Origin of the sequence: Dethiosulfatarculus sandiegensis (genome assembly GCF_000931935.2) — a bacterium.
Taxonomy (GTDB): domain Bacteria; phylum Desulfobacterota; class Desulfarculia; order Desulfarculales; family Desulfarculaceae; genus Dethiosulfatarculus; species Dethiosulfatarculus sandiegensis.
The window spans coordinates 57,672-115,342 of the sequence record NZ_AZAC01000023.1; the positions used below are offsets into that span (position 1 = coordinate 57,672).

Genomic DNA, 57,671 nt, shown 5'->3' on the forward strand with positions numbered 1-57,671 from the left:
CCCCTAAAAGCGGCATCAGACCCAAAAGCCGGGAAATCGTCTGCCATTGAAAACCCAGGTCCAGCAACAGGGGCTTGCACATGGCCATGGCGCTGAATATGCCCGCAAAAACCGGAAGCATCACCGGAATCCACCTTACTGCGCCGGGCATTTTAAAAAAAGAAAGCAAATCCCCCCACCCGGCCTTGTGGGGCGAGGTCTTGGCCGGTTCGGCGGCCGGGATAACCGGCAAGCCCAATAAAAGGATCACAATCCCCATAACAACTAAAGTGCTTTGCCAGGAAGTAAGATAGTAAAGGGCAAGGGCCCCGCTTGAACCTAAAACAATTCCCGCCAGGTTGCCCGCAGTCTGAACCCCATTGCCCATCGCCCTTTCGTGGGGGGACAAAACCCGTACGGCAAATGCATCCACCGCCACATCCTGAGTCGCGGCCAGGGCGTAGGATATGGTCATCAAGGCCAGAAGCGTCTGGAGATCAGAGCCGAGGCTAAAATATGAGGCTGCCAAACTAAGAAGAGCAAATAAAACCTGGCAGGTGATTATCCATTTGCCGTAATGACGGGTTTTGCCTCCAAAACGGTCCACCAAAGGGGCCCAAAGGAACTTCAAGGCCCAGGGCAAAGAGACCAGACCGGTCAACCCGATAGCCTCAAGGGAAAACCCTGCACTACGCATTATCACCGGCATGGCGTTGGTGGCAAAATGCCCCGGTATGGTCTGGGCGGTGTACAGACAGGCCAGGACCAAAAATTTATTCGCCTCTTTCACCAGACAAAATCCTTGCTTTTCCCCAAACAAACACCGGCGAGAGGCATCATCCTTTTACCCCCTTTACAACCATCAGCCTCGGACACATAAAGGCCCTGGCGTAATGGACCATGACCTGGTCAAAGCCCGCCACCTTGAAAAGGGTTTTCATTTCTTTCTCCGAATAAATGCGAATTCCGTGCTTTGCCACCCGGTCGCTGTGGTTTTGACCGTCTTCCGCGTTCCAGCCCAGGCTTATAACCAACCTACCCTGGTTTTCGAGAACCCTGTTGATTTCGGCCAAGGACTTTTCCGGTTCAGGCCAGAACATGAAGGTGCCTGTACCCGAGGCCGCGCTGAAAGACCCCTCCGGCCAGGGCAGGCTTGCGGAATCCGCTTCTTTTATCACGGTGAGGCCCTGCTCCACCCTTTTTCGGTTCCGCTTAACAGCCATATGCACCATCTCGGGAGAATGGTCCACACCAGCTGATTTATGCACCTGTTTTGAACAGAGGGCCAAAAACTCCCCGGAGCCGCACCCCACATCCAACAGATTGTCCTTTCCTGAGAGTTCAAGGGCGTCGGCCACCGCCTGGTATTCCTTTTTATGGGCAAAACGCATCAACTGGGCAAAAAACCGTCCCTTGACGCCCATGGGCCTGCCTGCAAGTGAATAGTCTTTTTGGGCTTGCATGAATTATCCTTATCAAAGTTCGCCGGCAAGGCCTTTTCAGCCTTGCCGGTTCTGGTTGTAACTGTTTAAAAATTAAAAACGGATGCTTAAGCCTGCGCCGATGGTTAAAGGCGCACCCGCACGGCCATACCAGGCACCGCCGCTGCCAAAGGCGCGGGTGAAATAATCCGTATCAAACAGGTTGCGCGAAAAGAGATAAAGGTCAAAGGTATCTGACTCATAACCCAGTTTCAGCCGGGCCAGGCCATAATTATCCTGGGCCGTGGTGTTGGCCGGATCAAAATAGATCTTGCCGAAATGCCGATACCCCGCGTTTACAGAAAAGCCCCCGCCAAAACGATATGTGGCGGCCAGATTCAGGGTGTATTCCGGAGAATCAATCACCTTATTACCGCCAAAGGATTCCGTGCCTGTTTGGTAATCATCATAAGCGGCATCTGTATAAGATGCCCCGGCCACAAGCTCCAGCCCCTGGGCCAGGATGGCGGTGATCTCCAGCTCCGCCCCCTGGCTGGAGGCCTTGGCCGCATTGTCAATGTAAACCGACGCTCCGTCCAAAGTGGAGACTTCCACCTGCATATCCGACCAGTCTATGTAAAACAGGGCTGTGTTCACCTTGAGGCGCCCGCCCAGCCAAGAGCTCTTAAGGCCAAGTTCATAGTTCCAGGTGAACTCGGGCTTATATGAAGTCCCCAAGTCCTCCTTGTCATTAAATCCACCGCTTCTGAACCCCCGCGAAACGCTGGCATAGGGCGTCAGGTTCTCAAACAAATGCAAACTTACAGAGGCCTTGGGCAACCAGGCGTCAAAAGTGTCTGAGTTATCCCCTTGTTCGGGGCCATAACCCATAAAGCCCAGCGTCGGCCCGCCGGGAGACTGGTTATAGTCAAAATCCTTGTCTTCCCTGTCATAGCGCAGGCCCAAGGTGGCGGTCAGCAGATTATCAAAGGTATAGGAAACCTGGCCGAACCCGGCCAGGGCAGTAGTTTGTGTCTCGCTATCCTGGCGCAGATACTCGCCGGGCATTCCCATGCCCATATTCATAAAATTCATCCAGGTTTTGTAATTCCTTTTGTCTTTCTCGGAAAGGGCGAAAAGGCCGAGCAGCCACTGCCAAGGGGAGCCTGCGTCATCAGACAAAAGACGTAATTCCTGGGAAACGTTTTCCAGATCCCGATCAATATTCAGTCTCATAAGGTCAAAGGCGGTAAAATCAACGTCATTGTTGGCGCTGAGTTCATCTTTCCTGGCGGAAGTTATGGAAACCAGTCTCATTTTGTTAAAGCGATAATCAGCCCGCAAAGCCAGCGAATCTGTATCGTTTTTTGCGTCCCCCTCGTAATCAACGGTAATGCTTTTACGGGGGTCGTCCGAATCAAGCAGGGAGAACGGTGCGTATTTGGGCTGTTTATACCGCATTAAGGCATAGGTTAGATCCATCTCCAACCTGTCTGTGGGGGTGAACCTCAGGCAGATGCGGCCATCTAAATTTTCCTGACTGCCCAGGTCATCGGCATCGTCAATCTTGCTCTCAAGATAACCCCGGGTGTCCAGATAATGCAAAGCGGCGGAAAGGCCGAGCTTATTCTTAACCAGGGGGCCGCTTATCTTACCGGCAACATCATAGGTGTCAAAGGAGGAGACCTCTGCGCGTAGGCTGTTTCGCCATTCATCACCGGGTTTTCTGGTTATGATGTTAATGACTCCGGCCTCTGCCCCGCGGCCATACAATGTGCCCTGGGGCCCCCTGAGCACCTCGATCCTTTCAATATCAACCAGGTTGTATTTCAGGGTTGGATAATAAATGTCATCAACATAAAAACCGATCGCCGGCAACTGAATCATGCCCCCGGTTATGCCCCGCATGGAGGCGTAGGTCACCATGCCGCTGCCTGCGTCGGTGATATACAGATTCGGCACCAGGTCCATCAGGTCAACCGTATTTTTGAGGCCGTTGTCTACAATGGACGCATGGTTAACAACCGAAACGCTCACCGGAATATCCTGAGCCGAAGACTCCCTTTTCTCCGCGGTAACGGTCAGCCCCTCCAGATCGTAACCCGAGCTTTCAGCCTGTTTTTTTGATTGGCTGCTCCCTGGCTGTTCCGCCCGGGCATTAGCCAGGGGCAGAACGCAAAGAGCCCAGAGTAAGGCCACCCCCCAAACAGACCACTTTTTCCCCGACATTGACACCTCCCTATTGCATAAGCTTTGAGACTGCAGATAAGAATCCAGAATTATCCATTTCCAAGGGGCAGTATATTCTTTATGCAGGTAAGGCATAGAACATTAGGAATTCTTAATTGTATTTGAAGGCCAGAATATCAAAGAAAGGCTAGTAAGTTTGGAGTTTCCCCGCCACGGCAGGGCTCTTAAGGATTTGTTCGCGGTTTTTGGAGTACTTACCCGGTGTGGCGCCGTAATGAGCTGAAAAAGACTTGATAAAGTGAGAAGTGTCGCTATAGCCCAGGGCATGGGCTATTTCAGTAATGCTCATTTCGCCTTCAAGCAACAGGCGACTGGCCTCCTCCAGGCGGGCTTGCCTGAAGAGTTCAAAAGCGGTGGCCCCATAGGCTTGACGAAATCCCGTCTTGAGTTTGGTGGTGTTTATGCCGACCAGGCGGGCCAAGCCTTCCAGATTGGGCGGATTTCTGAAGTCTGAAAGCAAAATCCGCCTGGCTTCCTCTATGCGCCTTTTGTCTTGAAAAGACAATTTTACGGTTTTCGGCCTTTCTCTTTTTGGCAATGCCTCCTGCAACTGGCAGGCTATCAGCTCCATGGCCTTACCCTTAAGATAAAGACGCCTTAACCCGTCGGAAACCGGGTAATTGCATATCTCATCTATCACCGTGCGGGCTTTCAGACTCATTCGGTTGACCGTGAGATAAGCCCCCGGACTGGGGTGTTCCACCAATTTGCGCAGATCCCTGGGCAGCAGACTGAGATCCTGATCCAACATCTTCCCCAGTTGAGCGGGCGACAGGTAAATATTTAAAAAGCACATATTCTGGGGAGCGGGAGTCTCGGCCCGGCAGGTGGCCTCGGGAGTAAAGGAGGTGACCACCGTCCCGGGCCTGCATACAATCTTGCGGGAGCTGAGGCTGGAAAACTCAAAGCAGGCCTTTCCCACCCCGGCCAACTGAAAGGAAAAAATCAAAGGCGACTGGAAAAGCGGGAAAACACGTTTCAAGGGATTCTTTGCACTGCACCTGAAAAAGACCATTTCCAGGCTGGGGGCAAGCGTGACATGGCTGACCTGTTCAGGGGAGAGGTCGTTAAATTCCCTTAAAAAACCCCAGGATGAGTCATTTATGGAACGACTGACACCTTTTTGGGGAGTTAACATCATGATTTTTCATCCTAAATCAGGTCTGATCAACCGGTTGCGCCCCCGACTTTCAAGGCTTTCATACTTTTAATGTAAATTTAATTTATTAGTTATACCTAACATGAGCATATGTCAACCCCTGATTTCATACCCCTGACTTGCCTTCCGGCCTTTTTACACTGCACCACCGGCAACGAAACCATTCAGGAATTTTCCAGGCTTAGCCGGATTAAACCAAGTGCTGAAGACCGGTAATTCCATTATTGTGCTTTTACTTCAGTTGGTATAGGATAAGGCGCAATTCAACGAATAAGCCCTTGACTGCCCGCGCTTAATGGCAAGGGGAGGATATACGGCGACTATAAGGGCGATCGTTAAATAATGTGATTATCGGGATTTCCGGCAGTAAAGCCATATTCATCACAAACGGTTTCCGGAAAACCAAGACTGGTAAATTCACTTACCCCATTTGGATAAAAGCCTGAAACCAGGACCCTGGCCGTCGGGCTTGCCATGGTCCGCCTAAGGAGGAAAGGCTCATGCTGGAGTTGGCACTCACAGGGACCAGACGCTACTGGAACTGGGTTCTGTTTTTACTGGTGATTATAGCGGCCGGATTCGGAGCCTACATGGTGCAATACCATGAAGGCCTTGCCGTAACCGGTTTGAGCCGGGATGTCTCCTGGGGGCTTTATATTGCCCAGCTAACCTTTTTGGTGGGCGTAGCCGCATCTGCGGTGATGCTGGTTCTTCCCTATTACCTTCATCACTATAAGGATTTCGGGCGCATAACCATCCTGGGCGAATTCCTGGCCATCTCAGCCGTGATAATGTGCATCCTGTTTGTGTTGGTTGACCTAGGCCAACCGATCCGAGTATTAAACACCCTTTTGCACCCCTCGCCGAATTCAATCCTTTTCTGGGATATCGTGGTGTTGCAGGGGTATTTGTTTTTGAATCTTATCATCGGTTGGACCACCCTGGAGGCCGAACGCAAACAAGTTCCCCCGCCCTCCTGGGTTAAGCCCTTGATTTATCTTTCCATACCATGGGCGGTCTCGATCCATACGGTCACAGCCTTTTTGTATGCCGGACTTCCGGGCAGGGGCTACTGGCTCACCGCCATCATGGCCCCGCGTTTTCTGGCCTCGGCCTTTGCCGCAGGCCCCGCGGTCCTGATTCTTCTTGGCCTTTTCATCCGCCGCTTCACCAGCTTCGACCCGGGTAAAAAAGCCATACAGACCCTGGCCAAAATTGTGGCCTATGCCATCATCCTGCACCTGTTCTTCTTTTACCTTGAAGCCTTCACAGTGTTTTACAGCCAAATTCCCGGACACATGGATCACTTCATCTATCTTTACTTCGGGCTCCACGGCCACTACTCCATGGTGCCCTTTATGTGGGCGGCCATGCTCATGGGCCTTGCTTCGATAGTGCTTTTGGTGGTTCCGAAATTCAGGCAAAATGAAAAAATACTCGCCGTAGCCTGCGTAATGGTCTTTGGCTGCACCTGGATCGACAAAGGCCTGGGCATGATGGCAGGCGGCTACATACCAAACCCCATGCACGAGATAACCCCCTACACCCCCACCGGTCTTGAAATAGCAATAGCAGTGGGAGTCTACGCATTGGGAGCCCTGATACTCACCCTGCTTTACAAGACCGCCCTGGGAGTTAAAAGGGAAGTGGAAGAATAGAAAGACTTCTAATTGAAAATAAAGGCAGGGCATCTTACATGACGCCCTGCCTTTTCATTTGGCCAAATTAAATCTTAAAAATCCGCGAAATCTTCATCATCCAACGGCAGGGCCGACGCCTTCTTGGGAGGCGCTGGAGGCTTGTTTGCCTTGGGGCGGGCAGAATCGGCCATTTTTTGAGGTGTATGAGGTGTCTGTCCGGCTGAACTACGGGGCACCCTTGGGCTGGAAGAAGCCCTTCCTTTGCTGCCGTAAACCACACTCATCAGGCGACCGGCAATGCTTGCGATTTCCTCGGACTGGGCACTCAGCTCCTCGGCCGCGGCTGCGGATTCCTCAGCGCTGGCAGCCGTGTTTTGGGTTACCCGATCCATGGCTGTAACCGCCTTGTTGATCTGGTCAATACCCTGGGCCTGCTCACTGGAAGCGGCCGCGATTTCACTTACCAATCCCGCTGCCTTGGTGGCGTTTTCCGCCACTTCGGAAAAGGCTCCGTCCACTTCCTTGGCCAGGTTCACCCCATGATCGATGCGGGTGATGGTTCCGGCGATCAACTCGGCCGTGTTCTTGGCAGCCTCGGCAGCCCGCATGGCCAGGTTGCGCACCTCATCGGCCACCACAGCAAACCCGGCTCCCGCTTCACCGGCCCTGGCAGCCTCCACAGCGGCGTTAAGGGCCAAAAGATTAGTCTGGAAGGCAATTTCATCTATGCTCTTGATGATTTTGCTAATTTCCTCCCCTGCCTGGGCAATCTCATCCATGGACTGGCGCATCTGGCTCATACTCTGGCCAGCAGTTTTGGTATGGGTGCCCACCGCTCCCATCAGGCTGTCGGCCTCAGAGGCGTGTTCCGCGTTCTGCCGGGTCATGGAGGTGAGTTCCTCCAGGGAAGCGGAGGTCTCTTCAATGGAGGCCGCCTGTTCACTGGTGCCTTCGGCCAGGGACTGGCCGGACTGTGCCACCTCGGTGGAAGCGGATGCAACCTGGCTGGAACCGGCTTCAAGTTGCTCGGCGGCGTTGCTGATGGGTTTGGTTATGGAGCGGGTCAGTAAAAACACACCCACCACGGTTATCACAAGGGCAATCAAGCCGATGAGTAAAGAAATATTGCGAATATTATAGGCTGGGGCCATGAACTCATCTACATCCTGAGTAAAGGCCACAGTCCAGCCGGTTATGGGCACAGGAGCGAAACCACAGATCTTGGATATCCCGTTAAAAAGATATTCTTCAACTCCCTTTTCTCCGGCCAGCATGCGTTTGTTTATATCTTCCATACCGGCCAGGTTGGAGGCGTTCAGGGCCAAAATATGCTTGGAGACCGGATGGGCAACCACCACGCCTTTTCGATCCACCATCCAGGCATAACCGGTTTGGCCAACCTTGATTGCGGTAATTTTCTTTGAGAGTTCGGTTGTCTGCAAAATTGTAGCCAGCATTCCGCTGATACTGCCATCATCACTTTTCAAAGGAGTCGCGATTACCACAATCGCATTACCGGACAGCTTTGATTTTATAGGGGGGGAAATGGTGGTATCACCCTGCATGGCTGCCTTGAAATAAGCACGTTCTCCCACATTTATATTAGTAGTTTTACCGTTCTTACTATCAGCAATTACCTGACCTTTTTTGTCTGTTATAATGATACTCTCGTAACCGTCACCAAGGGTTTTTCCCAATTTTGCCAACCAGTTATTAGCCGAAACAATCTGCTCAGCAGCGGCCATCCGCCCTTCGGATCCGGCCTTGGCTGCCGCACTGGTCAGAAGGGCGTCTGTCGCCACCGCCTTTGTGAGTTTGACTTCCTGGGATAGAATACTTTGGGCCACCTCTGCCAGAGAAGCGGCTAAATTGGATACCTGGGAAGAACCCTGTTTTTGCAGAGCGTCGGTGGCATTGATAACCCCAGTGGCGGCAACTACAACCAGTGGTATTAAAACCGCCAAAATCCCACTCAGCATTAACCTGAAAGCCACGCTGCGTTTCTTCATGATCTATCTCCCTGAGGGCAAGGCTTCGCGCCTGGTTTTACCGACCCTTTGAGCTAAAGGTCGGCGAAAATCAAACGAATCTAGAACTGTAAAAGTTTTTTATTGTTATTGACTATCAAAAAACCAAAAGCACAGTTTAATTCAGAGCCGTAACTCCAAAGAAAAAACAGGAGATAGGAATAAGGAAGTAAAAGTGTGCCATTATAGAGCGTACGAATTCACTGAACAGCAATAAGTTAATGGAGCAGGCTGTTTGTTAATAGTATACTCCCAAAATTGTTACTGCCTATAGTTTTAAACTATTTTCGTTGTTTTTTATTATTAAAATTAAACGAGTGTAAAGGCAGCAAACCAAGGCCACAGTACAACTTTTTTATTATTCCAATCAGTAACGCTCCCACTTTAAACGCTCTTGAGCCGTAAAATCGGGAATCAGCTAACGACCCGCAAAAAAAGACTATTTAAATATGTTAATCCAGAGATGCCTCCGGTTTTACCCATTAACTAAACATTAGTATATTTTATTTTTAAAATCAAACTTTTTTTCAATTACCAAAAGTATTATTAACGAAAATTTGGTCTACCGCATTTTCACTTAACTAAACTTAAATCAATTTCTCCATCAACGGATCAAGTCAAGGCGACATTTTTCCCTGTCAATTTGTCTTTTAGTAAGGTGCAGCAGGTATGTATAAATAAAAAAGATGGCACCTGAGAAGAATGATTCTTAATAAAATATATTACAAAATATATAATTATGTCTTTTTGAGGCTTATTTTCAGAACAAAAACCAGTTTCTCCGCCGGACCTGTTTATTTCTCTTTACGGGGGGGCTTGCCAGCAACAAACACCGCAAACCGCTTACGCGGTTTGCGGTATCAATTGGAAAACCTTTGAAAGGAGATTAATTAAAAATCAGCAAAGTCTTCATCATCAAGGGGCAAGGCACCTTTCTTTGTCCTGGCCGCGGCAGGGTGGGGGTTTGCTGTTCTTTGAATTGCCGCAGCAGCCGTTTTCTTATGTTCAATCTTCGGCACTACTCGATCAGTAAGCTTACTCGCATCGCCGGAAGCTTTTTTACTGCCATAAACCACAAACATGAGGCGACTGGCGATGCTTGCGATCTCTTCGGACTGGGCGCTCAGTTCCTCGGCCGCTGCCGCAGACTCCTCCGCGCTGGCCGCTGTATTCTGGGTCACCTGGTCCATGGCGGTGACAGCCTTGCTGATCTGGTCAATACCCTGGGCCTGTTCATTGGAAGCAGCCGCGATTTCACTTACCAATCCGGCTGCCTTGGTGGCGTTTTCAGCCACCTCGGAAAAGGCTCCGTCCACTTCTTTGGCCAAATTCACCCCATGATCAATGCGGGTGATGGTTCCGGCGATCAGCTCCGCCGTATTCTTGGCAGCTTCGGCAGCCCGCATGGCCAGGCTGCGGACCTCATCGGCCACCACTGCGAACCCGGCTCCCGCCTCACCGGCCCGTGCCGCCTCCACAGCGGCGTTAAGGGCCAACAGGTTGGTCTGGAAGGCAATCTCATCGATACTCTTGATAATCTTGCTGATTTCTTCCCCTGCCTGGGCAATCTCGTCCATGGACTGGCGCATCTGGCTCATGCTCTGGCCAGCAGTTTTGGTCTGAGAGCCCACCGCGCCCATCAGGCTATCCGCCTCTGAGGCGTGTTCCGCATTCTGCCTGGTCATGGAGGTGATTTCCTCCAGGGAGGCGGAAGTTTCTTCAATAGATGCCGCCTGTTCACTGGTGCCTTCGGCCAGGGACTGGCCGGACTGGGCCACCTCGGTGGAGGCGGCTGCAACCTGGCTGGAACCGGCTTCAAGCTCCCTAGCCGCGCTGCTGATGGGCTTGGTAATGGAACGGGTGAGCCACAATACACCAACCACGGTCAACACAAGGGCAATAACCCCGATGATTAGTGAAATGTTGCGGATGTGATAGGCAGGGGCCATGAACTCATCTATGTTCTGGGTAAAGGCCACACTCCAACCGGTTATAGGCACCGGAGCGAAACCGCATATTTTGTGAAACCCTTTAAAATCATATTCCTCAATACCGCTCTCTCCCGCCAACATCCGCTTGATAACAGTTTCCATGCCGCCCAGGGTTGAAGCATTAAGGGTGAGGATATTTTTAGGATTGGGATGGGCGACAAAAACACCTTTTTGATCAACCATCCAGGGGTAGCCGGTTTCCCCTACCCTGATGGAGGTGATTTTCTTGGAAAATTCAGTGGTCTGGATAACCGTTGCCAGCATACCGTTGATTCTGCCGTCATCACCTCTTACAGGGCTGGCGACCGCCACCACCGGATGACCGGATATCTTGGATTTTATTGGCGCGGAAATGGTGCTTTTACCCTGCATGGCGGCCTTGAAATATTCACGGTCCGCCACATTTATGTTACTGCTTTTGCCGCTGTTGCTGTCTGCAATAGTCTGACCGTTCTTATCGGCAACGATAATCATCTCGTAGTCGTTTCCCAGGCTTTTACCAGCCTTGGTCAACCAGTTGCTGGCCAGGGTCTGCATCTCAGAGGCAGCCAAGCTACCTTCTGTTGCAACTTTGGCCGCCACCCCGGTCACAAGGGTGTCCAAGGCCATCTCTTTTACCAGTTTTACTTCCTGGGAAAGAATACTCTGGGCCGTCTCGGCCAGGGCGGCCGCAACTTTAGAGACCTGAGAAGCTCCTTGTTTTTCCAAGGCTTCTGTGGAATTGATCACCCCGGCCCCGGCCACCACAACCAGAGGTATCAAAACCGCCAATACACCGCTCAGCATCAATCTGAAGGCTAAGCTGCGTTTTTTCATAATCCACCTCCCTGAACCAAGGATTTTCCACCCTATCCACCCTGTGTTGCAAAACCGGTAAATAAGGTTTTTCAGACACACATATTAGGTCCTTTGCCGATACGCGAATTCACGCAACCAAGGACTTTTTTTTGAGCCAAAGCTCCTGGAACAAGACAAATATATGAGGGGGCGGGAAGCGGCGTAAACAGAGGGAGGGAGGCAATATGGTACTCTGGGCGCGGGTGCTTCTTGGGAGCAGGCTATTTCTAATAAATATACTACCAATTATAATTATGACTATAGGATTAAGCTATTTTTTTACCGTTCACTACCTCCTCTGGAAATTTTTGTGACATTAAAAAGTAGACAAAATCGGAAACAGATCGTTGAGCCAAGCTGCTCCTAACCTGGACGCCGGTACTATTTCACAAAGGTACCACTGCCGATGAATCTCATTCAAAAAATATAGTACCACCGAAAATTCTACTTTTAACTATATGATTTCACAATGTTTATTAAGTTAAATCCTGATTTTGTAACCTTATTTACAACTGGATTTTAAAAAAACCGTTCAGAGCCTTTCCACCAATTTTAGATATATTATCTAAATAGATAACCGATATTTTAAGTAGCCCAGCACCATCTACCCCTTCTGAGAAAAGAAGGTTACTTTCCTTTTGAAGAACCGAATTTAAAAGAAGTAAACCCATGCGGGTCGCTTTGCGATTAAAGTCCCACTTAGGATGACCGTACAAATTGCCTAAAAATGAACAACCAATCATTTAAAATTGTTAAAAACCTCACAAAACAGCAACAGGCAAACTTTAAAACAACCTGATCTATAATTTCAATTTATACAGCCCAAAAACAAGTTGCGGCCCGGTGGTTTGGTTCACCGGGCCGCATAGGCAGGAAGCCACTTCATTAATAAAAATCAATTCCAGGGCAGTGAGGCCAAATCCACATTACCGCCGGATATAATCACTCCCGCCCTTTTCCCCTTTAAATCGACCTTTTTGGTCAAAAGGCCCGCCACGGGAACAGCGGAAGAAGGCTCAATGATTATCTTCATACGCTCCCACACAATCCGCATGGCGCTTATGATCTCTTCATCGCTCACCGTGACAATATGGGATACATATTCCTGCAACACGGGAAAAGTAAGGTTGCCGGGTGCAGTCAAAAGACCGTCCGCCACTGTGTTTGGATTTTTCTGAGGCACGATCTCGCCTTTTTGCAGGGATTGCCAGGCAAAATTGGAGCCCAGGGGCTCAACCCCCACCACCTCGATCTTTTCCGAAATTCCCTTTACCGCCAGGGCGGTTCCTGCCATAAGCCCCCCGCCGCCCACCGGAGCCAGCACCAGATCCAGGTCTGCCACCTGGTCCAAAAGCTCCAGCGCGGCAGTGCCCTGGCCTGCCATAACCAAATGATCATTATAAGGATGAACCATTTTGGCTCCGGTTTTTTGGGCCACTTCCGCAGCCAGGGCTTCCCTGTGGGCCTGGGTGGGTTTACTGAGGTAAACATTGGCCCCATAGCCCTTAACCGCATTCAGTTTCACAGTGGGAGCATTCTCGGGCATGACAATCTCAGCCTTGATCCCTCTGGTCTTGGCTGCCCAGGCCAGGGCCCCGGCATGGTTGCCCGAAGAATGGGTCAAGACTCCTTTGGCTGCCTCTTCATCGGAAAGGGAAAACACCGCATTGGTTGCTCCCCTGGCCTTAAAGGCTCCCACCTTCTGAAAATTCTCGCATTTTAAAAAGACCTCGCCCCCGCAAAAGCCGTTTAAGGTTTCAGACGTGCAAACAGGAGTGCGGTGAATGTAAGGCCTTATGCGTTCCGCAGCTTTTTGGATAGCTGTGAGATCCGGACGAGGAATCATGAAAAGCAGATCCTTTCCCGGCCCTTACTATTCAAACCACAAGTAAGGGCCTTTATTTGGTTTCTCTTTGGTAATTGCCTTTAAAGGCCCTTACCAAGCAACTACTGGGGGTAAGCTAAAAAATAAACTATCACTCCATGAAACTGTCTTCATATACATGCAGAGCGGGCGAACCACCGGTATGTACAAACAAGACTTTTTCATCTTTTTTGAAAAAGCCCGTTCTGATCAGGTCAAGCATACCGGCCATGGCCTTGCCAGTGTAAACCGGGTCCAGAAGTATGGCCTCGGTCTTGGCCAGGGTGCGGACCGCATCCACCATGGAGTCTGTGGGAAGGGAGTAACCAGGCCCCACATAATCACCAAAGCAAAGAATTTCCTCCCTTGGCAGCTCCTCTCTCACACCCACATGCAGGGCCGTAGCCTTTGCCAGGTCATAGACCAGTTTTTCCTGATCTTCCTTGGTGCGGCTAACATTGACCCCCACCACCGGCACCTGACTGTTGTTGCCGAAAAAGCCCACCACCAGCCCGGCATGGGTCCCGGCGCTGCCGCTGGGGCAAACCACCCGGTCAAACTTGATCCCCATCTCAAAAGACTGGTTCAGTATCTCTTCGGCGCAGGCCACGTAGCCGGTGGCGCCGATAGTATTAGAGGCTCCGCCCGGAATCACGTAGGGTTTTCTGCTCTGGGCCTTTAGCCCGTCGGCCACTTTCTGCATTTCCTTAGCCATATCCGAACCGCCCGGAACCACGATTATTTCCTCAACCCCCATAAGTCGGTAAATCAGGTTGTTGCCCATGGCCCTGGGCCTGTAACTACCGGCCACCCTCTCCTCTAAAACCAGACGGCACTTGATGCCTTCCTTGGCTGCGGCGGCCAGGGTCAGGCGGCAGTGGTTTGACTGCACCGCGCCGCAAGTGATAAGGGTGTCCGCTCCCTGGGCCAAGGCATCGGCCACGACAAACTCAAGCTTGCGGGTCTTGTTGCCTCCTGCGGCCAGGCCGAGCATATCATCCCTTTTCATGTATATCTCAGGCCCCCCCATAAAGGTCGTCAAGTTATTCAGCTTTTCGATCGGAGTCTGTCCCACGGTGTAGCGGCGACGGGGAAAACGCGCCAAATTCATCTTGATTCTCCTTTAAATAGGCCCGTACACAACGGGCATTGGCTTAACTTGTCTCCCTTGGCATTGGGCAACTACCGGGAAACATCTATATTGACCCCTTTTGCCGGGCCGGAGTCAAGGACAATGGTGAGTCTTCGGGCAGCAGGGGCCGGGCTTTGGCAAAACCTGTCCAATTACAGCATGCAACCCATTTGTTTTTGGGAATTTCACCAACCGTATCATCAACCCAAATTCCTAATCTAAAATCTGGCTTAAGAATTCCTTGGCCCTGTCTGTTTTGGGATTATTAAAAAAGGTTTCAAAGGTGCCCCTTTCCACAATTTTCCCGTGATCCATGAATATAATTTCATCGGCCACTTCCCTGGCAAAACCCATCTCATGGGTCACACAGACCATGGTCATGCCTTCCCTGGCCAAATCCACCATGACATCCAGAACCTCTTTGATCATCTCCGGGTCCAGGGCGCTGGTGGGCTCATCAAAAAGCATATATTTAGGCTCCATGGCCAGCGAACGGGCTATGGCCACTCTTTGCTGTTGCCCGCCTGAAAGATTGGCCGGATAGGCATGGGCCTTGTCCGGCATTCCCACCCTTTCCAAAAGCAGCATGGCCTTTTCCTCGGCCTTTTTACGAGGCCAGCGCCGCACCTTCATGGGGGCCAGGGCTATATTCTTAAGTGCTGTCATGTGGGGATAAAGTTCAAAGCGCTGAAAAACCATGCCTATGCTTTCCCTTAACTTGTAAAGGTTGACCTTGGGGTCGCTCAGGCTTTTTCCATCCACAACAATCTCGCCTTTTTGAAAAGGCTCCAATCCGTTTATGCAGCGCAGAAGCGTGCTTTTCCCCGACCCGCTGGGGCCGCAGACCACCACGGTCTGGCCCTTTTCTATGGTTTCGGTGATATCTGTGAGCACATGAAAATCATCGAACCATTTGTTCAGCTTTTGTATCTCGATCATATGATATTGGCCTTTCTGCCCAGTTCCTCGTAGTAACGGGAGATGCGAGACCCCACAAAACAGACGATGAAATAAACCAAAGCCGCGAACCCGAAGAGCTCAATGGAGCGCACTTCCAGGTTGTCAACAATGGAAGCCCTTCTGACCAGTTCGGGCAGACCGATGACAAAGGCCAGGCTGGTGTCCTGAAACGTCACTATGGACTGGGTTATCAGGCTGGGCAACATGCGCCGCATGGCAATGGGGATGCTGATATGGCGGGCGGTCTGAAAATAGGTCATGCCGGTTGAATAGGAGGCGTTTATCAAATCCTTGCTTATAGTCTGGTAACCGGCCCTGAATATCTCCCCAAAATAGGTGGCCTCAAACATAATAAAAGAGACCACCGCCGCCCAAAAGGGGTCCATGGCCTCTCCCACCAAAAGGGGCATAATGAAATAAAACCAAAAAATGACCAGAATCAAGGGAATGTTGCGCAGAAAATTGACATAGGCTGTTACCGGATAATAAATCCAGGGATTTTTGGAAAGCCTGGCCAGACCGGCCAGCATGCCCAGAAATATGCCTCCGGCCAGGGCGAATACAGACAGCTTAACCGTCACCCACAACCCGCCCATCAGATAGGGGAAGTTCCTGGCGATCACATCAAACATGGGCTACCTCCCCACCAGGCCGGGAATTTTGAACCTTTTTTCAACTATTCCCATAAGCCGCACCACGGTCATGCCCAAAAACAGATAGATGATCATGGCGCCGGTGGTGGATTCCAGGCCGTGGAAGGTTTCCGCATCTATCTGATAGCTTTGAAAGGTAAGTTCGGCCACACCAATGGTCATACAGATTGATGTGTTTTTAAATATGGTCAGAAACTCGGTGGTCAATGGCGGTATGGTCAGGCGCAGGGCATAGGGAATGATTACATGCCAATACATCTGAAATCGGGTCATACCGGTTGAGAGCACGGCCTGATACTGGTCCCTTCCTATGGAGGCAAAACCAGCCCGCAAATGCTCCGCCACCCTGGAGGCGGTGTAGAGCCCCAGGCCAAATATCGAGACGTATATATTCAACCCGGATATGCGGTTGATCTCTCTGGAAAGGGTCTCGCCAAACAGCATGGGCCCAGCGTAGAACCAAAAAAACATCTGCACTAATAACGGTATGTTGCGCAACACCTCGGTGTAGGCGGTTCCTATGAACCTCAGGCTGCGATAGGGGGTGATCCGCAGACTGCCCACCAGTATCCCCAAAGCCATGGCCAGTATCCAGGCGGTAAGCCCGATAAAAATGGTGAGCCCCAACCCCTTGAGAAGCCAAAGGCCATAGGGCATGCGCCACAGCACGCCCCAATCAAACTCATAGCTCAGCCCCATGAATCACTCCCGGTTATAGAGCGGTTTGGTAGCGGGCTTCCGGACCGGGGTGATATTCACTCCCCGGCCCGGAAGGCAGGTTGGCTGATTACAGGCTTTTTTTGACAAAATCCGGAAAGCCCCTATCAGCAAATCGGCTTTACTTCTGTTTCTTCCACCAGTTTTCGCCCATGGGGTAGACGATCATCTGCAGGTAATCCTTGTACGCCGGAGACATCTTAATGGGGACCACACCCTTGGGGCCCATCCACTTTTCATAGATCTTGTAGAATTCTCCGGTTTTGATTGTCCACAAAATGGTGTTGTTTATGAAATCCCTGAAATCGGAGTTACCCTCGCGCACAATATAGGCATAGGGTTCATAGGCAATGGCAAAATCAGTGGTCATCCATTTATCCGGATTCTGATCTTTCATGCGAAGCCCTTCCAACAGGCTGCGGTCTGTGGAATAGGCGTCTATCTTGCCGCTTTTAAGCGCCAACATTCCCTGGGGGTGGGTCTCTGTAATAACAATCGCCTCGGGCTTGAATTTGCCTGCCTCGGCCAACTGCTGCACCGCCTTTAAGTTGGTGGTGGCCCTGGCCGCACCGACCCTCTTGCCGTTTAGGTCAGTGAGCTTTTTAATGCCGGAATCCTTGGCTACCAAAAAAGTTGTCTCGGAAAAGAAAAAGATCAGGCTGAAATCCGCCACAGCTTCCCTTTTGGCTGTGTAGGTGGTTGAGCCCATTTCGCAATCAACCGTGCCGTTGACCACCAAGGGGATGCGGGTCTTGGGGGTGATGGTGTAGGGAACGATCTCTATTTCCTTGCCAAAACGTTTAGAGAGATACTTGGCCACCATATGGGCCATATCCACGGAAAACCCCACATGCTTGCCTACTTTGGGGTCCATAAAGGCAAAGGGGATGGAGCCCTCCCTGAACCCCACTTTGAGTTTGCCCGATTTTTCAATGCGGTCCATGGTGGCGTCGGCCAGAGCCGGGCTGGAGAACAAACTCAAGCCCAAAATCAGGGCCAATAAAAGAGTCAGGCTCTTTTTCATCTGTATCCTCCCTTGTAGCTTTTAAAGAAACACTTTGAAATTAGAACAAAAAACTAAGCTATGATCTAAAACCTCCCATTTAAGAATTTGTATAAAAATCGCCAAGGCCTTTACAAAACAGGGCTTACCCCTTTAGAGGCCGCTCCGATTCAGGACTAACTCCTGATAAATTAAGCAAATTGTTCTGCAAGGCTGTTTGCGGGCAGTTGTTGCCACACCAGGTAAAAAAAGCTGATCCCAAAACCGGGTTAAGTGCCTGGGTGTCTTTTAAACAACAGGTTTGAAGATCTGTGACCGCAACAGTTGTGCCAAGACCCCTTTACACAAACCTCAGGCAGGACACAAAACTGTTAACCTTTAAATATCAGGAGATTATTAAAAGACAGTGAAAAGCTGCAACCCGGAAGAGCTTCTGTTTTACATGTGCGTAAACCGCACTTCTTGTGCGCTTGCCGCACTAACTGAACAGGTTTTACAAAGCCTTTTAAGTTCAGGAGCGATCATGGTTATCTGCAAACAGACGTTTCATTTTACGGGCCAGGGCAAACCGGCTGATTCCCAACAACCGGGCCGCTTCTGATTTGACTCCTCCCGACTTATTCAGGGCTTCCAAGATCAATTGCCTTTCCAGTTCAGAGAGTGTTTCATCAAGATCACCCCCCCGAGCCAGGGAATCGTTCAGATCCGGCGTCTGTCGCGGGGTGATCTTTTGTATGGAGGTGGGCAGATCGGCAAGGGTGATAGTTTCGGAACACAGGATCACCAGGCGTTCCACCAGATTTTTAAGCTCCCGGATATTTCCGGGCCACCTGTAATCCAAAAATGCCTGGCTCGCCTTTTTATCCAGCCTGGCCAGTGGCTTATGAAATTTTTTTGAAAAATGAGTTAAATAATGATCCGTAAGCAGCAGGATGTCTTTTCCCCTCTTTCTAAGGGGAGGAACGGTCAAAGGCACCACATTCAGGCGGTAATAAAGATCCGGGCGAAAACGATTATGCATCAAGGCCTGATCCAGATCCCGATTGGTGGCGCTTATTATCATCACATCCACCTTTATCTGAGATCCGCCTCCTATGCGACGGAAGCTTCTGGTCTCTAAAAAACGCAACAGCTTGGCCTGAAGGGTAAGGGGCATTTCAGCCACCTCATCCAAAAAAAGCGTGCCCTGGTCAGCCAGCTCGACCAGGCCTGTCTTACGCTGTCTGGCATCGGTAAAGGCGCCTTTTTCGTATCCAAAAAGCTCGCTCTCCAACAAATTGTCAGGCAGGGAGGCGCAGTTTATCTCTATAAACTGTTTGGAGGCCCGGGCGCTCATATTATGAATTGCCTTGGCCAAAAGGTCCTTTCCGGTGCCGCTTTCGCCTTTAAGCAAAATGGTTGTATTCTGCACCTGGGAAAGCTTTCCGACCGTGTTTAAGAGCTCTTTCACCAGGTTGCTTTGGCCGATAAAGTCCCTAAGGCTGGCAGACTGGTAATCCCGTTGCCGCCTGTGCTCCACTTCCCGCACCAACCTGCTCTGCTTAAGGGCCTTTTTCAGGACCAGCCCTATCTCCTCCAGATCAAAAGGCTTACTGATATAATCAAAAGCCCCGCCTTTTAAGGCGCTTATTGCCGATTCCATATTCCCGTGGGCGGTAATGATTATCACCTGGGTCTTGGGGGTGGACTCTTTTACTTTTTTCAAGAGTTCCAACCCATCGGCATCCGGCAGTCTCAAATCCAAAAGCACTGCGTCCGGTTCGTTTCTTTTGAAATAAGCTGAAAAATCATGGGCCGTGCCAAACAAATGCACAGCATAACCCTGGTCGGAAAGTTCCATTCCCAGAGAGTTAAGCAAGGTTGTTTCATCATCCAAAACAGCTATTTCAGGCATGGCGCCCTTCCCTTAAGACCTTTGGTTGCATTCAACCGGTTCTCAACGTCTCTGTTCGGAAAACACAAGCCTGAAGGTGGTTCCCCGATTTTTTTCACTGTTCACCTGCACTCTTACATGGTTTTGTTTAAGCAGGGAATAGACAATGGAAAGCCCCAGGCCGGTGCCTTGGGGGGAAAGGGTGAAAAACGGGTCAAAAATACGATCCAATTTTTCCTGGTCTATGCCGTAACCGTTATCTGATATCAAAAGAACCACTTGATCACGCGGATTGAGCCAGCTGACCAGCTTGATCTCTCCTTTGCGAGGCAAAACAGCGCTCAACGCGTTTAAAAGCAGGTTCACCATAACCTGGATCATTTGGTCCTTATCAACAAACACCAAATGGTTATCCACCTTTGAGTTACAGACAACCCCCTTTTCCAGCATTCGCACTCCCACCAGACTCACCGACCTGTCCACGATCTCTTTTAAGCTGAACATGGCTGCCTCTGAAGGCCGGGGACCGGCAAACTCCAAGAGACCACTCATGATCCTATCCAGGCGATCCACCTCCCGGTTGATGGCCAGAGCCAGTGCAGCCAGCCGCCGGTCCTGTATTTTTCTGGCCAACACCTGGGAACTTGTCTTTATCCCGGCCAGGGGATTTTTCACCTCATGGGCAAATCCGGCAGACAAGAGCCCTAAGGAAGCCAGTTTGGCCGCCTCGATCAGCTCGGTCTGGCGCTCCTGCAAGGTGGCGGCCATGCAGTTAAACTCCCTGGCCAGCCTTCTCATCTCCGGCCCGGAAGTAATTTCTATCCTGTGTTCAAAATCACCGGTGGCAAACTTTTGGGCCCCGTTTATCAGGGTCTTCACCGGCCTGGTGATCCTTCTGCTGAAAAACAGGGAAGCCGCAAAGGTAAGCAGGGCCACAAACAGGCAAAAGGCGAAGGTCAACCAAGCCAATCGATTTACATCGCTAAACAAATGCATTTCCGGTATGCGAATCATGATCCGCCAGTTTAGCAAGGGCAAAGTAGCCTCATACTCGCGAACCTTTTGTCCCGCTTCATCTTTCACTTCGATCCTGGGTTCTGCGAACACCCTGGTTCCGTTTTGGGTAATGATAAACTTTTGAATCCCGATTCCCAAATCCAATTCCTTGATAAAACGGGTGAAATCACTTAAAAGCACTGTGGCTGCCACCATGCCCACCTCACGGGAGGGATCCCGAAAGTCATAGACTTTGCGTAATAAAACCACTTGTTTATTTTTTTGATTAGCGTTTACCAGATGGTAGTAGTCATGCTGAAAAGCCTGTTCAAGCCGACTCCTGTCAAGACCCCATCCCTCCAATGAGCTATTGCCCGCAGGCGTCTCCGCTACTATTGAAAAATCCCGATTATAAAGGGCGATGTGGCTGAAATTGCCAGTATTTATTCGGAATATTTCCAATTTTTCCCGTATTCCGTCCTGGGTTCTTGCCCTGGGGAACTCTAAAAACCGGAGCTGTACATAGGGGAAATGGGTGAGGATATCAAGGTCTTTAAAGAGGTTGTAACAAAAGGAATCAGTCTGCCAGCCAATACGCTCAACCAGGGCGTTCACCTGCTTTTCATTTATACGGGAGACTGATGAGGAGTAGGAAGTAAAACTGAAAACGGCGACCATGGCCAAGGGTGCCAAACCAAAGACCAGGTAAAACCAAAAAATTCGCCATCTGAGGGACAAATTCAGCATTCAGCCTCTATTGCCAATGGTGGAAGACCGCTTACTTATGGTAATCTTGCCGCCCAAGCAAACTCCGGCCGGCAAACGCCCAGAACTGTCGCGCCCGCACCGGGGCTAGCTAAAATCCTCCCGCAAAAGACCTTGTCTGCGCTAAATTCAGCATTTTCCACCAAGATACCTTGATTCGGCCTCAAAAAGATAATTCAGGTAGAAAAAATAAGAATAACACTTTTTATTATTCCCAGACAAGTATATGAGTTAAATAATCCAGCACTTTCAGGTAATTAAGGCAGAAATTAAATCTAATTTCGCTGATTATGCAAAAGCGGTAAAACATCTTGGAACAGATGATTGCCCCCGCACCTGGTCCCAAAAAGCACACATGCAGGAAAAGATTTAATATCAGCAGGTTGGCAAACTTAAGTCTAAAGAACTTCAAGAGAAAAAATCCGGAGATGAATCTTCCGGCGCATAGCTTCACCGCCGGGCAGGTCACACTGAATTATTCATAACAACCAGCCGGACTCCGCAGGCACGCCTACAAAAAAACTAAAGACTGCTCAGGATATCAGGTCTTTTTCAGCCAGATATTGGGCAACCACCAGCGCCTGGCTCCAGGCCAATGTGCCGCCCATGCTCACCGCAACTGAACAAACTTCAAATATTTCCTCGACAGTCGCGCCCAGGCTGAGCGCCTTTTCAGTTTGTGAAATCATACAGTCCTTGCAACCGGACTGAACGGCAATGGCCAGAGATAAAAACCTTTTGGTCTTAAGGTTCAGAGCGCCGTCCTTATAGACCGCTTTTTTAACCTTTCCATAATAGGCATCTGTCAGCTCAGGCATCTGCTTTTTGGTCAGTTCAAAGAGCCGCCACATTTTTTCTTCGTATTGCAAGGCCGAATCACCCACTTTTAAAAACCCTTCTCCAAAGCCGCTTACAAACAAAAAGACTACGAACAAAGCAGCAAAACCTCTCCCCTACTTCCTGGTCTTGTATCTGGAAATCTTAAATTTTGGCAACCGAAGCCCCGTAAGCTCTTGACCCGGAAAAAACAGCACGGCGCACGGACTGCTTCCCGTGTTCCCCCTAAAATCTCATCTTATTAATGCATTTCAGATCAATACTTTTGTCTCAGTCAACTCCGGCGGCAAGTTAAAAACAACCATACTTTTGTCTGACGGCATTAAATTAATTTACAGAGCTGCTTTATAAATTAATCTTCATTCCAAGAAGTTAAGATAAAAGAGCTTTTCAACGCAGCGTAATATTAAAAGAACGCATCGTCAAACAAAAGGCGTGCCCTTTTATAAACTATTTTTCCATAACGACATAATATCAATAGAATAATAGTACAATATTCTTGCAGGGAATAATTGTTTCTGGCACAATGCTCGAAAAATACAAATAATTTGCTCAAGCATCGCGTTTATTAAGGTTGTGAGATGACAGGGTGACTTGCAAAACCACCTTGACCCAAAAGTTCGCTCCATGCCGCTTAAGCCTCGCCGGCCCCTGCATCTTGTGACCAACCCTAGAGGTTCGTGCATATCAAAACACCTGACATGGGGGCGTTTTTTTTGCGGAAGGACCTGACAAAACGCATCTATTCCATAAAAAGACTGGCGGCAATGCCCCATGTTCTGACCAGGCTTTTAAGCGCCCTGGCCACCCCTGACGTCTCCATCAATAAACTATCTGAAATAATTGAAAATGATCAGGCATTGACCGCAAAGGTGCTGAGCTTGGCCAATTCTGCGTTTTATGGTTTCAGCCAGGAAGTAACCACCATTAAAAGAGCCGCCACCTTGATAGGAATGCACGAGCTGGAGTTGCTGGCTTTAGGCGCAGGGTTTGGTGACTTTTTTAATATGAAAAAAACACCCGAGCGTTTTAATGGCCGGGCCCTTTGGCAACATTGCCTGGCTGTATCCTGGTTAAGCAAGGAACTGGCCACGGTCACCGGCAGTTTTTCACCTTCAGAAGTCATGGTGGCCGGCCTGCTTCACGATCTGGGCAAACTGGTTTTGATATGTCATCTCAAAGAAGAAATGGAAGAAGTGTTGGCCTTGACCGATCAAGGCGTCTCCCCCCATGAAGCGGAAAGAAGACTGGGCGTTGAACATACCAGGATCGGCGCTCTTTTGGCCAGGCGTTGGAATCTGCCGGCACTTTTACAGGAGGCCATTGCCAAACACCACAACCCCACTCCCAGCGATCCTTTTTACGCGAGCACCAGCTTGGTTTTTCTCGGCGACTATATGGCTCATAAATTGGGTTTCGGCCTCGCCGCACCGCCCAAAGGGGCGGAGCCGGATGGGCATTTTAAGGCGAATCAACTGAATCAGATAAACCTGAAGCCTTTGCTAAACAAGGCCAAGGAAAACGTGCCGGATCGCCTACAAATGGTGGGCATCATGGTAACTATCTAAATTTATTTTATTTATTATCTAGGCATTATATGGTCTCTCAGGCAAAAAAGCCCATAAATGCCAAAAACAAAAGGATACCTGGCCTGAAAACACCCGATTGTTGGCACCGGAAAAGTTAATAAAGTTCAGACTTCATCCAAGGGGTGTTATGACCGGCAAATCAACAATCAAAACAAATCCCGCTCTGAGCGCGAACCTGGCCCGGGAGAACCGAACCATACGAAACGCCCTGGCCCGCATGGGGGACAGGCTGGATTCGGCCATCACCCTTTTGTCCGCCATATCAAGCCTCACCCAGATCCCCGTACAAGCCAATGAAATGAACCAAGCTGCCGAGATGATAGTCACCGAGTTGGTCAGGAATCTGCCGGACGTAAACAACTGTTCCATTATGATTCATTGTTCTGCATCCAATCTGCTTGATGTAATGGCGGCCAAGGGCAGGGACGAAGTCTTTGGCCTGGAAAAAGGCTCCTATAACAAGGGTCTTTCCTTTACACCGGGTGAAGGGGTGGCGGGTAAAGTTTTCCTGGAAAACAAAGCGGTTTTTTGGGATCGTTCATCGCCCGAAAAAAGCCTTTTAAAACAAGATCCTAACAAAATGACCCCTGTATCATTGGCCTGTCTGCCGGTGACCACCCTGGGCCGCTGTATAGGTGTATTGAACATATCCTTTGCCGAGATGATTCCTTTTGACCTGCCGCGCAGAAGGGAACTTGAACTCTTAAGCCAGGTTGTGGGTAATCTTTTGGAAACCTGCACACTTAAGAAAGACCTGAATCTAAAGGCAAGCAACCTGTCCCAAAAAGTGGAAGAATGCGAAATTGAAATCAGGGAGCGTTTGCTGGCCGAGTCATCACTTCAGCAGACCGAGGCAATGTTGAGGCTGGTTTTGGATAACATACCTCAGCAAATCTCCTGGAAATCCCTTAAGCTAACCTACCTGGGGTGCAATAAAAGCTTTGCCGATGCGGCTGGCTTCGACTCTCCGGAAGAAGTAATCGGAAAAGCCGAAGACCGGATGGCCTGGGGCCTGGCCCAGGGCAGAGATAATCGGGCCAAGGATCTTGAGGTCCTTGACGGCACTTCAGCCAGGTCAGACACCCTGGAACCCCAACAGCAGGCAAATGGTAAAAACGCCTGGCTGAACAGCAGCCGAATACGCATTTTAAATGACCAGGAAGAACTCTTGGGCCTTCTGGTCAGTTCCGAAGATGTGACAGAGCAGCAAAAAGCCAAACTGAAAAACCGGCTGTGGAGCAAGATATCTGAAACGACCTTGGAAGGCATTGTCATTTTAGATGAAAAGGGTTGCATTCAAACAGTCAATCAGTCCTTTACCGAGCTTACCGGCTATAGCCAGCAAGAACTACTCACTGAACCTTTTGAATCTTTTGTAACCTTGGTCAACGGACCTCCGGATGTGGATAGCCTGGCCGGATTGGTCAAGCCCTGGATGGGGGAAATAAAGGGGCATAAAAAGGAGGGCGGATTTTTCCCGGCCCTGGCCGGACTAAACCCCATATCTAATGATGACGGTAAGATAATCCACTATGTAGCCATATTGCACGACCTGACCAAAATAAAACAAAGCGAAGAGCAAATAACCTATCAGGCTTTTCATGACCTGCTCACCGGCCTGCCCAATCGCCGCCTGTTCTCAGATCGCCTGCAGGTGGCCTTGAACCATGCCTCAAGGCATTCCTTAAGCTTGGCCATTTTGTCGGTGGATCTGGACAATTTTAAAGATATTAATGACGTTCTCGGACCGAACGGCGGAGACTATGTTCTTAGAACCACGGCAAATCGCCTACTCGGAACCATTCGCGAGGAAGACACCGCCGCCAGGTTGGGTAGCGATGAGTTTCTGGTTTTGTTGCATGGCCGCCATGGTTCTGATTACGCCATCCATACAGCAGAGAGAATCATCTCCAACCTGGGCTCTCCCCTTAAGTACAAAGACAAAAAAATTTACATAACCTGCTCCATCGGCGTAACCCTGCATCCCCATGACGGGACCCGGGCCGACACCCTGATAACCAACGCCCAACTTGCCATGCACAGGGCTAAAAAGCAGGGGCGCAGCAACTACCAGCTCTTTACCCAAAACATGAACTCAGAGGCAATGCGGCGAGTGCATCTGGACCACAGCCTGCGCCGCGCCCTGGAAAACCAGGAACTGGAGGTTTTTTATCAGCCCAAAGTAGACCTGCAAACAGGGCAGGTGTTTGCCCTGGAAGCCCTGATCCGTTGGCAGGAGCCCGGAGGAAAAATAATACCGCCGGATGAGTTCATTCCCCTGGCCGAAGAATCCGGGCTCATAATCCCACTGGGGGCCTGGATTTTGGAAGAGTCATGTAATCAAGCCAGACGGCTGAACCGGATATTCCAAACACCTTTGCGCATGTCTGTAAATCTTTCACCAAGGCAGTTCAAGCACCGCCAGCTCGCCCGACAGGTGGATGAAATCCTGGAAAGGACCAAACTCAGGCCGGATTTACTGGAACTGGAGATTACGGAAAGCGCCATGGCCAAAAATCCGGCCAAGGCTCTCAGAACTCTGCATGAACTAAGCGAACTGGATATTTATCTTTCCATGGATGATTTTGGCAAGGGCTACTCCTCGCTTTATAACCTCAAAACTTTTCCTATTAACTCGCTTAAGATAGACGGCTCATTTATAAGAGGCTTGCCAAATGACCTTCAGGATGCCGCCATTGTCAAAACCGTTATCACCTTAGGTGAAAGCATGGGTATTGAGGTTCTGGCGGAAGGGGTTGAGACCAGGGAGCAACACGATTTTTTAATCAAACAGGGCTGCCGCCAAGGTCAAGGATATCTCTACTCTCCCCCGGCTCCCGCCAAAAATCTGGACTATATCCTTTCCAGGCCCTTGATCAGCTAATCTCCCCTATTAAAAACCTCTCTTTTTTGGCTAACATCCTCTCTAGTAAAAAAACTACCCGGCGTGTGGCGGATCATCTTCAATTCATATTGAGATCGTTGATAAACACCCGGGAATTTAAAAACGCTTAATCTGTCAAACACAGGGAGATAAGGGAGGGGCTCTGGAAGTTTAACTTTTTGCTTGAAGTAAAAGCCAATTAGGGAAAAGCTGGCTTTTATCTTTAAAGCAAAAACTTGACACTAGTAATTATTTCTGGCATGACATCGTAAAGAATTTTGCTGTCACTAAAACAGTTTTTAATCAGGGTTTTTTAAATTCATTTTTATTTCCGGTTGCGGACATATTAAATCAGGACAAACACAGCACTTGTCCTTTTCTCCAGCTCATTGCGACCTAGACTGCCAGGATGCATGTCATACAGCCCGGAGACTGTAAATCCTCATCCCGAGAGGCTCTGGTTTTTTTTGGTGAAAAACCGGCAAAAAACCATTGTCTGGGTTCTTTTGTCCGGCTTTATCCTCTCAATTCTTCTTTTTCTGATTGGTCTTTATATTGACAACCAAAACATCCAAAAGGCCTTTGAGCACAGGTCTCGACAAGCCCTCCTGCGTATTGAAAAAAGGTTCGTAAGCAACCTTAACATTCTTACTATATTAGGGAATAGGCAAGACCGCACGAGACTGGACCGCTTTGCCTTTCAGGCAAACGCGGCTGTCTTGGCCCAACTTAGGCCCGAAATACTCTTGCAGGCCTGGATGCCGGGAGTTGAACCGGAGAACATCCAGGGCTTTTTGGAGACGGCCAGACTTATAACCCAACAAGACTACAAAATCAAAACCGGCTCCTCCACTTCCTCCTTCCCCAAATACTACCCCATATTGCATGGTTATCCCCAGGTCAAGGCCCAAGCCCTGTTAGGCGCCTGCCCGCTTACCTATGAAGATCCGTTGCCCCCTCCCGGCCCTGAATTTGAAAAAACTTTACAGATCCTACTTCCCTGCCGAACTGAATTGGGAACAGTGAGCAATCCCGATTCTCTTATTTTGGCATTCATGGATTTTGAAAAGCTTTTGCGGGCCGCTGTCAATCCAAACCTTGCCAGGGGGCTCAATTTCTCCATATCCCTGACAAATCGTCTTCCCGGAACTTCTCAGAACACCTTGGCAAGTTCTTCCCCTTCCAGCCGCCATAAAAGCGACTGGCTCTGCACCTTGGAAAAAAACGGCCCCGCAGGCCGAGTCACGTTCACTTGCCAATCCTCCCCAACCCTATATGCCTGGATGAATTCCTATATTCACTGGAACCTTTTTTTTGTCGGAATTATTTTAAGTTTGACCTTGGCCCTGGTGATTCACTTTCTACCTTTGCCTCCAGGGGTCAAGAGCCGTCAGACGCTTAACAAAGAAATAATCGCCAGAAAAAAAATCGAAGCCGCTCTGAAAAACTCAACAGAAAGGCTTAACCTGGCCCTACGCACTTTTGAAGAGGGAATCTGGGATCTTAACCTTGAAAAGGGACAGGCCTTTTTCAGTGATCATTTCTTCTCCATTCTGGGTTACACGGCCGAGGATTTCTTGAGCCAGCCGGAAAACCTGATCAATCTGGTTCATCCCATGGACCGGGATCTGGTGAAAAAGGCCTGGGACAGGCTCAGGAATCCTTTTGGTAAAGAAGAAGAAATTGAGATCAAGGTCAAGGAAAGAAAAGGCAATTGGACCTGGATTTGGCTAAAAGCCTCGGTGCAGGAAAGAAGTTCTACAGATAAAAGGCCGTTGCGCATAGTCGGCGCAGCAACCAAAATTGAAAAACGAAAATACGCCGAGCAGGCCCTTTTCGAAACAAACCTCATATTCAAACAGATGTACCAGTTCACGCCCATCGGCATGTTTTTTTTAGACCTTAAAAGCCAAATCATCTCCGCCAACCCTGCCGCCTGCTCCATGCTGAAGTATGAGGAAGAGGAGCTTATAAATACCTGTCTACCGGATTACCTGCACAGCCGGTCAGGCTTGGATATGGAATCGGATAAGGAAGATCTGCTTAAGGGTAAAGTAAGCAGTATAAAAAAGGAAGCTGTTTTCAGCACAAAATTGAAGACTAAGGTCTGGGTCGAAAGGACCGTCACCCTTATCCGGGATGAAGATAATAACCCGCATTATTTTGTGGTGGTTTTGACAGACATCACCCAGAAAAAGCAGGCAGAGGAAAAAAAGGTGCTTATGGACATCCATATGCGCCAAGTGCAGAAGATGGAGGCCATGGGCACTCTGGCCGGGGGGGTGGCTCATGACTTAAACAATATTCTCACCCCCATATTGATTCACACTGAAACCGCTTTAATTGAAGCGGGGGTTGAGCCTAAGTTAAAGTCCAGGCTGGAAGAGATCAGGGGCGCCTCCTTGCGGGCCAGGGACCTGGCAGCTCAGATACTCAACTTCAACCGGCCCAAGGACAAAAAGTTGGGGACCTTGCGCTTGAACATTCTGATAAAGGAGATCATGAAGCTCTTGCGTTCAGCCTTGCCTTCCAACATTGACATTGTACAGAACCTAACGGCCGCCAATTCCTCGGTCCAGGCCGACGCCACGGAAATGCATCAGATAGTAATGAACCTTTGCACCAATGCGGCCCATGCCATGTCACCCAAAGGCGGGGTGCTGAAAGTCACCCTTGAGGAGGCTCAAATACCCGCCAAAAGGTTCTCAGCGGATGATAAGAATCATCCCGGCCCCTATCTGCTCCTGAAGATAGCTGACACTGGAAAGGGGATTGACGAAGACATCAGGGAAAAAATATTTGAACCCTACTTCACCACCAAAAAGCCAGGCGAGGGCACCGGACTTGGCCTGGCAGTGGTAAAGGGAATTATTAAATCCTATAAAGGGATTATTGATCTTGAGTCGGAACCGGGCAAAGGCACCTGCTTCAACATCTACCTACCCATAGTAAAAGAAGAAGCCAAACAGACCTCAACCAAATGCCCGGTCCGGATAAACAGTCAAAAGGCGTTATTGAGTATTGTGGATGATGACCGCCCCTCCCTGATGGCCATGTCCAGCCTGCTCAGTGCAATGGGCTACCGAACAGAGATTTTCACCAATCCCGAGGAAGCTCTCTTCAGCCTGGCCAACAAACAAAAAAAACCGGATCTGATTCTCACCGACTATTCCATGCCCCACATGAATGGTGTAGAGTTAATCAGCAAAATTAGAAAGTTAAAGCCTGATCTGCCTGCCGTGATTATCACCGGTCAAAGAGACCAGGTCATAATCGATAAAGAACAAGGTAAAGATGTAAAAATCATGCAAAAGCCGGTGACTCGGCAGGAAATCACAAACATCCTGAACGAACTTCTAAGCTCAACTTCATAAGTTAAAAACACCCCACGCTTAAACCTGTTTTTTTGTCTCCCGACCCTTTTGTCCTCCCGGAATAACAACGGTCGACAATCCATGGGTAAGCCTCTGGAAAGCAGGCGTTTTTCCCCTTCCAGCCTCACCCGAAAAAAAACCTTATTTTGCATGACAAGAACAGGTCTGATGGTTGATTATTAGACTATATCGGTCAAGGAGGTCTTTTCATGAACATTTTATATTATGATCTTACTAATAAATCCGCCAAGTTGGAACAAGCTCCCTTGGCCATGCAATATTTGGGGGGCAGAGGCCTCACCTCTGCCCTGACCTGCGCCATGACTGACTCGGCTTGCCATGCCCTGGGCCCTCTCAACAACCTGATCTTTGCACCGGGCCTTTTAACCGGCACCAGCCTGGTTAATACGGGCAGGCTTTCAATTGGAGGCAAAAGCCCTCTTACAGGCGGCATAAAGGAAAGTAATGTGGGCGGAACCACGGCCCTGGCCCTGGCCAGGCTGGGGTTGGGGGCATTGGTCGTGCAGGGAAGCCTGGAGGGGCTTTGGGTGCTCCACCTGGACGAAGAAGCCAAGCCCACCCTGCATTCAGCCTCTGATCTGGCCGGGTTGATGACCTATGAGCTATGTGAAAAACTCTTTGAACGCTTTGGGCCGGATATCGGAATCTGCTGCATTGGCCCGGCCGGGGAACAGCAGATGGCCCTGGCCTCAGTCCAGTCCACGGACAAAGACGGACGCCCCTGCCGGGCTGCGGGGCGGGGGGGCCTCGGTGCGGTCATGGGATCCAAGGGCCTTAAAGCCATAGTCATATCCCGAGAAGGCAAACAAAAGCCCGTCTATCAAAACAAAGAGGCCTTTAACAGGGCTGCCAAGGAATTAGCCAAGGCGGTTAAGGAATCCCCTTTTTCCGGCAAGGTCTTGCCCGAGCTGGGCACCAGCGCCCTGATCGGCGCGGTGAACAGCCTGGGAGCTTTCCCCAGCTATAACGCCACCCAAGGTGTTTTCCCAGGCTGGGAAAAAATCAGCGGCGAGGCCCTTAAGGAGACCCTGGAGCAAAGAGGCGGCAACACCACTCACGCAGGCTGCACAGGCTGCATTATCCATTGCTCCAATGAATACCTGGATCAGGCGGGCAAATTTGTAACCTCTTCCCTTGAATATGAAACGATCTGGTCCACAGGCGGCATGTGCGGCATTGACGACTTAGACGCCATTGCGGCCATGGACCGGCTCTGCGATGAGATCGGTCTTGACACCATAGGCACAGGCGTGACCATGGCAATCGCCATGGATGCGGGCCAAGCCCAGTTTGGAGATGCAACAGCGGCAAGGGAAATGCTGATGCAGATCGCCAAAGGCGAAGGCCTGGGGCTTGTCCTGGGTCAGGGACCCACCGCAACCGGCCGCCACTTGGGGCATCACAGGATTCCGGCCTGTAAAAACCAGAGTATTGCAGCCTATGATCCCAGGGGAATTCAGGGTATGAGCGCGACCTATGGCTCCTGCCCCATGGGTGCGGATCACACGGCAGGCAACTTTATAGGCGACGCCCTGGCCGGTAAGGTTGACCCTCTTTCAACCAAGGGAGTTGCCGAGCTTTCCAGAGAAAAACAGACCCAGGTCATGGGCATTGACACCCTGGGCATCTGCCTGTTTGCCATGGGGGCCACCACCCCGGAACTTTTGGCCAGGCTTTACCAGGCCAAGGTGGGAGATGGTTCAGACTATGAGCGGTTGACCGGGCTTTGGCGGGAAATTATCAAACAGGAAATTATCTTTAACAGAAGGGCCGGATTGACCAGGCAAGATGACCGCCTGCCGGACTTCTTCTATAAAGAGCCGCTGCCTCCCCACAACAAGACCGTGGAATTGACAAACCAGGAGTTGGATTCCATCTGGGGTATTGATTGATTCCCTTTGGACAAACAACTTACCGGATGAATATGAACGCCCGGTAAGTTGTTATCTGCCTTTTTAAAAGGGCCTGCCCTCACGGCCCGTGGCAAGGGCAGGCAGACAAAGGGGAAGTCTGCGGCGTTATGGGTTGATTACCGCAGTCCGCATGAAGGTAAATTCCAAATGGGGTCTATGCCCTTACCTGCAGATGCCATAGGCCTGGCGGCGGGGATCGGCCCCTCCCATTTTCAGACCGTTTTCATTGATGCGGATAGCCTGGGAGCTTCCCATCACCTCATCCCAATCATCCAACACCTTCACCTTATGCCCTTTTTGCTCAAGGGCCTTGACGGTTTCAGCAGGGAAACGCCCTTCCATCAAAAGGGTGCCGTCAGGTTCGGCCCGCCAGCGGGGAGCCTCCATGGCCTGTTGAGGATCGGCCCCAAAATCAAGCATGGCTGTGGTCATTTGAATCACGGTCTGGGTCTGGCCGTCCGCACCAGGCGAACCAAGCACATAAGCAGGCTTGCCGTCTTTCAGTATCATGGCCGGATGCAGGGTGTGATAGGGGCGCTTACCCGGCGCGAGGCAGTTGGGATGATCCGGATCCAGGCTGAAGCCCCTACCCCGGTTATGCAGCACCATGGCTGAATCAGGCACCATAACGCAGGAACCGAACGCCTCGTAAATGCTTTGAATCAAGGAAACCGCGTTGCCGTCTTCATCGACCACCGCCAGGTAGACCGTATCATCGCCGCCGGTGGTGAAGCGCCTGAGCTCAGGCTGGGGCGCAGCCTGGTCGGGGTTTATCTTGCCGGCCTGGTCCCGGGCCAGTTCCTTGTCCAAAAGTTTATCCAGTGGGATTTCATTAAACTCGGGATCGCAGACATAGGCATTGCGGTCGGCAAAGGCCAATTTTTTGGCCTCCACCATAAGGTGTATAAGCTCTGCCGAATCAGGCTTAAGGCCGCTTATGTCAAAAGTATCCAGCATATTGGCCTGGAGTAAGAGGGCCAGGCCCTGGGAGTTGGGAGGCTGGGTGCAGATTTCGTATCCCCTGTATCCGGTCTTCAGGGGATCAACCCAATTCACCCGGTGGGCGGCCAGATCTTCTTCACTGAAAAGGCCGCCGAGCTGGTCTGAATATTCCACCAGGGCCCTGCCCAGGGGGCCGTTGTAAAATGCATCCGGTCCCATGTCAGCCAGCAGACGGTAAGACTTGGCCAAGGTCGGCTGATACAGAATACTCCCCACCTCGGGAACCTTGCCCTGGGGTATAAAGGTATCCATGGCGGCCTGGGATTCTTCCAGTTTGGAGCGGCGGTCAATCATGGCCTTTCGCAGGTCCGTATAAACCCCAAAGCCCTTTTCCGCGTAATCAATGGCTCTGGCCAGGAGCTTATCCAGCCCCATGGTGCCGTGTCTTTCCAAGGCAGAGTGCCAGCCCATGACGGCGCCGGGTACGGTGGAGGTGAGAATTCCGTACTCGGGCATCTTGTCATAGCCCTTTTCCTTGAAGAATTCCAAGGTGGCCCTGGCCGGAGCCCGGCCGCTGGCGTTAAGCGCCTCAAAAGCGCCGGTATCGGATTTATAGACCAGGGCAAAAAGGTCTCCACCCATGCCGGACATGTGGGGGCGCACCACAGTCAAAACCAGGTTGGCGCAAATGGCCGCGTCCATTGCATTGCCCCCGGCCTCCAGAACAGAGGCTGCGGCCTGCACGGCCAAGGGGTGGTCAGCGGTTATCATAAAGCGGTCACCCATCAAAAGAGGACGATGGGTCTCGAAATGTTTACTCATTTTTGACTCCGTCATGTGGTGTTCTTAATTAAGCAGCGGCACTGACTTTTGCCTTTTTCTTAGCCCTATAACTTTTATAGAGAGGCATTAAAAGAGACAATACAGACAATACCAGGAAAAAGGCGGAAATGGGCCTGGTTATAAAGAGGGTCAAATCATTTTCGCTCATAAGGGCCCGGCAGAAATTAGATTCAGCCATGGGGCCCAGGATCACTCCCAGAATCATGGGAGCCAAGGGCAGTTTAATCTTGGCCATGGCATAGCCCATAAGGCCGAAAATAACTAACACCCAAATATCAAAGAACCTATTATGAATTGAAAAAGACCCCACACTGCAAAGAACCAGTATGGAAGGTATCAGGACATAAAGCGGAATCCTGGTAAGGCGCACAAAAATTTTGATCCCGTAAAGTTGCAGCCCCAGCATAAAGAAGTGGGGCACAAAACCGGCCAGGGTCCAAAGCCCGCTCACAGCCAGGCTATACTGGGTGGCGGCCGTGACGGTTCCAATAATCAAAATGGCAGGCAGCCCTTCCTTAAGCGCCTTGAACCCACCATAAAAATGGAAAAACGCCAGGCCGCAGAGATAGGCTGTGCCCCCCAGGAAAAACGCCGACCAGGAATGGCCAATGGCCGGAGCCGCTACCGATACAGCCGCGGGAAAGCCCAGGCCCATAAGCAACGGCCCCACCACTGCGATCGGCACCCCAAAACCTGCGACGCCTTGTAAAAAGGAGCTGAAGACCCAGCCCAAAATCAAAAGCTGGATAATTCGGTTGCTGGTAAGCTTTTGAATTCCTTGCCCTATGGTTTCAATAGCCCCGGTATCCTGCACCACGTTGTAGAGCAGAAGAGCCATCCACACGATATAAAGCACATAAATGGAGAGCAAAATCCCTTTGGTCTGAGCAAAGGCCAAAAGATTGGATCCTGCGCCGAAAAAGGCAACCGCCACTATTAAAGCGGTAAACCAACCGGCTGCTCCGGCCCTACCGCCACCCCAGTTAAAGCCGATCATGAGGATCAGGACCACTGCAATGGGAGAAAATGCCAGCAACCACTTGAAAAGGAAGACGTAATCCATGATGAGGCGCCAAACCAAATTTTAATGATTGAATCAATTTAGCTTTTCGCGATGTCACCCCTAAAAGGACTGTTTTTTAGGCCGGCTATTTATTTTAATGCTGGAATTTGAAAAAGACTGAAAAGATTGATTGACATTCAGTGCAAGAACAGGGGAAACGCGTCCTTTGCCTGACGAAACTTATCAAACCACAGCTTAGTAAGATAAAAATCCCTTACCCAAAGTTAAAAACCGGGCAAGGGATTGGGCGGAAAATCAAAATTTTTGGAATAAGGCCCGGCTTTTGGCTGGATTGGAGGAATCAGCCAGAAATTTAAATCCGGCGTCTTCGGCAAAACCTATGCATTGAAGGAATCTTTCTTTGGATACATGTCCCTTGGGTTCAATAAAAAGGAGCTTGGCTCCGGTTTTAGTCACCTCGCCCACCTCCTGGAAGAAGGATTCAGCCGAAGGAACTTCATGGACCATGTGAAGGGCGCAGACAAAGTCAACGGTCCGGCCCAGGTCGGCTAAATTCTGGGAGTTGTCTGAAGCCAGCCTTAGCTCCAACCGATCGCTCAATCCGGCCCGGGACGCCCTGCGGGCCAGGCCGTCCAGCATGTTTTGCTGTACATCCACAGCCACAACCTTGCCCGAGGGGCCCACCATCCTGGCCAGGGGCAGGGTGAAAAAGCCCAGGGCGCAGCCGGTCTCCAGAACCGTCATACCCGGTTTCACATACGGCTCCAACATTGCTTTGGGGTTCTCCAATATTTTGCGCAAGGGATTGAGTAAAAAGGTGTAACCAACCCATATGGGGCAGACTCTCTTCTTTTCAGCCATGTGCGAATTCTTCTTTCTGTTAAATGCCGGCAGCTTCAAACACGAGCCTGGTTGCCGCTGGTTTCGGAATTTTTGAAAGCGCTCCGCGAGGATCAATATTTTAAGTTATAAATTTTCTTTATTTATTTAAACTTTATACCCACTCTAAGTGGCTGCATCCGGCAGGCAGGGACAGGCCCGAGCCTCAAACAAAAACCGTCTTCATAAATTATTTCAATAATAACATTTGGATATTTTAGAGATTACTTCTAATACCTTTTATATCACAGTCGTACGCAAGCACTTTTCAGTTACAGTGCAAAAGGGAGGCCTCGCATGCCGTTATTAAACAAGATACTTGCAAAGGAGTGAATCATATCTGCCCCGACTTCACTCAGAAAAATTTTCTTTTCATAGAAATCTTGTTCACTTAAAAGACCTGTTCTTATATCTACATTCCCTTTTATCTTTGGAGAATTACAGAAAAAAGCCTTGCGGCCTCCGGGCGGATTGACGCCCCGATTGCCAGGCAAGGGCCTGAAATGTCATAAATAACATATTGACAATATACACTGTGTATATTGTATGTATATCGCAGTGCGCGGTGTGAGGGATGACAACATGGAACACATTGATCTGGGTTATTGGGTCAACTCATTTATCAAGAACGGAAACTTTTCCGACAAACATGCCGCTCTGTACATGAGCGAAGCAGCTTATAGAAATATTTATAAAAAGATTGTTACGCTGGAATACGGCCCCGGCCAGATACTGAACGAGAAGGATCTGATCAAAGAGTTGAAATTGGGACGCACTCCCATAAGGGAGGCGGTTCGCAGCCTGGCCTCCAACGGTATTGTGGAGCTGCACCCCAGCAAGGCCATTTTGGTGAAGCCCATCACCATCCAAAACACCAAGGCCCTTTTCAGTGCCATGGATGTCCTGGAGCAAAGTATTGCCAGGAACATTTACCTGCATGACCTGGACAAGGAACTGGATTTGATGAAAAAGGCCCAGGAGGCCATGAAAAAATCGGTCCGGGAAAAAAGGCTTTTCGAGATACTCATGGCCAACCATGTCTTTCACATGGCTTTTTACCATGCCTCGCGCAACGAGTACCTGATCTATGGGCTTAAAAGGGTGCGTTTTGAGGCTGAACGCCTGGGTTTCATCTCATTTAGCGTGGAGATATTCAAAGATCAACCCGTGGAGGAGCTTTACCAAATTTTGATCGCAGACCACCAGGAGATCATGAATCTTCTGGCCCAAAAAGACTTCCCCAAACTGCAGGAGGCGATCTTTAAGCACAACCGCACCTTCCGGAAAAGAATATTGGAGTATCTCTCGCCAGAAGGCGGTTTCCAGGGGACCAAAGACTGGCTGATAAGCGATTAACAGGCTCTCCTTAAACAGATTGCAAAGTGGGGCAGATATACCCCTAAAATCGGAGATTTTAGGGGGACGAATGGCGGCGAGGCATATGACATAGCCTTGAAAAATAAACGATATAAGCACGTTGTAAAAAACCTTTTTCATCAACTTGGCTATTTAAAAGGCCAGTTGGGGCAAATCAAAGGAAACAGGACTCATGGCCTTTGGCTACGCGGGAAAAACAGCCTTTATTGACCTGACCCGGCAAAAAATAGATCTGACCGAAACCGAAGAATATCTTTCCTGGGTCGGCGGACGCGGCATCAACCAAAAGCTGCTTTTTTCTGCGTTAAAGCCCGACACCCATCCCCTTGACCCCGAGAACACCATAATTTTGGGATCGGGTCCCCTGGTGGGAACCCTGGCCCCCACAGCCTGCCGCCTTGCGGTTGAATTTAAAAACGTCATAACCGGAGGGCTGGGTTCAAGCAACGGCGGCGGTCATTTCGCAGCTGAGATGAAGTTCGCGGGCTTTGATCATCTGGTCATAACCGGCCGTGCGGCCTCGCCTGTTTATCTTTTTGTTCAGGACGGAAAGGTTTTCTTCCAAGACGCCGAAGCTCTCTGGGGGCAAAGCACCTGGGACACCGAGGTCTTCATTCAAAAAGCCTTGAATGACCCCAATATAAGAACCCTGACTATAGGGCCGGGCGGAGAAAACCTGGTCAAGTTCGCTTGCCTGATTGTGGACCGGGGGCGGGCCATAGGATATGGAGGCGCGGGCGCTGTCTTTGGCAGTAAAAACTTAAAGGCAGTGGCGGTCCGCGGCAGGCTCGGGCTGAAGGCGGCACACCCTGAAGCCCTTATCCAAGAAGTGAAACGCTACCATGAAGAAGTGATAAACCAAAGCGGTTTCGCCAAGGTCTACCGCCAGGGAGGCACCTTGCTGGGCTATTTGGGACCCAAGGAAAAACGCCCCCATGCGGTGCGCAACATGTCGGACGAATTCTGGCCCGACGAAAAAATAGAAAAAATACTTCAGGATAAATTCGAACCCAGACAAAAGGCCCTAAGATCCTGCTTTGGCTGTCCCTACCACGGCAGCCGCATCTATGAAATCAACCATCTTAAATGCGAAGGCATCCAGGCCAACACCTGGCGGGCCTTTGCCTCCAACCTGGGCATCACAGACCCCGACAAAATGCTGGAGATTCATGCCAAGGCCAACCTTAACGGGATCGACGGCGATCATCTTTCTGCGGTCATGGCCTGGGCGGTTGAGTGCTTTGAGAATGGAATCATCAGCCAGAACGAAACCGACGGGCTGGAGCTTAAATGGGGGAATGCAGACGCCCTAAGCCTTTTGGCGGATCGCATCGTCGCCCATACCGGCTTTGGCAAAGTTTTAAGCCAAGGCCTTAGCCAGGCAACCCATATCCTGGGCAGGGGCTCCCACAAACTGGCCACCACAAGTCATAAAAACGCGCTGATGGAAGCAGGCATGCGCTCCCATCGGGCCTGGGCGCTCGGCATACTGACCAGCACCAAGGGCGGCGGGCACCTGCGCGGAGCACCGGCCGTGGAATTTAAATGGACAGACGCAGAAGACGATGAATCCATCTTTGGCCTGCCCAGCCCATCCTCTGCGGGCTGTTACAGGGACAAGGCCTCTTTAGTTGTGATGTTTGAAAGATACAAGGCTGTTATCGACATGATGGGGCTTTGTTATCTGCCGAGTATGTGGATGGACCTCTCGCTCTTCGTGCCTCGCCAGATCGCCTCCTTTTACAACCTGGTCACTGGAAGAGATCTTAGCGCCGAGGCGCTTTTGGATGTCGGCGAAAAGATCCAGGTAAGTGAAACCATCTTCAACCTGCTCCATGCCGGTTTCGGGCGGGCGGATTGTCTGCCCCCGGTCCGGCTTCTACAAGAACCGGTGAGCAAAGGCATTTTCAAGGGCGAAAAAATAGATATGGAGCAGTTCAGCACCATGCTGGACGAATATTACCGGTTTCGAAACTGGGACCAGGTTACCGGCTGGCCTTTCAAGGAAACCGCCCTTGAACATGGGCTCCATGAGCAGGTGGACGCAGTGGAGCAGGCGGGAAGACGGCTCCCGCTGAAAAAAAGCGCCCGATAAATCGCACAAAGGCCAAAAACCTTCATCAATTGACCCTTTACCCCAACTAAAAGAAGTAAACCATGTTGACAAGTCAAACCAAGCGGACAACCGATACTGCCGATAAACCCACAAAAACCATACAGATAACTATAAAACCCGGGATTTGTGTCGGCTGCCGCATCTGCGAACTGGCTTGTTCCCTTTCTCAAAAAAACCTCTTCAACCCCCAGGAATCAAACATCCTGGTTCACATCACTGAAACCGGGGAAGTAGAGCTTGAAATTGTACAAGAGTGCTCTTGCGTGGGGGGAAGGGCTTATTGTGCGGAGCTTTGTCCTGTGGATGCCTTGCAGGCTGATCCGGGCGACTGACCCTCGTATGGAACTACCACTTGTTTACGGAGGTGCACTGTGAAAAAACTTTTACTGGCATGCATGACAGCCCTTTTGGCCACAGGCCTGCTAATGGGTTCAGCCATGGCCAAAACCACATGGAACGCCAATATCGCCTGGCCGCCAAAGAACCACCACAGTCAAGCCATGATCGAGTTCGCCGATCAGGTGAAAAATGCCACCAACGGTGAGCTGGAGATTATCGTCAACCTGGGAGGCGCCCTGGGCTACAAGGGTCCGGAACTGCTCAAGGCAGTGCGGGACGGACTTTTGCCTGTCTCGGATATGGTCATAAGCGCTGTGGCCGGTGACGCCAAGATTTTTCAGATTGTCACCCTGCCCTTTTTGTGCCGTGACCTTGAAGACGCCAAACGCTTAACCCAGATAGCCAGGCCCTACTTTGACAAGGCCGCTGCCAAATGGAACCAGAAGATACTCTATATTGCCCCCTGGCCCCCCACCGGCCTGTGGAGCAAAGACAAAATCTTGAAAATCGAAGACATCAAGGGTCACAAGGTCAGAACTTATGACAAAAACGGCGCCCTTTTAATCAAAAACCTCGACGCGACTCCCTATGCCCTGCCCTTTTCGGAAGTCTACTCCTCCCTGGCCACGGGCTTGATCGACTCGGTGATCACCTCCACCACCACGGCGGTTGACGGCAAATTCTGGGAAGTGCTGAACAACTTTGAGAGATTTAACATCACCATCGCCACCAACATGGTCAATGTGAACCTTCGCGCCTTTAACAAACTGGACAAAAAGACCCAGGAAGCCTTGATCGCCGCAGGCAAGGCAATGGAAGAAAAAATCTGGGGCAAGGTCGCGGCCCTGGATAAGGAAAAGGAGGCTCTTTGCAACCAAAAGGGCATCACCAGTGTGCCGGTCTCCCCGCAGATCTTAGAGGGCCTTAAAAAAGCCAGCATGTCCATACACAAAGAATGGCTCAAGAGCGCACCCGCCGACGCGGTTAAGATTTACGAGGAATTCACCAAAAAATCCGGCAAATAAGAATCTTTAATTAATTCAATTTTCTGCCTGGAAAGGCTATTAGCGCCTTTTCAGGCAGGCTGATAAAAAGAAGGCGAACCAGCCATGAAGCCCCTGATCCATTTTATAGACAAGCTTAGCCAGTTGGGAGGATATGCCGCCGGGGTCATGACCTGTTTGGGTCTGGCCATTGTCCTGGTGGAGATTGTCGCCCGCAGCCTGTTTGACGCCACCATCTACATCACCGATGAATACTCGGGCTACCTCATGTGCGGTCTGGCCTTTTGTGGCCTGGCCTACACCTTTAAGGAAAAAGGCCATATCCGCATGGTTTTCATTTACAAAAGCCTGAAAAACCGCGCGCGCCTGTTTCTGGAGCTGTGCTGTTTGGGCGCGGGATTGATCTTTTGCATTTTCCTGACCTACCATAGCGGCTTATTTTTCTGGGATTCAGTGGTAAGCGGCTCTCAATCCATGCAGATAACCGAGACATATCTGGCCATCCCCCAATTCTTTATGCCCCTGGGGTCTTTTATTCTCACCTTGCAGCTGGCAGCCGGGCTCGTGAGGGGCCTGCTTGTTCTGAAAGGTGAAATGCCTGAGAGTGAACTAATTGAAATAGCCGAAGATCTGGGCAGATAAAGGCCGGCGGCAAAGAAAAACCAATGCAGGACATGAGAGAATAAAATGGATTTGTTTACTGTTTCGCTTACCTTGGCCGGGCTGCTGGCTGTGTTTCTCGGCGGTTCTTTGTGGATCGGCATCTCCCTTTTTTCGGTGGGTTCCTTTGGCCTGATTTTATTCACGGACCTTCCGGCTGGCTCTATTTTGGCCAATGCCATCTGGAACAATACCAGCGGCTCGGCCATGTTGGCCTTGCCCATGTTTATCTGGATGGGTGAGATCCTGTTCCGCAGCAAAATATCCCAAAACCTGTTTAACGGCCTGGCCCCCTGGATGGACTCCATTCCCGGCAGGCTTATCCATGTAAACGTGTTTGCCTGCACCTTCTTTGCGGCGGTCAGCGGGTCCTCAGCCGCGACCACCGCCACTGTGGGCAAGATCACGGTCCCCGAACTCTCCGCACGCGGCTATGACTACAACATGTCCATCGGCTCCCTGGCCGGTGCGGGCACCTTGGGTTTTCTGATCCCTCCCAGCATGATGATGCTGGTTTACGGCATAATCGGGGATGTAAGCATCGGCAAGCTCTTCATAGGCGGGTTGCTGCCGGGAGTTTTGATTGCAAGCCTGTTCAGCGTTTACACGGTTACCCGCTGCCTGATAAACCCCGCTCTGGCCCCGGCCAACAAAGACAAATACACCTGGGGTCAGAGGGTTAGGGCCCTGCCCCAGATAGCGCCTGTGGCGATTATGATCGGCGTTGTCCTGGGCAGCATTTACACCGGCTGGGCAACTCCCACAGAGGCCGGGGTGGTTGGCGTGGCAGGGTCTCTCTTCTTTGCGGCGATCACCAAAAGCCTGAACTGGCGGGTCTTCAAGGACAGCCTCATGGGCTCTGTCAAAACCACGGCCATGATCATGCTCATAGTCATGGGCGCGGCCTATCTCTCAGTGGTGGTTGGCTACCTGGGCATAACCCGCCACTTGAGCCAATATGTGACCTCTTTGGGGCTCTCGCCCTACCTGCTTATCTTCATCCTCTCCATCACCTATATGGGCATGGGCTGTTTGATCGACGGCTTTTCCATGATCGTCATGACCACACCCATTGTATTGCCCTTGATCAAGGCTGCGGGCTTTGACCCTATCTGGTTTGGCGTCTACATTGTAATGATGATAGAGCTGGCCCAGGTCACTCCGCCGGTAGGCTTTAATCTTTTTGTGATAAGCAGCTTAAATAACGATGATATCCTGGCCATTGCCAAATCTTCGGCCCCGTTTTTCCTTTTGCTTTGCCTGGCCACGGCCTTGATAACCATATTCCCCGAGGTGGTCCTGGTCTTGCCCAACAAAATGATCGGGGCGTATTAACTCGCACTTGAAAACCGCATCTCATGCTTCGGGCCCGGCTTTTCGCCGGGCCCGAGCTTGCTGGCAAGGTCCTCCTGGACTTTGTCAGAGGCCATTTGACAAAAACGCGGTTTTGCCAAGTGGATAGAACTACTTGTCTTATGAAAGACTCGCAATTCGGCGGGCCGCCATTCGGGGCCCCAAAAACCTCTGATTTTAGGGGTATTTCATGGCCCGCGTTCAGGCTGTTTGTAAACAGCCTGGGGCCCGGCTTTTCGCCGGGACCTTTTTCATCTCAAATTCACTGGCCTCATTTTGTTTTGGCCTGGCTTATTAACGGAAAAAGCAAGGGAAAAGAAAACTTCAAGAATTGACAAGCCAATCAGAACTTCGCTAACATGCACAAAAATTTACACCCACGGCCTTAACGCCAAACAAAACTTGGCAAAAAAAACTACATTCAACCAGATCGAGTCTGGTCTTGAACCCAAGGGGTGAAAGTGAATTATCAAAAAATGACGGCTCCGTGCGGGCTGGACTGTTTCAATTGCCAGATGTGGCTGGCAAGCAAAGATGACAACTTGCGTAAAACCATCTCGGAAAACTATGGAATCCCCTACAACATGGCGGTCTGTAAGGGATGCAGGGCGCATGGGGGGCAGATTCCTTTTCTGGGCATGAAAGAACCCTGTAATGTCTATAAGTGCATCACGGCCAAGGGTGTTGAAATCTGCAGCGACTGTGATGAATTCCCCTGCGATCACCTCCATCCCTATGCAGACAAGGCCGGCATGGTGCCGCACAATACCAAGGTGTTCAACTTATGTTTGATCAAAAAAATGGGTCTTGAATCCTGGGCCGAGGATAAGGCCGCCCAAGTCAAAAAGACCTATTTTGGAGGCGTTTTTAAACTCTGAAATCAAAACCGCCTATCGCCACACCTGTGATTTAGTGAGCTAAAAACAGCAGTTAGCCTGTTTGTTTGGCTTAGTGGTGAATCAGTTTGGGAACCTTTATTCAAGAGCTTTCCGATTCCTTAGATAAAGGTTCACCATATATCCTATCTATTGCATTTAGAAATATTACATAGTTTTTAAAACCTTTTTCAGATCGCTATAATTATAACGAATAAGGGAACCGCCAAATGGATAAACCTCAGGGCAAATGCCTGTTGCAGGGTTTTTCCCTGGCCGACAAAACCGTGGCCAGAGTTGCTTATTACGGCCTCTTTATGGTTGCCTTGTACGAACTTTTTCAAAGAAGCCTACCTGCGGCAATCGCCTATCTCCTGTTCGGAGCCATTGGACTGGGTTTTCTGGTCCTGCGCATTCTCTGCGCCCATTGCCCCTATCCCGCCCACAAGGCGGATTGCCTTATAGCGCCCCCCAAACTGATACAAAAGCTGGCGCCGTATAAAGGTCCTCATATAACGGCTTCGCAAAAGGCGGGACTGATACTTTCCCTGGCTCTGCTCTTTGCTTTACCCCATATCTGGATATGGCAGAGTCTTTTTCCCGGCATTTTGTTTTCTTTTTTAAGTCTGATTATCTTGCTGGGTGCGCCTATACGCTATTGTCAAAGATGCCTCCATACAGCCTGCCCCTTTAATCGGGCTGCAAAGATTTAATCCAACCAATAATCAATATTAATTTAATTTAAATCTCCCCCCCAAACCATGAAACACTGCTTTTTTAAAAATTAGCCCAACGGCAACTCCAAACATTTTCTCAAAAATTCCACGACGCATTTTTAAAAATTTATCGTTACGAAAAAACGAATCAGAAAAGACAACAAACGAAAAAAAACACCTTTTTATTTCTTCAAGTAAAAGAAAATACACAACGGTCCTGTTGCAAATGACGGGAAAGGTCACAATTCAAATTATTTATTCATTATAACTTCTTGTTATTAAAGGTAATTTTTACTAAGGGTCATATTGAACCCAAAAAATACCTTGACAAAAACAAGCGGCTTCTTAGGATACTAACCAAAATCAAGTAGGGAGCGCGGATGCTGCAAATGAATTTAAATACCCGATTTAGCCAGACCACCGGTCAGGCCAGGGTATTGTTTTGCACTTCTGCGTTTTTTTATTTTTGGTGGTGTGAACCCGTGACGGTGAGCTCTACCAAGGGAGTCAACATCTAGACTCCCAGCCCAACACCAGGTAAACGAGCCCACCGTCACCAGACGGTGGGTTTTTTTTGTCACTTTTTTAGAAAGACAAAAAATGCTCCACCTCACAGCCCTGTCCAGAGAAATGCTGGACGACACCGAGACACCGGTCTCGGCCTTTATGAAGCTTTGCCCAAACCAAGAGGATTCTTTTCTTTTGGAAAGCGGCGAAGGAGACCAAAGCGTTGGCCGTTATTCGGTCATCGCTTTCACCCCCTTGGCTGTGCTGGACCTGAACTGGCAAAAGAGCAGTCTGACCATAAAAGGCAAGGAAGAGACCCTCGAGCCCGAAGAATTCTTTGACTTGGCTCAAAAGGCAAGCCAAATGCTTCAGTGCAAAGACCTGCCGGACCTGCCCGGCGTGGGGTCTTTCACGGGTTATGTGAGCTATGAAGCAGTGGGGCTTATAGAAAAACTTCACCCGGCCAAGGAACACCACCTTCCCCTGGCCCGGCTATGTTTTGCCTCGTCTTTTGTAGTCTTTGACCATCTGTGCCGGAAAATGACCCTGGTTGCACTGGCCGAGGATAGAAATAAGGCCGAGGCCGCCCTGGACAACATAGAGGCCCGCTTAAAGGAGCCTTTGCCCCCCATGCCCCGGCCGCAGTCCCAAGCACAGGTTGAGCGCCCTTCCCGCCGGGATTTTGTGGAGGCAGTCAAAAAAGCCAAGCAGGAGATCCTGGCCGGGGAAATTTTCCAGGTTGTACTTTCAGCTCCTTTCACCATGAAGGCCGAGATGGATCCCTTTTCGGTTTATCGTTGGCTAAGGGTAAAAAATCCTTCCCCATACATGTTCTTTTTGAACATGGGCGGTTTTCAGTTGGCAGGCGCCTCGCCTGAAACCCTGGTCAAGATAGAAGACGGAAAGGTGATCCTGCGCCCCATAGCCGGGACCAGGCCCAGGTCCCAGGACCCGGCCGAGGACCACGCCCTGGAACAGGAGCTTTTGGCTTCTGACAAGGAAAAGGCCGAGCATGTCATGCTGGTGGACCTGGCCAGAAACGATGCGGGCAGGTTAAGCGAATACGGAAGCATATCCGTTTCTCCCTACATGACCGTGGAGCGCTTCAGCCATGTAATGCACCTGGTTTCCCAGGTCAACGGCCGCCTTGACCCGAAAAACACGGTCTGGGACGCCTTTAAGGCCGCTTTTCCCGCAGGCACCGTCTCCGGAGCGCCCAAGGTGAGGGCCATGGAGATCATAGGCGAGCTGGAGACCACGCCCAGGGGGCCATATGCCGGAGCGGTTGGTTTCTTTGGACCGGGAAAACGCATGGATACCTGCATCGCCATTCGCATGCTTCAGTTTGAAAAAGACAAAGTCACCCTGCAGGCAGGCGCCGGCATCGTGGCCGACTCAGACCCGGAGATGGAGTATCAGGAGATAAACCACAAGGCAGCCCAGGGCTTGGCGGCCCTTCTAGCGGCAACGGAGGGCCGGTGATGATTCTGCTTATAGACAACTACGACTCGTTCACCTTTAACATTGCCCAGGTCATAGGCAGCCTGGGCCTGAGATGTCAGGTGATCAGAAACGACATCCTTAGCCTCGAACAGATAAAAGAACTTTCACCTCAGGCGATTATGATCTCCCCTGGCCCTGGCAGGCCGGAAAAGGCGGGAATCTCCTGTGAAGTGGTAAAGGCCCTGGCAGGCAAACTGCCGATTTTAGGCATATGCCTGGGGCACCAGGCCATTGCCCATGCCTTTGGCGGCGAGGTCACAAGGGCCAAGGAACCTGTGCACGGCAAGCTGAGCGAGATGTTCCACGACGGCAAGACCATATTCAAGGGGCTTGGCAATCCCTTTAAAGCCACCCGTTATCACTCCCTGGTGGTGCGGGAAGAGACCCTGCCAGCAGAGCTCAAGGCCTCTGCTTTCAGTCTGGACGGCCAGATAATGGGAATCCGCTCCCGAAAACTGATGCTGGAGGGGGTGCAGTTTCACCCCGAATCCATAGCCACCAGTCAGGGCAAAACCATATTCTGCAATTTTTTCAATACTTATCTTGGCATGAGGCTTGATCCCTCGGAAAGGCCAAGGCTCGCTGGAGGGGGAATGCCCCTGCAAAAAAACGACCCGAACCAGACGCCCGACACCCTCACAGGCAATCTGCCGTGAGCCTTGTTTACGGACAGAAAGAAGGATCCTGATGTTTGTAACCATGCAGCCAAGCTGCCCCAAATCCCAGGTTGCCGAGGCGATCCAGGCCCTGCGGGGCCATGGCCTGAACCCCAGGCTCATCCAACCGGGAAACCAAAATGTTTTGGGGATTGTAGAAGAAATAACCGCGGAAACAGCGGCCAAGTTGAGCAAGCAACTAAAGGCACTGCCCGGGGTGGAAGAGGTTTGCGACTTCAGCAAATCCTGGAAACTGGTTTCCCGGGAATTTAAAAACGAGCCCACCACCATTCCCTTGGGACGGGTGGAGGTCGGCTCCAGGGATATTTTAGTCACGGCCGGTCCCTGCGCCGTGGAATCAGAGCGGGGATTCATGGATATCGCCGATAAAGTTGCCTCCCTGGGGGCCGGGGCCTTGCGCGGAGGAGCATTCAAGCCCCGCACCAGCCCCTACTCCTTCAGGGGGCTGGGGGAAGACGGCCTTGCCATAATGGCGCGGGCCAGGGAAAAACATGGGCTTCCGATCATCACCGAGGTGCTCGAACCGGAAGAGGTGGACCTGGTGGCCGCCTATGCCGATGTGCTCCAGATCGGAGCCCGCAACATGCAGAACTTTGCCCTTTTGGAAAAGGTGGGCGATACAAACCGCCCCGTGCTCCTGAAAAGGGGGCTCATGTCCAGTTTAAAAGAGCTGCTTTTAAGCGCTGAATACATCCTGGCCAGGGGCAACTGGCAGGTGATGCTCTGTGAAAGGGGAATCCGCACCTTTGAGACTGAGACCAGAAACACCCTTGATCTATCCGCGGTTCCCATTTTAAAGCAATACACTCACCTGCCGGTGGTGGTGGACCCCAGTCACGCGGCAGGCAAAAGGGAGCTGGTTCCCAGCCTGGCCAAGGCCGCGGTGGCGGCCGGTGCGGACGGCATCCTGGTTGAGGTGCACACCTCGCCCGATTCCGCCTTGTCCGACGGACGCCAAAGCCTGACCATCGATGGTTTTAAATCTCTCATGCTAGACCTCAAGCCCGTTGCCCGGGCAGTGGGGCGCACTATTCCGGAGGCGGCATCATGAAACTCAAGGGTTCTTTCAAAGCGCCGGGCGATAAATCCATCTCCCACCGCATTGCCCTTTTCTCGCTATTGGGCAAGGGCCGCATGCAGGTGAACAACTTCTCCCCTTGCGCAGACTGCGCCTCATCGCTCAAGGCGGTGAACCTGCTCGGCGGGGAGGCGCACATCTTTGGCGACATGCTTTCGGTTGAGGGCGCCTTAGGCGAGATCAAAGACAGCCGGGTGGACTGCGGCAATTCAGGCACCACCATGCGCCTTTTAATGGGGCTTTTGGCCGGGCGGCCGGGTGAATTCTGCCTGGACGGCGACGAATCCTTGCGTAAAAGGCCCATGCAAAGGGTGGCCGACCCTCTCAGGCAAATGGGGGCCGAGCTTATCTGTGAAAAAGGCAATGCCCCGGTTTTTATCAAGGGCAAAGAGCTCAAGGCCTGCGACCACACCCTGAGCGTGGCCAGCGCCCAGCTCAAAAGCGCCCTTTTACTGGCCGGTCTCCAGGCCAGGGGGGTGACCACAGTGCGGGAGCCTGCCCAAAGCAGGGACCATACCGAAAGGCTTCTGACTCAATGCAAGGCGGCATGCAACGGAAAAAACGGAACCTGGCAAGTGGCCCAGTCAGAACTCGATCTGCCGGAGCGCTACTGGGTTCCGGGCGACATATCTTCAGCCGCCTTTTTAATCACCGCCGCCCTGATAAACCCGGACAGCAGGGTTATGGCTGAGGATGTGCTCTTAAACCCCACCCGCATAGGTTTTCTAAAGGTTCTTTTGCGCATGGGTGCGGACCTCAAGATTGAACAGCAGGGCAACCACCCCGAGCCCTGGGGCAGGGTCACGGCGGGGTATACGCCTAAACTGGAGGCCTGCGAGATCATGGCCGAAGAAATTCCCCTGATGGTGGATGAGGTGCCTATCCTGGCCCTGGCCGCCAGCCAGGCCCGGGGGGTTACGATCTTCCGTCAGGTGGGCGAGCTGAGAATCAAGGAATCTGACAGAATATCCGCCATCTGTTCTCAGCTAAGCGCCTTGGGCGTGGATATCAGGGTCAAGGACGACGACCTCCTGGTCACCGGCCCGGCCAAGTTGAAGCCGGTGGCTGAGCTGGATTCCTTTGGCGACCATCGCATAGCCATGACCCTGGCCATTGCCTGCGCCCTGGCTGAAAACCAGGCCAACATCAAAAAAATGGAAAGCGCGGCCATAAGCTATCCCGGTTTTCAAGATGCCCTGAACGGACTTATGGCATGAAGGTGTTCGCCGTATTGGGAGACCAGCGGGCAAAGGCCTCGCTTTCGCCCCAAATGCACAACCAGGCCCTCTTCAAGGCCGGGATAAACGGCAGGTATGTGAGTTTTTGCGTGGAGCCCGCCCGCCTGGGACAGGCAGTGGAAGGGCTCTTTGCCCTGGGCCTGGCCGGGGCCAATGTAACAGTGCCCCATAAGCAGAAGGTGATTCCTTTTTTGCAGGGCTTAAGCGATGAAGCCGGGAGCCTTGGCGCGGTAAACACAATTGAGTTCACAGATAACGGCATGATCGGGCATAACACAGATGTGCCGGGTTTTGTAAGAGCCCTTGAACAGGCGGGATTCAACCCCTTTAACAGGCGTTGCCTGGTCATGGGCGCAGGCGGAGCGGCCAGGGCCGTGGTCGCCGGACTTAGGCAGGCCAAGGCAAAGGAAATAATGGTTGCGGCCAGACAAAAAAGCCGGGCGGAAGCCCTTTGTCGTGATCTGGGCGGAACCCCCTTGGGGATCGCAGACTGGGGCAGGGCTGCCAAGGGGACGGATCTTCTGGTTAATGCCGCCAGCGTATCCACCCGGACCGAATCGCCGGAGCTGGCTGCGCTCTTGTCCGAAACACCTGACCAGGCCAGACCCGCTGTGATCATGGATCTTAACTATGGCCGCAAGGGAAACCTGTGGCAGGCCCTGGCTCGACAAAAAAACGCCGTGTTTCAAGACGGGCTTGTCATGCTGGCCGAGCAGGCCAGGTTGAGTTTTGAAATCTGGACCGGCGTTTTACCGCCGACCTCCCATTTCTTGAGCGCACTGGAGCAATAAAAAACGTGAACAAAAACCTCTACCTCACAGGCTTTATGGCCGCGGGCAAGACCACGGTGGGCAAATCCCTGGCCCGGGCACTGGGGCGTAAATTTCTGGATATGGACGACCTGGTGCGTGATGCCTTGGGCATGAACGCCCAAGAGGCCTTTGCCCGCCTGGGGGAGGAGGCCTTTCGTGAAAGTGAAACCAGCCAGCTGAAACGCCTTAGCCGGGCCAAGGGCCTGGTGGTGGCCACAGGCGGGGGCCTGGCCCAAAGGGCGGAGAACCGCTCTTTGATGAGGGCCGGCGGCAGCATCGTAAACCTCGAACTCAACCTGGAAAAATGCAAGGCCAGACTCAGCCCGGCCGAAAGGGACGAACGCCCCCTTTGGCAGAACCAGGCAGCCTTGGAAGGACTTTTCAAGGCCAGGCAAAAGGCCTACCTGGATTGTGATCTTTTGGTAAACGCCGATCAGCCGGTGGAGGATATAGTGGAAACGATCCTGACCCATGAACTGCCTGAAGACAGCTTCACCCTTAAGCTGGCTGATCAGGCAACCCAAATAATCAGCACCTGGCAAGGGCCCCAGGCCCTGAAACCCCTGCTTAAATCCAGAAAGGTGGTGATTCTCACAGACCGCAACCTGGCCGGGCTTCATCTTGAGCGCTACACAGCCCGGCTGGAGAACCCCCTGGTAATCACCCTGCCCCCTGGTGAACGCAGCAAGACCTTGCGCTCAGCCGAAAAGGTCTACAAGGAAATGCTGAATAACCAGGTGGAAAGAGGCGATCTTTTGCTGGCCCTGGGCGGAGGGGTGATCACGGACCTGGGCGCATTTGTGGCGGCCACCTATAAAAGGGGCATGAACTTCATCCTGGCCTCAACCAGCCTTCTGGGCTGCACGGATGCAGCCATAGGAGGCAAGGCGGCGGTGAACTTAGATGGTGAAAAAAACCAGGTGGGCCTTTTCACCAGGCCTGAGGCGGTGATCCTAGATTTGAAGGCGCTCACCACCCTGCCCCGCTCCCGCAGGGCCGAAGGCATAACCGAGGCCTACAAAACCGGTCTGGTGGCCTCCCCTCCCCTGGCCGAGTTTGCCGAGGCCCGGATCAAGACCCTGTTAAAGGGCGACATTCCCCAACTGGCCAGGCTGGTTAACTATTCCGCCCGGGCCAAGGCCCTGGTGGTGGAAAAGGACTTCACCGAATCCGGCCTGCGCAAGGTGCTTAACCTGGGTCACACGGTTGGGCACGCCCTGGAGGCCCTGGTAAAACCCAGGCCCAGTCACGGGGTTTGCGTGGCCCAGGGCATCAAGGTTATCGCCAGGCTCTGCCTCAAAAGGGGGCTGATAGAAGAACACCAGGCAAACCAGATGATTGCCGCCCTGGATCAGCTCACCCCGGCCAAGATGCAATGGCCCTCGGTGCAGGATATTTGGCGGGTGATGCAGCACGACAAGAAAAACCAGGGGGGCAAGGTGAGTTTTGTGCTGCTAAACGCCAAGGGCAGGCCCCTTTTGGCCGACGATGTAAGCCAAGGGGAGCTTGAATCAGCCATTCTGGAACTTAAGGGGGGCCGGTGATGTCCAGCGTATTCGGCAAACAGCTTAAGGTCTCCACCTTTGGCGAGTCCCACGGACCAGCCCTGGGAGTGCTGGTCGACGGGCTTCCGGCCGGGCTTTTGATAGACCAAAAACGCATTCAAAGGGAAATGGACCGCCGCAGGCCGGGCGGTTCCGCCATGGTCTCGGCCCGCAAAGAGGCGGACCAGGTGGAGATACTCTCTGGTGTATCCCAAGGAAAATCCCTGGGCTCGCCTATTGCCCTTTTGGTGCGCAATAAAAACGCCAGAAGCAAAGACTACCGGGACTTGGCCGAGGTCTTCAGGCCCGGTCATGCGGATTTCACCTATTTTCAAAAATACGGCATCCCGCCCCAGCCCGGCGGAGGCAGGGCCTCGGGCAGGGAAACCGCGGCCAGGGTGGCGGCGGGCGCGCTGGCCCGCGCCCTTCTGGAGCCCATGGGCATCGCCTTTTTCTCCTGCACCGTGGCTGTGGGGGGAATCAAGGCCAGGAAAATCGACTATGAATTCAGCCATACAGACCCCCTACACGCCGCAGACCCGGACCTGGCCCGGGCCATGGGAGAAAAAGTTTTGGCGGCCAGGGAAAAGGGAGATTCCGTGGGAGGGGTTGTCCAGGTGGAGGTGCGGGGGGCGCCCGCGGGTTGGGGCGATCCGGTGTTTGACAAGCTCGACGCCGCCCTGGCCGGGGCCTGGTTCTCCATCGGCGGGGTGAAAGGCGTGGAGATCGGGTCCGGTTTTGAGGCGGCAGCCAGGCTTGGTTCCGAAAACAACGACCAGATGGATGAAAACGGATTCTTAAGCAACCATGCGGGGGGAATCTTAGGCGGCATCTCAAGCGGCCAAAGCCTGCTGGCCAGGCTGGCAGTAAAGCCCACCCCCTCCATAAGCCGCCCCCAGTCAACCAGAGACCTTTCCGGCAGACAAAGGGAGATTGAGATCAAGGGCAGGCACGACCCCTGCCTTTGCCCCAGGGTGGGGCCGGTGGCAGAGGCAATGGCCGCCTTGGTCCTGGCCGACGCCTGCCTCTGCCAAAGGGCCTTACAGGGAGAATCTAGATGAAATTCACAGTGGTTAACGGCCCCAACCTGAATCTTCTGGGGCTGAGGGAGCCTGACCTTTACGGCAGCCTGACCTTGAAACAGATCAACCAAAGGCTTGAGCAAAGAGCCTCCGAGCTGGGGGTAGAGCTTGTCTTTTTTCAGTCCAATCATGAAGGTGATCTGGTGGATGCCCTGCAAAAGGCAGGCAAAGAAACCCAAGGGGTGATCCTTAACGCCGCTGCCTACACCCACACCTCTGTAGCCTTAAGGGACGCGATATTGTGCCTTGAGATACCTGTAATAGAGGTTCACCTGACCAATCCCCAGGCCAGGGAGGAGTTCAGGCAAAAGTCTCTGATAGCAGCAGTCTGTCAAGGCACTGTGGCCGGATTTGGAGGGGCCTCTTATCTCATGGCGCTGGATTGGCTGGCCCTTTACAAGCGGGAATAAACGTTATTTGGATGTTGAAAAAGCCGCCCCAGGCTTTTTCAACGCCCTGCTATTGAGCCATGTTTCTTTGGGCTGGGTGCTTAAAGAAACATGGGATATAAAATACAAATAAAAAGCAACCTATAAACTTTTTTTTACAGATTTTTTTGGGAATGGATTATTTTGTTCTTTTTCCGGTGAATAATCGTACACGGACTTATCTGTTAAAAATCAACTTAAATCGTAGACTATTTTTGATTCTTTACAAAAATATTACGATCTCTCACAAGCAGACCATCCCAAAAAATACAACTTGTCAGTACAAGCCACAACTAAATCCGGGTCTCATGGAAAGATAAAAAAATCTTGAGGCAAATTTACTCCGAATAATTTAGCCGGGCCCCGTCAATCCGGAGAAAAAGCAAGAGGCAGTAAAGAGCAAAAGCTATTCCACGTATCTTATTAATTATAAAGATAAAATTACATAGATCCCCTAACGGAACATCTGGCGGAAAACTTGCCGGATAATTTTTTTTACAAAAAATGGAGTTTTCCCGCTTGACAAATCCGCTGAAATGCACTTTAACTAGTACAAAATAAACAAGCGTTTTTTACGTTTCTCCCCAAAAAGGCAAAAAAGCCGGGAGCCGGGAAACAGACCATGGGTATAAGCCAGAATAAAAATTTGACCATCCGCACAGCCAATGGCGGAGTGGGCTTTTTTTATTTTAGCTTTTATTACTTTACCAGGGTCCGTCCTAGGCCGGGGGAGGGTTTAGACTAGCTTAAGTCTTAAAATAACCAACCAAAGGCCATGGGCGGACAGCATCCGCCCATGGCCTTTTTTAGTTTGGGCTACGGGTTTTGGAAAGGATGCGTCTGCTCCGGGTCTTCAGCAAAAGGAGGCTTAAAATGATGCACGGATGGGTGGAAACAAAGGTTCAATGCACCGAGGGTTCCGCTTCCGCCTGGACCAGGCCCGCGGCCAAGGCAGTGCCGGGCAGTCGGGTGATAGCTCAAATTGAAGCCATACGCCAAGCGCAAACAGTTTCAGTAAGCCAAAACACGGCAAGGGAGGAATAAAGTGATACCCGCTGAAATGCAGTCGGAACAGAGAGTTGTTCAAGAAGGCGCCAATAACTGGGTGCGGCCCGTCAAAAGAATTGAACCCAAGCCTGGCCAGTTCCTCTATAGCCGCGAGGCCAGGGCCCAAGATACCGTGGTAAAGGCGGGACCTGCCCGGATCGGGGGAGCGGGCTTTGCCGTAATTGCCGGGCCCTGCTCGGTTGAAAGCAAGGAACAGCTTGTTGAGACAGCCGAAAAAGTCAGCCAAGCCGGGGCTCATGTTTTAAGGGGCGGGGCTTACAAACCCCGCACCTCCCCCTACAGCTTCCAAGGCATGGAAGAAGAAGGGCTGAAGCTTCTGGCCCTGGCCCGGGAAGCCACAGGCCTGCCGGTGGTGACCGAGCTGATGGATGCCGACGAGCTGCCTTTGCTAGAAGACTATGTCGATATCATCCAGATCGGCGCGCGTAATGTGCAAAACTTTTCACTACTTAAAAAAGTGGGTAAAATCAATAAACCAGTGCTTTTAAAGCGCGGGCTGATGACCAAACTGGATGAATTTCTACTCTCGGCAGAGTACATCCTGGCAGGCGGCAATGATCAGGTCATTCTCTGCGAAAGGGGAATCCGAACCTTTGAAACCGCCACCAGGAACACCCTGGATTTGAGCGCGGTATGCGTGCTCAAGGAACGCTCCCACCTGCCGGTTATCGTTGACCCCAGCCATGCCACCGGACACTGGCGCTTTGTGGAGCCTTTAGCCAGGGCTGTTCTGGCGGTGGGGGCCGACGGCCTGATGGTGGAGGTGCATTGCCACCCGGAACAGGCCCTTTGCGACGGCAGCCAGTCTCTCACCCCTGAGATGTTCAGCCATCTTATGGGCGAGTTAAACGCCATGCCCTCTTTCCGCCCGGCGGATCAGGCAGCTTTAAAGCAGGTGTAGAACAAAAAACCAATAGTCCCCGGGAAGCCGTTTACATGGAACCAAAAAGAACAGGCGTTGAGCTTAGCCGCCCCAGAAAACGCATTGACGCAATTGACCAGCAGATTGTCGAGCTTTTGAACCAAAGGGCAGAGGCCGCCCTGGAGATAGCCGGTCTGAAAAAAGGCTCGAACCGGCCGAACTTTGCCCCGGTGCGGGAGTCGGAAGTCTTTGACGGGGTCATAAAAAACAACCAGGGACCTCTGACCCCGAGCACCTTGAAACAGGTTTTTACCGAGATCATAAGCGCCTGCCGGGGAGTGCAGGGTGAATTCAAGGCGGCCTTTTTGGGGCCTTTGCAGACCTTCAGCCATCAGGCTACCTTGCAGAGATTTGGAAAAGCCTGCATGTGCCTGCCCCAACCCACCATCAGCCAGGTTTTTGACCAGGTGGAAAAAGGCCTGGCCCAGGTGGGAGTGGTGCCGGTGGAAAACTCGACCGAGGGCGGAGTGGGTCAGACCCTGGACCGTCTTTACACCTCAAGCCTGAAGGTAAGTGGTGAAATCTTCACCCTTATCCGCCACAACCTGATAGGCGCGGATGTGAAGATCGAACAGGTGGAAAAGGTTTATTCCCACCCTCAGGCCCTGGCCCAATGCACCCATTGGCTAAACCGTAACCTGCCCACGGCAATCCTGGTGGAGACGGCCAGCACCGCCAAGGCCGCCGCAATCGCGGCCCAGGAAAAAAACGCAGCTGCCATTGCCAGCCTCCTGGCCGCCCAGAGCCGGGGCCTCAATGTTTTGGCCGATTCCATTCAAGACGATCCGGGTAATTTAACCCGCTTTTTGGTGCTTACCAAAAAAGACTGCCCGACCACGGGTAATGATAAGACCTCACTGGCCTTTATGGTGCCCCACAGGCCGGGTTCTCTGAACCGGGCCCTGGATATATTTGCCAGGGCGGACTTAAACCTCACCAAAGTGGAGTCCAGGCCCTGTAAAAACCGGCGTTGGGAATACGCCTTTTTTGTGGATTTTCTGGGGCACAAGGACGATCCGGCCGCAGCCGAAGCCTTGGCCGAGCTTAAAAATGCCAGCTATATGATGCGGGTATTTGGGTCCTATCCCAGGGGAGAGGAGCCCTTGCCCTGAAAAAGAAAATAAAATTCTTCACTTGACCCATAACACTTTTTCAGATATGAAAACTAAAAATGTTTTTTAACAGGGAAAGCAATATGCAGCACAACAATTCCTGGCCGAGCTTCTGGCAGATCACAGGTGTAGTCTGTCCTTTAGCCGGGAGTGCTTAAACCCTGATTCCAAATAGAGCACTTTAAAAGGCCCTGGACAGACAAAAGCTGTCCAGGGCCTTTTTTTTATTTGGAGCTTAGACAAAACAAGATGAAAACAATCTTCATTCAGACCGCCTTAACTGTAGCCACCCGCCTTTACTGGTGGCGTGGCCCGGGGAGGTGGTCTGTCTGAAATCCGGCTGAAAACCGGGGAAAGCGTGCCGCAAGGCCGCGGGCAGACCAAACAATCTGCCCGCGGCCTTTTTTTGTTTTTAAAAGTAAAGGAAGAAAAATGATCAAAAAAGCCATTGCGCAATTGAGCCGGGGAACCGACCTGACCGAAAAAGAGATGATGGAGGTTATGACCCTCATCATGGAGGGACAGGCAACCCCGGCCCAGATTGCCGCCCTTTTGATGGGGCTCAGGATCAAAGGGGAAACCATTGCCGAAATAACCGGAGCAGCCAGGGCTATGAGTTCCCATGCCGAGCCGGTGATCTGCCGTGAATCAACCTCAGACGACCCTCTGGTGGATATTGTGGGCACAGGCGGAGACCAAAGCGCAAGCTTCAATGTCTCCACCACAACGTCTTTTGTCCTGGCAGGGGCCGGACTCAGGGTGGCCAAACACGGCAACCGGGCGGTAAGCGGTAAATGCGGCAGCGCCGATCTATTGGAGGCCCTGGGGGTGCGCCTGGAGATGGATCCCCATGACTTGGCGGCCTGTGTGGATCAGGTGGGGATCGGCTTTTTATACGCCCCGCCCCTGCATCCGGCCATGCGCCATGCCATGCCGCCCCGCAGGGAGCTGGGGGTGCGCACCATCTTCAACCTTTTGGGCCCCTTGACCAATCCGGCCAGGGCCAAGGTTCTTTTAGTTGGAGTCTATGACCAGGAGCTGGTGGCTCCCCTGGCCCGGGTCATTGGACGGCTGGGTGCGGAAAAGGCCTATGTGGTGCACGGACAGGGCGGCTATGACGAGGTAACCTTGACCGGCCCCACCCATATGGCTTTTTTTGACGGCAAGGATGTAAGCCTGGAAACGCTCCACCCCCAAGACCTGGGACTCACTCCCACAGACCCCAGGGCAATAACCTGCGAAACCCCTCAACAGAGCAAAAAAATAACCCTGGCAGTCTTAAACGGTGAAGCGGGACCGGCCAGGGATATGGTGCTTATGAACGCGGCTGTCGCCCTTAAAGCCGCGGGCAAGGCCGAAGACTTCAAGCAAGGCATGCTCCTGGCCGCCGGCGCCATTGATCAGGGCGAGGCCCTGGCCAAACTGAACCAGCTGGTCGAGGTCTCCAATAAAAGACGTCTTATGGCTGTGTGAGAAATGGAATTCAGAACCAGAATCAAGGTGTGCGGCATCACCAACCCTGACGACGCGCAAAAAGCCGTCTCCCTGGGGGTGGATGCCCTGGGCTTTGTGCTGGCCCCAAGCCCGCGTCAGGTGACCCCTGATCTGGCCCGCCGAATTATAGGATGCCTCCCGCCATTTGTGAGCACAGTGGGGCTTTTTGTGGATTATCCGTTAAAGGAAATGC

44 protein-coding genes (2 of these 44 cut by a window edge) are annotated in these 57,671 nt (G+C 51.5%); 26 read left to right on the forward strand and 18 right to left on the reverse strand.

From position 1 onward, the window contains the following. The 4 genes from X474_RS15390 to X474_RS15405 all read right to left on the reverse strand — a co-directional run. On the reverse strand, positions 1–769 hold the 5' portion of the coding sequence (locus tag X474_RS15390) for an MFS transporter (RefSeq protein ID WP_197282139.1). 434 nt of this gene lie to the left of the window's left edge; the window shows 769 of its 1,203 coding nt (coding positions 1–769); its start codon is at positions 767–769; the stop codon falls past the left edge of the window. A gap of 46 nt (positions 770–815) precedes the next feature. Further along, positions 816–1,442, reverse strand: coding sequence for a class I SAM-dependent methyltransferase (locus X474_RS15395; RefSeq protein WP_052515266.1), 627 nt, complete (start codon positions 1,440–1,442; stop codon positions 816–818). Between the two features lie 72 nt (positions 1,443–1,514). Beyond that, positions 1,515–3,629 (reverse strand): TonB-dependent receptor, encoded by a 2,115-nt coding sequence (locus X474_RS15400; RefSeq protein ID WP_052515267.1) that lies wholly within the window; start codon positions 3,627–3,629, stop codon positions 1,515–1,517. A 148-nt stretch (positions 3,630–3,777) separates the two neighbouring features. Further along, a complete protein-coding gene (locus X474_RS15405; RefSeq protein WP_052515268.1) occupies positions 3,778–4,791 on the reverse strand; it encodes a helix-turn-helix transcriptional regulator in 1,014 nt (337 codons plus the stop codon). 518 nt (positions 4,792–5,309) lie between these two features. Here X474_RS15405 and dsrP point away from each other — a divergent pair. Further along, on the forward strand, positions 5,310–6,467 hold the full coding sequence (gene dsrP, locus X474_RS15410; RefSeq protein WP_044350145.1) for a sulfate reduction electron transfer complex DsrMKJOP subunit DsrP: 1,158 nt from the start codon (positions 5,310–5,312) through the stop codon (positions 6,465–6,467). A 74-nt stretch (positions 6,468–6,541) separates the two neighbouring features. Here dsrP and X474_RS26535 read toward each other — a convergent pair whose 3' ends face one another. The 11 genes from X474_RS26535 to X474_RS15470 all read right to left on the reverse strand — a co-directional run bounded on the left by X474_RS26535 (position 6,542) and on the right by X474_RS15470 (position 22,202). Then, positions 6,542–8,458, reverse strand: a complete 1,917-nt coding sequence (locus tag X474_RS26535; RefSeq protein WP_052515269.1) for a methyl-accepting chemotaxis protein — start codon at positions 8,456–8,458, stop codon at positions 6,542–6,544. 908 nt (positions 8,459–9,366) lie between these two features. Further along, the gene (locus tag X474_RS26540) at positions 9,367–11,283 is read right to left on the reverse strand and encodes a methyl-accepting chemotaxis protein (RefSeq protein WP_044350146.1); all 1,917 of its coding nucleotides are present in this window, start codon (positions 11,281–11,283) and stop codon (positions 9,367–9,369) included. Positions 11,284–12,199: 916 nt separating this feature from the next. Continuing rightward, a complete protein-coding gene (locus X474_RS15425) occupies positions 12,200–13,150 on the reverse strand; it encodes a threonine ammonia-lyase (RefSeq protein WP_044350147.1) in 951 nt (316 codons plus the stop codon). Positions 13,151–13,280: 130 nt separating this feature from the next. Then, the gene (cuyA, locus tag X474_RS15430; RefSeq protein ID WP_044350149.1) at positions 13,281–14,279 is read right to left on the reverse strand and encodes a D-cysteate sulfo-lyase; all 999 of its coding nucleotides are present in this window, start codon (positions 14,277–14,279) and stop codon (positions 13,281–13,283) included. A gap of 234 nt (positions 14,280–14,513) precedes the next feature. Further along, on the reverse strand, positions 14,514–15,239 hold the full coding sequence (locus X474_RS15435; RefSeq protein WP_044350150.1) for an amino acid ABC transporter ATP-binding protein: 726 nt from the start codon (positions 15,237–15,239) through the stop codon (positions 14,514–14,516). Next, on the reverse strand, positions 15,236–15,892 hold the full coding sequence (locus tag X474_RS15440) for an amino acid ABC transporter permease (RefSeq protein ID WP_044350151.1): 657 nt from the start codon (positions 15,890–15,892) through the stop codon (positions 15,236–15,238). Before X474_RS15440 ends, X474_RS15435 begins: the two co-directional genes overlap by 4 nt. A gap of 3 nt (positions 15,893–15,895) precedes the next feature. After that, entirely contained in the window at positions 15,896–16,612 is a 717-nt protein-coding gene (locus tag X474_RS15445) for an amino acid ABC transporter permease (RefSeq protein ID WP_044350152.1), read from the reverse strand. A 139-nt stretch (positions 16,613–16,751) separates the two neighbouring features. Continuing rightward, entirely contained in the window at positions 16,752–17,654 is a 903-nt protein-coding gene (locus X474_RS15450; protein WP_044350153.1) for a transporter substrate-binding domain-containing protein, read from the reverse strand. Positions 17,655–18,144: 490 nt separating this feature from the next. Further along, on the reverse strand, positions 18,145–19,527 hold the full coding sequence (locus X474_RS15455) for a sigma-54-dependent transcriptional regulator (protein ID WP_044350154.1): 1,383 nt from the start codon (positions 19,525–19,527) through the stop codon (positions 18,145–18,147). A 42-nt stretch (positions 19,528–19,569) separates the two neighbouring features. Further along, positions 19,570–21,249 (reverse strand): ATP-binding protein, encoded by a 1,680-nt coding sequence (locus tag X474_RS15460; RefSeq protein ID WP_044350155.1) that lies wholly within the window; start codon positions 21,247–21,249, stop codon positions 19,570–19,572. Between the two features lie 551 nt (positions 21,250–21,800). Next, positions 21,801–22,202 carry a carboxymuconolactone decarboxylase family protein gene (locus X474_RS15470; RefSeq protein ID WP_156360790.1) on the reverse strand — a complete coding sequence of 134 codons (402 nt, stop codon included), beginning with the start codon at positions 22,200–22,202 and terminating at the stop codon, positions 21,801–21,803. A gap of 618 nt (positions 22,203–22,820) precedes the next feature. Between X474_RS15470 and X474_RS15475 the strand changes: the two genes are divergently transcribed. From X474_RS15475 to X474_RS15490, 4 genes are all read left to right on the forward strand, one after another. Beyond that, complete coding sequence (locus X474_RS15475; protein ID WP_197282140.1) at positions 22,821–23,672, forward strand: HDOD domain-containing protein; 852 nt, start codon at positions 22,821–22,823, stop codon at positions 23,670–23,672. A 148-nt stretch (positions 23,673–23,820) separates the two neighbouring features. Continuing rightward, a complete protein-coding gene (locus X474_RS15480) occupies positions 23,821–26,577 on the forward strand; it encodes a bifunctional diguanylate cyclase/phosphodiesterase (protein ID WP_052515272.1) in 2,757 nt (918 codons plus the stop codon). A gap of 413 nt (positions 26,578–26,990) precedes the next feature. Next, positions 26,991–29,951 carry a PAS domain-containing hybrid sensor histidine kinase/response regulator gene (locus X474_RS15485; RefSeq protein ID WP_052515273.1) on the forward strand — a complete coding sequence of 987 codons (2,961 nt, stop codon included), beginning with the start codon at positions 26,991–26,993 and terminating at the stop codon, positions 29,949–29,951. A 209-nt stretch (positions 29,952–30,160) separates the two neighbouring features. After that, positions 30,161–31,864, forward strand: coding sequence for an aldehyde ferredoxin oxidoreductase family protein (locus X474_RS15490; protein ID WP_044350157.1), 1,704 nt, complete (start codon positions 30,161–30,163; stop codon positions 31,862–31,864). Between the two features lie 183 nt (positions 31,865–32,047). Here X474_RS15490 and ggt read toward each other — a convergent pair whose 3' ends face one another. The 3 genes from ggt to X474_RS15505 all read right to left on the reverse strand — a co-directional run bounded on the left by ggt (position 32,048) and on the right by X474_RS15505 (position 35,555). Further along, positions 32,048–33,649, reverse strand: coding sequence for a gamma-glutamyltransferase (ggt, locus tag X474_RS15495; RefSeq protein WP_044350158.1), 1,602 nt, complete (start codon positions 33,647–33,649; stop codon positions 32,048–32,050). Positions 33,650–33,677: 28 nt separating this feature from the next. Next, the gene (locus X474_RS15500) at positions 33,678–34,733 is read right to left on the reverse strand and encodes an L-lactate permease (protein WP_052515274.1); all 1,056 of its coding nucleotides are present in this window, start codon (positions 34,731–34,733) and stop codon (positions 33,678–33,680) included. Positions 34,734–34,988: 255 nt separating this feature from the next. Further along, a complete protein-coding gene (locus tag X474_RS15505; protein WP_044350159.1) occupies positions 34,989–35,555 on the reverse strand; it encodes a class I SAM-dependent methyltransferase in 567 nt (188 codons plus the stop codon). Between the two features lie 600 nt (positions 35,556–36,155). On the opposite strand from X474_RS15505, the gene X474_RS15510 reads away from it, so the two are divergent. The 21 genes from X474_RS15510 to X474_RS15615 all read left to right on the forward strand — a co-directional run. Then, entirely contained in the window at positions 36,156–36,929 is a 774-nt protein-coding gene (locus X474_RS15510; RefSeq protein ID WP_052515275.1) for a GntR family transcriptional regulator, read from the forward strand. Between the two features lie 193 nt (positions 36,930–37,122). Further along, positions 37,123–39,045, forward strand: a complete 1,923-nt coding sequence (locus X474_RS15515) for an aldehyde ferredoxin oxidoreductase family protein (RefSeq protein ID WP_044350160.1) — start codon at positions 37,123–37,125, stop codon at positions 39,043–39,045. A gap of 62 nt (positions 39,046–39,107) precedes the next feature. Further along, positions 39,108–39,398, forward strand: a complete 291-nt coding sequence (locus X474_RS15520; protein WP_052515276.1) for a 4Fe-4S dicluster domain-containing protein — start codon at positions 39,108–39,110, stop codon at positions 39,396–39,398. 39 nt (positions 39,399–39,437) lie between these two features. Next, a complete protein-coding gene (locus X474_RS15525; protein WP_052515277.1) occupies positions 39,438–40,430 on the forward strand; it encodes a TRAP transporter substrate-binding protein in 993 nt (330 codons plus the stop codon). A gap of 84 nt (positions 40,431–40,514) precedes the next feature. Beyond that, the gene (locus X474_RS15530; protein WP_044350161.1) at positions 40,515–41,051 is read left to right on the forward strand and encodes a TRAP transporter small permease subunit; all 537 of its coding nucleotides are present in this window, start codon (positions 40,515–40,517) and stop codon (positions 41,049–41,051) included. Between the two features lie 45 nt (positions 41,052–41,096). Then, positions 41,097–42,404 carry a TRAP transporter large permease gene (locus X474_RS15535; protein WP_044350162.1) on the forward strand — a complete coding sequence of 436 codons (1,308 nt, stop codon included), beginning with the start codon at positions 41,097–41,099 and terminating at the stop codon, positions 42,402–42,404. A 479-nt stretch (positions 42,405–42,883) separates the two neighbouring features. Beyond that, positions 42,884–43,300, forward strand: a complete 417-nt coding sequence (locus tag X474_RS15545) for a DUF3795 domain-containing protein (RefSeq protein ID WP_044350164.1) — start codon at positions 42,884–42,886, stop codon at positions 43,298–43,300. Between the two features lie 227 nt (positions 43,301–43,527). Then, the gene (locus X474_RS15550; RefSeq protein ID WP_044350165.1) at positions 43,528–44,010 is read left to right on the forward strand and encodes a hypothetical protein; all 483 of its coding nucleotides are present in this window, start codon (positions 43,528–43,530) and stop codon (positions 44,008–44,010) included. Between the two features lie 603 nt (positions 44,011–44,613). Next, entirely contained in the window at positions 44,614–46,002 is a 1,389-nt protein-coding gene (locus X474_RS15560; RefSeq protein ID WP_044350167.1) for an anthranilate synthase component I family protein, read from the forward strand. Further along, positions 46,002–46,679: an anthranilate synthase component II gene (locus X474_RS15565; protein WP_082464411.1), complete on the forward strand. Its 678-nt coding sequence runs from the start codon at positions 46,002–46,004 to the stop codon at positions 46,677–46,679. The genes X474_RS15560 and X474_RS15565 overlap by 1 nt, the downstream gene beginning before the upstream one ends. Before the next feature lie 31 nt (positions 46,680–46,710). Further along, complete coding sequence (aroF, locus tag X474_RS15570; protein ID WP_044350168.1) at positions 46,711–47,751, forward strand: 3-deoxy-7-phosphoheptulonate synthase; 1,041 nt, start codon at positions 46,711–46,713, stop codon at positions 47,749–47,751. Next, entirely contained in the window at positions 47,748–48,995 is a 1,248-nt protein-coding gene (gene aroA, locus X474_RS15575) for a 3-phosphoshikimate 1-carboxyvinyltransferase (protein WP_044350169.1), read from the forward strand. Before aroF (X474_RS15570) ends, aroA begins: the two co-directional genes overlap by 4 nt. Next, positions 48,992–49,807 carry a shikimate dehydrogenase gene (gene aroE, locus X474_RS15580; RefSeq protein ID WP_044350170.1) on the forward strand — a complete coding sequence of 272 codons (816 nt, stop codon included), beginning with the start codon at positions 48,992–48,994 and terminating at the stop codon, positions 49,805–49,807. The genes aroA and aroE overlap by 4 nt, the downstream gene beginning before the upstream one ends. A 5-nt stretch (positions 49,808–49,812) precedes the next feature. After that, a complete protein-coding gene (locus tag X474_RS15585; RefSeq protein WP_044350171.1) occupies positions 49,813–51,372 on the forward strand; it encodes a bifunctional shikimate kinase/3-dehydroquinate synthase in 1,560 nt (519 codons plus the stop codon). Next, on the forward strand, positions 51,372–52,433 hold the full coding sequence (gene aroC, locus X474_RS15590; protein ID WP_044350172.1) for a chorismate synthase: 1,062 nt from the start codon (positions 51,372–51,374) through the stop codon (positions 52,431–52,433). Before X474_RS15585 ends, aroC begins: the two co-directional genes overlap by 1 nt. Continuing rightward, positions 52,430–52,864: a type II 3-dehydroquinate dehydratase gene (aroQ, locus tag X474_RS15595; RefSeq protein ID WP_044350173.1), complete on the forward strand. Its 435-nt coding sequence runs from the start codon at positions 52,430–52,432 to the stop codon at positions 52,862–52,864. The genes aroC and aroQ overlap by 4 nt, the downstream gene beginning before the upstream one ends. Positions 52,865–53,755: 891 nt before the next feature. Then, entirely contained in the window at positions 53,756–53,926 is a 171-nt protein-coding gene (locus tag X474_RS26225) for a hypothetical protein (protein WP_156360792.1), read from the forward strand. Positions 53,927–53,942: 16 nt separating this feature from the next. Next, positions 53,943–54,851 (forward strand): 3-deoxy-7-phosphoheptulonate synthase, encoded by a 909-nt coding sequence (aroF, locus tag X474_RS15600; protein WP_082464418.1) that lies wholly within the window; start codon positions 53,943–53,945, stop codon positions 54,849–54,851. 35 nt (positions 54,852–54,886) lie between these two features. Further along, positions 54,887–55,984, forward strand: a complete 1,098-nt coding sequence (gene pheA / locus X474_RS15605; RefSeq protein ID WP_044350174.1) for a prephenate dehydratase — start codon at positions 54,887–54,889, stop codon at positions 55,982–55,984. Between the two features lie 432 nt (positions 55,985–56,416). Beyond that, positions 56,417–57,457: an anthranilate phosphoribosyltransferase gene (gene trpD, locus X474_RS15610; RefSeq protein WP_044350175.1), complete on the forward strand. Its 1,041-nt coding sequence runs from the start codon at positions 56,417–56,419 to the stop codon at positions 57,455–57,457. Between the two features lie 3 nt (positions 57,458–57,460). Beyond that, positions 57,461–57,671, forward strand: the 5' portion of a protein-coding gene (locus X474_RS15615; protein ID WP_044350176.1) for a phosphoribosylanthranilate isomerase. Its footprint extends 425 nt past the window's final position; 211 of the gene's 636 nt are visible here — the first part of the coding sequence; its start codon is at positions 57,461–57,463; its stop codon lies off the right edge, out of view.

Bases quoted from the DNA above. Each gene is read 5' to 3' on its own strand.
- X474_RS15535 (WP_044350162.1), top strand. From the start codon at position 41,097: ATGGATTTGTTTACTGTTTCGCTTACCTTGGCCGGGCTGCTGGCTGTG.
- X474_RS15520 (WP_052515276.1), top strand. From the start codon at position 39,108: ATGTTGACAAGTCAAACCAAGCGGACAACCGATACTGCCGATAAACCC.
- X474_RS15460 (WP_044350155.1), bottom strand. From the start codon at position 21,249: ATGCTGAATTTGTCCCTCAGATGGCGAATTTTTTGGTTTTACCTGGTC.
- X474_RS15490 (WP_044350157.1), top strand. From the start codon at position 30,161: ATGAACATTTTATATTATGATCTTACTAATAAATCCGCCAAGTTGGAA.
- cuyA (WP_044350149.1), bottom strand. From the start codon at position 14,279: ATGAATTTGGCGCGTTTTCCCCGTCGCCGCTACACCGTGGGACAGACT.
- X474_RS15515 (WP_044350160.1), top strand. From the start codon at position 37,123: ATGGCCTTTGGCTACGCGGGAAAAACAGCCTTTATTGACCTGACCCGG.
- X474_RS15400 (WP_052515267.1), bottom strand. From the start codon at position 3,629: ATGTCGGGGAAAAAGTGGTCTGTTTGGGGGGTGGCCTTACTCTGGGCT.
- dsrP (WP_044350145.1), top strand. From the start codon at position 5,310: ATGCTGGAGTTGGCACTCACAGGGACCAGACGCTACTGGAACTGGGTT.
- X474_RS15435 (WP_044350150.1), bottom strand. From the start codon at position 15,239: ATGATCGAGATACAAAAGCTGAACAAATGGTTCGATGATTTTCATGTG.
- X474_RS15550 (WP_044350165.1), top strand. From the start codon at position 43,528: ATGGATAAACCTCAGGGCAAATGCCTGTTGCAGGGTTTTTCCCTGGCC.
- pheA (WP_044350174.1), top strand. From the start codon at position 54,887: ATGGAACCAAAAAGAACAGGCGTTGAGCTTAGCCGCCCCAGAAAACGC.
- ggt (WP_044350158.1), bottom strand. From the start codon at position 33,649: ATGAGTAAACATTTCGAGACCCATCGTCCTCTTTTGATGGGTGACCGC.
- X474_RS15440 (WP_044350151.1), bottom strand. From the start codon at position 15,892: ATGTTTGATGTGATCGCCAGGAACTTCCCCTATCTGATGGGCGGGTTG.
- aroA (WP_044350169.1), top strand. From the start codon at position 47,748: ATGAAACTCAAGGGTTCTTTCAAAGCGCCGGGCGATAAATCCATCTCC.
- X474_RS15450 (WP_044350153.1), bottom strand. From the start codon at position 17,654: ATGAAAAAGAGCCTGACTCTTTTATTGGCCCTGATTTTGGGCTTGAGT.
- aroC (WP_044350172.1), top strand. From the start codon at position 51,372: ATGTCCAGCGTATTCGGCAAACAGCTTAAGGTCTCCACCTTTGGCGAG.
- X474_RS15565 (WP_082464411.1), top strand. From the start codon at position 46,002: ATGATTCTGCTTATAGACAACTACGACTCGTTCACCTTTAACATTGCC.
- aroF (WP_082464418.1), top strand. From the start codon at position 53,943: ATGCAGTCGGAACAGAGAGTTGTTCAAGAAGGCGCCAATAACTGGGTG.
- X474_RS26535 (WP_052515269.1), bottom strand. From the start codon at position 8,458: ATGAAGAAACGCAGCGTGGCTTTCAGGTTAATGCTGAGTGGGATTTTG.
- X474_RS15455 (WP_044350154.1), bottom strand. From the start codon at position 19,527: ATGCCTGAAATAGCTGTTTTGGATGATGAAACAACCTTGCTTAACTCT.
- X474_RS15445 (WP_044350152.1), bottom strand. From the start codon at position 16,612: ATGGGGCTGAGCTATGAGTTTGATTGGGGCGTGCTGTGGCGCATGCCC.
- X474_RS26225 (WP_156360792.1), top strand. From the start codon at position 53,756: ATGATGCACGGATGGGTGGAAACAAAGGTTCAATGCACCGAGGGTTCC.
- X474_RS15530 (WP_044350161.1), top strand. From the start codon at position 40,515: ATGAAGCCCCTGATCCATTTTATAGACAAGCTTAGCCAGTTGGGAGGA.
- X474_RS15425 (WP_044350147.1), bottom strand. From the start codon at position 13,150: ATGATTCCTCGTCCGGATCTCACAGCTATCCAAAAAGCTGCGGAACGC.
- X474_RS15395 (WP_052515266.1), bottom strand. From the start codon at position 1,442: ATGCAAGCCCAAAAAGACTATTCACTTGCAGGCAGGCCCATGGGCGTC.
- X474_RS15485 (WP_052515273.1), top strand. From the start codon at position 26,991: ATGTCATACAGCCCGGAGACTGTAAATCCTCATCCCGAGAGGCTCTGG.
- X474_RS15405 (WP_052515268.1), bottom strand. From the start codon at position 4,791: ATGATGTTAACTCCCCAAAAAGGTGTCAGTCGTTCCATAAATGACTCA.
- X474_RS15505 (WP_044350159.1), bottom strand. From the start codon at position 35,555: ATGGCTGAAAAGAAGAGAGTCTGCCCCATATGGGTTGGTTACACCTTT.
- X474_RS15480 (WP_052515272.1), top strand. From the start codon at position 23,821: ATGACCGGCAAATCAACAATCAAAACAAATCCCGCTCTGAGCGCGAAC.
- aroF (WP_044350168.1), top strand. From the start codon at position 46,711: ATGTTTGTAACCATGCAGCCAAGCTGCCCCAAATCCCAGGTTGCCGAG.
- X474_RS26540 (WP_044350146.1), bottom strand. From the start codon at position 11,283: ATGAAAAAACGCAGCTTAGCCTTCAGATTGATGCTGAGCGGTGTATTG.
- X474_RS15560 (WP_044350167.1), top strand. From the start codon at position 44,614: ATGCTCCACCTCACAGCCCTGTCCAGAGAAATGCTGGACGACACCGAG.
- X474_RS15500 (WP_052515274.1), bottom strand. From the start codon at position 34,733: ATGGATTACGTCTTCCTTTTCAAGTGGTTGCTGGCATTTTCTCCCATT.
- aroE (WP_044350170.1), top strand. From the start codon at position 48,992: ATGAAGGTGTTCGCCGTATTGGGAGACCAGCGGGCAAAGGCCTCGCTT.
- aroQ (WP_044350173.1), top strand. From the start codon at position 52,430: ATGAAATTCACAGTGGTTAACGGCCCCAACCTGAATCTTCTGGGGCTG.
- X474_RS15510 (WP_052515275.1), top strand. From the start codon at position 36,156: ATGGAACACATTGATCTGGGTTATTGGGTCAACTCATTTATCAAGAAC.
- trpD (WP_044350175.1), top strand. From the start codon at position 56,417: ATGATCAAAAAAGCCATTGCGCAATTGAGCCGGGGAACCGACCTGACC.